General features: G+C 44.4%; 55 protein-coding genes and 4 pseudogenes (1 of these 59 only partly in view). 18 read left to right on the top strand and 41 right to left on the bottom strand.

Annotated elements, in window-relative coordinates:
- Positions 1-209 carry the 3' portion of an AbrB/MazE/SpoVT family DNA-binding domain-containing protein gene (locus AAHH42_RS00580; RefSeq protein ID WP_119797651.1) on the top strand. Its footprint begins 28 nt before the window's first position, so only the last 209 of its 237 coding nucleotides appear in the window; the start codon falls outside the window, past its left edge; it ends in the stop codon at positions 207-209.
- The gene (locus AAHH42_RS00575; RefSeq protein ID WP_342221487.1) at positions 196-603 is read left to right on the top strand and encodes a PIN domain-containing protein; all 408 of its coding nucleotides are present in this window, start codon (positions 196-198) and stop codon (positions 601-603) included. The genes AAHH42_RS00580 and AAHH42_RS00575 overlap by 14 nt, the downstream gene beginning before the upstream one ends.
- A 238-nt stretch (positions 604-841) precedes the next feature.
- Here AAHH42_RS00575 and AAHH42_RS00570 read toward each other — a convergent pair whose 3' ends face one another.
- The 9 genes and pseudogenes from AAHH42_RS00570 to AAHH42_RS00530 all read right to left on the bottom strand — a co-directional run bounded on the left by AAHH42_RS00570 (position 842) and on the right by AAHH42_RS00530 (position 10596).
- Positions 842-4729: a conjugative transfer relaxase/helicase TraI domain-containing protein gene (locus AAHH42_RS00570; RefSeq protein WP_342221486.1), complete on the bottom strand. Its 3888-nt coding sequence runs from the start codon at positions 4727-4729 to the stop codon at positions 842-844.
- 27 nt (positions 4730-4756) lie between these two features.
- Entirely contained in the window at positions 4757-6019 is a 1263-nt protein-coding gene (mobF, locus tag AAHH42_RS00565) for a MobF family relaxase (protein ID WP_342221485.1), read from the bottom strand.
- On the bottom strand, positions 6019-8121 hold the full coding sequence (gene traD / locus AAHH42_RS00560) for a type IV conjugative transfer system coupling protein TraD (protein WP_119963675.1): 2103 nt from the start codon (positions 8119-8121) through the stop codon (positions 6019-6021). The genes mobF and traD overlap by 1 nt, the downstream gene beginning before the upstream one ends.
- Positions 8122-8194: 73 nt before the next feature.
- The gene (locus tag AAHH42_RS00555; protein WP_119797653.1) at positions 8195-8455 is read right to left on the bottom strand and encodes a hypothetical protein; all 261 of its coding nucleotides are present in this window, start codon (positions 8453-8455) and stop codon (positions 8195-8197) included.
- Between the two features lie 297 nt (positions 8456-8752).
- Positions 8753-8878: pseudogene (locus AAHH42_RS14685) on the bottom strand (DUF4158 domain-containing protein); the annotation flags it as partial.
- A gap of 34 nt (positions 8879-8912) precedes the next feature.
- The gene (locus tag AAHH42_RS00545) at positions 8913-9149 is read right to left on the bottom strand and encodes a type II toxin-antitoxin system RelE/ParE family toxin (RefSeq protein WP_240313776.1); all 237 of its coding nucleotides are present in this window, start codon (positions 9147-9149) and stop codon (positions 8913-8915) included.
- A 50-nt stretch (positions 9150-9199) separates the two neighbouring features.
- On the bottom strand, positions 9200-9421 hold the full coding sequence (locus AAHH42_RS00540; protein WP_006707195.1) for a TA system antitoxin ParD family protein: 222 nt from the start codon (positions 9419-9421) through the stop codon (positions 9200-9202).
- A 462-nt stretch (positions 9422-9883) separates the two neighbouring features.
- A complete protein-coding gene (locus tag AAHH42_RS00535) occupies positions 9884-10087 on the bottom strand; it encodes a transposase (RefSeq protein ID WP_162860079.1) in 204 nt (67 codons plus the stop codon).
- 143 nt (positions 10088-10230) lie between these two features.
- A complete protein-coding gene (locus tag AAHH42_RS00530) occupies positions 10231-10596 on the bottom strand; it encodes a transposase (protein WP_119797656.1) in 366 nt (121 codons plus the stop codon).
- Positions 10597-10771: 175 nt separating this feature from the next.
- Here AAHH42_RS00530 and AAHH42_RS00525 point away from each other — a divergent pair, with 175 nt between their 5' ends.
- Positions 10772-12052 (top strand): transposase, encoded by a 1281-nt coding sequence (locus AAHH42_RS00525; protein WP_342221484.1) that lies wholly within the window; start codon positions 10772-10774, stop codon positions 12050-12052.
- Between the two features lie 84 nt (positions 12053-12136).
- On the opposite strand, the gene AAHH42_RS00520 is transcribed toward AAHH42_RS00525, so the two are convergent.
- From AAHH42_RS00520 to AAHH42_RS14675, 27 genes and pseudogenes are all read right to left on the bottom strand, one after another.
- On the bottom strand, positions 12137-13486 hold the full coding sequence (locus AAHH42_RS00520; RefSeq protein WP_342221483.1) for a Fic family protein: 1350 nt from the start codon (positions 13484-13486) through the stop codon (positions 12137-12139).
- Positions 13487-13702: 216 nt separating this feature from the next.
- Positions 13703-13921: a hypothetical protein gene (locus AAHH42_RS00515; RefSeq protein ID WP_119963673.1), complete on the bottom strand. Its 219-nt coding sequence runs from the start codon at positions 13919-13921 to the stop codon at positions 13703-13705.
- A complete protein-coding gene (gene traG, locus AAHH42_RS00510) occupies positions 13911-16763 on the bottom strand; it encodes a conjugal transfer mating-pair stabilization protein TraG (protein ID WP_342221482.1) in 2853 nt (950 codons plus the stop codon). The genes AAHH42_RS00515 and traG overlap by 11 nt, the downstream gene beginning before the upstream one ends.
- A 1-nt stretch (position 16764) precedes the next feature.
- On the bottom strand, positions 16765-18132 hold the full coding sequence (gene traH, locus AAHH42_RS00505) for a conjugal transfer pilus assembly protein TraH (protein ID WP_342221481.1): 1368 nt from the start codon (positions 18130-18132) through the stop codon (positions 16765-16767).
- The gene (gene trbB, locus AAHH42_RS00500; RefSeq protein ID WP_119963669.1) at positions 18132-18641 is read right to left on the bottom strand and encodes a type-F conjugative transfer system pilin assembly thiol-disulfide isomerase TrbB; all 510 of its coding nucleotides are present in this window, start codon (positions 18639-18641) and stop codon (positions 18132-18134) included. The genes traH and trbB overlap by 1 nt, the downstream gene beginning before the upstream one ends.
- Before the next feature lie 13 nt (positions 18642-18654).
- Positions 18655-19422: a type-F conjugative transfer system pilin assembly protein TraF gene (gene traF / locus AAHH42_RS00495; protein WP_119963667.1), complete on the bottom strand. Its 768-nt coding sequence runs from the start codon at positions 19420-19422 to the stop codon at positions 18655-18657.
- Positions 19422-21251: a type-F conjugative transfer system mating-pair stabilization protein TraN gene (gene traN / locus AAHH42_RS00490; protein WP_342221480.1), complete on the bottom strand. Its 1830-nt coding sequence runs from the start codon at positions 21249-21251 to the stop codon at positions 19422-19424. The genes traF and traN overlap by 1 nt, the downstream gene beginning before the upstream one ends.
- Complete coding sequence (gene trbC, locus AAHH42_RS00485) at positions 21248-21832, bottom strand: type-F conjugative transfer system pilin assembly protein TrbC (RefSeq protein WP_342221479.1); 585 nt, start codon at positions 21830-21832, stop codon at positions 21248-21250. The genes traN and trbC overlap by 4 nt, the downstream gene beginning before the upstream one ends.
- 32 nt (positions 21833-21864) lie before the next feature.
- Positions 21865-22815 (bottom strand): conjugal transfer pilus assembly protein TraU, encoded by a 951-nt coding sequence (gene traU, locus AAHH42_RS00480; protein ID WP_342222092.1) that lies wholly within the window; start codon positions 22813-22815, stop codon positions 21865-21867.
- Between the two features lie 41 nt (positions 22816-22856).
- Positions 22857-23486 (bottom strand): type-F conjugative transfer system protein TraW, encoded by a 630-nt coding sequence (gene traW, locus AAHH42_RS00475; protein WP_119797663.1) that lies wholly within the window; start codon positions 23484-23486, stop codon positions 22857-22859.
- Positions 23483-23908, bottom strand: coding sequence for a type-F conjugative transfer system protein TrbI (gene trbI, locus AAHH42_RS00470; RefSeq protein WP_342221478.1), 426 nt, complete (start codon positions 23906-23908; stop codon positions 23483-23485). Before trbI ends, traW begins: the two co-directional genes overlap by 4 nt.
- Positions 23890-26481 carry a type IV secretion system protein TraC gene (gene traC / locus AAHH42_RS00465; protein WP_342221477.1) on the bottom strand — a complete coding sequence of 864 codons (2592 nt, stop codon included), beginning with the start codon at positions 26479-26481 and terminating at the stop codon, positions 23890-23892. Before traC ends, trbI begins: the two co-directional genes overlap by 19 nt.
- A 12-nt stretch (positions 26482-26493) precedes the next feature.
- Complete coding sequence (gene traV, locus AAHH42_RS00460) at positions 26494-26991, bottom strand: type IV conjugative transfer system lipoprotein TraV (protein WP_342221476.1); 498 nt, start codon at positions 26989-26991, stop codon at positions 26494-26496.
- Between the two features lie 156 nt (positions 26992-27147).
- Entirely contained in the window at positions 27148-28404 is a 1257-nt protein-coding gene (gene traB / locus AAHH42_RS00455; RefSeq protein WP_119963665.1) for an F-type conjugal transfer pilus assembly protein TraB, read from the bottom strand.
- 2 nt (positions 28405-28406) lie between these two features.
- On the bottom strand, positions 28407-29129 hold the full coding sequence (gene traK, locus AAHH42_RS00450) for a type-F conjugative transfer system secretin TraK (RefSeq protein WP_342221475.1): 723 nt from the start codon (positions 29127-29129) through the stop codon (positions 28407-28409).
- Positions 29116-29682, bottom strand: a complete 567-nt coding sequence (gene traE, locus AAHH42_RS00445) for a type IV conjugative transfer system protein TraE (protein ID WP_119797668.1) — start codon at positions 29680-29682, stop codon at positions 29116-29118. The genes traK and traE overlap by 14 nt, the downstream gene beginning before the upstream one ends.
- Positions 29683-29700: 18 nt before the next feature.
- The gene (gene traL, locus AAHH42_RS00440; RefSeq protein WP_119797669.1) at positions 29701-30009 is read right to left on the bottom strand and encodes a type IV conjugative transfer system protein TraL; all 309 of its coding nucleotides are present in this window, start codon (positions 30007-30009) and stop codon (positions 29701-29703) included.
- Positions 30010-30035: 26 nt separating this feature from the next.
- Positions 30036-30362 carry a type IV conjugative transfer system pilin TraA gene (locus tag AAHH42_RS00435; protein ID WP_205411437.1) on the bottom strand — a complete coding sequence of 109 codons (327 nt, stop codon included), beginning with the start codon at positions 30360-30362 and terminating at the stop codon, positions 30036-30038.
- 162 nt (positions 30363-30524) lie between these two features.
- The gene (locus AAHH42_RS00430) at positions 30525-30653 is read right to left on the bottom strand and encodes a hypothetical protein (protein ID WP_276527815.1); all 129 of its coding nucleotides are present in this window, start codon (positions 30651-30653) and stop codon (positions 30525-30527) included.
- A gap of 575 nt (positions 30654-31228) precedes the next feature.
- Positions 31229-33298, bottom strand: coding sequence for a hypothetical protein (locus tag AAHH42_RS00425; protein WP_342221474.1), 2070 nt, complete (start codon positions 33296-33298; stop codon positions 31229-31231).
- A gap of 33 nt (positions 33299-33331) precedes the next feature.
- Positions 33332-34036 (bottom strand): phage tail protein, encoded by a 705-nt coding sequence (locus tag AAHH42_RS00420; RefSeq protein WP_342221473.1) that lies wholly within the window; start codon positions 34034-34036, stop codon positions 33332-33334.
- 439 nt (positions 34037-34475) lie between these two features.
- Positions 34476-35207: an IS4 family transposase gene (locus tag AAHH42_RS00415; protein ID WP_342221472.1), complete on the bottom strand. Its 732-nt coding sequence runs from the start codon at positions 35205-35207 to the stop codon at positions 34476-34478.
- A complete protein-coding gene (locus AAHH42_RS00410) occupies positions 35174-35617 on the bottom strand; it encodes a hypothetical protein (protein ID WP_342221471.1) in 444 nt (147 codons plus the stop codon). Before AAHH42_RS00410 ends, AAHH42_RS00415 begins: the two co-directional genes overlap by 34 nt.
- Entirely contained in the window at positions 35559-35987 is a 429-nt protein-coding gene (locus AAHH42_RS00405) for an IS4/Tn5 family transposase DNA-binding protein (protein WP_342221289.1), read from the bottom strand. The genes AAHH42_RS00410 and AAHH42_RS00405 overlap by 59 nt, the downstream gene beginning before the upstream one ends.
- Complete coding sequence (locus AAHH42_RS14680) at positions 35988-36152, bottom strand: transposase (protein WP_425286305.1); 165 nt, start codon at positions 36150-36152, stop codon at positions 35988-35990.
- Positions 36153-36480: 328 nt separating this feature from the next.
- Positions 36481-36864, bottom strand: a complete 384-nt coding sequence (locus AAHH42_RS00400; protein WP_342221470.1) for an IS630 transposase-related protein — start codon at positions 36862-36864, stop codon at positions 36481-36483.
- Between the two features lie 14 nt (positions 36865-36878).
- A pseudogene (locus tag AAHH42_RS14675) lies at positions 36879-37112 on the bottom strand (IS701 family transposase); the annotation flags it as partial.
- On the opposite strand from AAHH42_RS14675, the gene AAHH42_RS00395 reads away from it, so the two are divergent.
- From AAHH42_RS00395 to AAHH42_RS00380, 4 genes are all read left to right on the top strand, one after another.
- Positions 37057-37320, top strand: coding sequence for a hypothetical protein (locus AAHH42_RS00395; RefSeq protein WP_119797673.1), 264 nt, complete (start codon positions 37057-37059; stop codon positions 37318-37320). The pseudogene AAHH42_RS14675 and the gene AAHH42_RS00395 overlap by 56 nt on opposite strands.
- Positions 37321-38050: 730 nt before the next feature.
- Positions 38051-38437 (top strand): conjugal transfer relaxosome DNA-binding protein TraM, encoded by a 387-nt coding sequence (gene traM, locus AAHH42_RS00390; RefSeq protein ID WP_342221469.1) that lies wholly within the window; start codon positions 38051-38053, stop codon positions 38435-38437.
- A gap of 215 nt (positions 38438-38652) precedes the next feature.
- Positions 38653-38868 (top strand): transposase, encoded by a 216-nt coding sequence (locus tag AAHH42_RS00385; RefSeq protein ID WP_342221468.1) that lies wholly within the window; start codon positions 38653-38655, stop codon positions 38866-38868.
- Positions 38869-38916: 48 nt separating this feature from the next.
- Positions 38917-39399, top strand: a complete 483-nt coding sequence (locus AAHH42_RS00380; protein ID WP_083429617.1) for an IS5 family transposase — start codon at positions 38917-38919, stop codon at positions 39397-39399.
- 266 nt (positions 39400-39665) lie between these two features.
- Here AAHH42_RS00380 and AAHH42_RS00375 read toward each other — a convergent pair whose 3' ends face one another.
- On the bottom strand, positions 39666-40763 hold the full coding sequence (locus tag AAHH42_RS00375) for a tyrosine-type recombinase/integrase (protein ID WP_072550584.1): 1098 nt from the start codon (positions 40761-40763) through the stop codon (positions 39666-39668).
- 187 nt (positions 40764-40950) lie between these two features.
- Here AAHH42_RS00375 and dusA point away from each other — a divergent pair.
- Together dusA and pssA are read left to right on the top strand one after the other, a co-directional pair.
- Positions 40951-41896: pseudogene (gene dusA, locus AAHH42_RS00370) on the top strand (tRNA dihydrouridine(20/20a) synthase DusA).
- Between the two features lie 161 nt (positions 41897-42057).
- Positions 42058-43413: a CDP-diacylglycerol--serine O-phosphatidyltransferase gene (gene pssA, locus AAHH42_RS00365; RefSeq protein WP_342222091.1), complete on the top strand. Its 1356-nt coding sequence runs from the start codon at positions 42058-42060 to the stop codon at positions 43411-43413.
- Positions 43414-44116: 703 nt separating this feature from the next.
- On the opposite strand, the gene nadD is transcribed toward pssA, so the two are convergent.
- From nadD to leuS, 4 genes are read right to left on the bottom strand one after another with little or no spacing between them, the layout of a single operon-like run.
- The gene (nadD, locus tag AAHH42_RS00360; RefSeq protein WP_072550587.1) at positions 44117-44791 is read right to left on the bottom strand and encodes a nicotinate-nucleotide adenylyltransferase; all 675 of its coding nucleotides are present in this window, start codon (positions 44789-44791) and stop codon (positions 44117-44119) included.
- Positions 44781-45815 carry a DNA polymerase III subunit delta gene (holA, locus tag AAHH42_RS00355; protein ID WP_072550588.1) on the bottom strand — a complete coding sequence of 345 codons (1035 nt, stop codon included), beginning with the start codon at positions 45813-45815 and terminating at the stop codon, positions 44781-44783. Before holA ends, nadD begins: the two co-directional genes overlap by 11 nt.
- Positions 45812-46426 carry an LPS assembly lipoprotein LptE gene (gene lptE / locus AAHH42_RS00350; RefSeq protein ID WP_425286304.1) on the bottom strand — a complete coding sequence of 205 codons (615 nt, stop codon included), beginning with the start codon at positions 46424-46426 and terminating at the stop codon, positions 45812-45814. Before lptE ends, holA begins: the two co-directional genes overlap by 4 nt.
- A 10-nt stretch (positions 46427-46436) precedes the next feature.
- Positions 46437-49019, bottom strand: a complete 2583-nt coding sequence (gene leuS / locus AAHH42_RS00345) for a leucine--tRNA ligase (protein ID WP_072550590.1) — start codon at positions 49017-49019, stop codon at positions 46437-46439.
- A gap of 343 nt (positions 49020-49362) precedes the next feature.
- Between leuS and AAHH42_RS00340 the strand changes: the two genes are divergently transcribed.
- The 9 genes and pseudogenes from AAHH42_RS00340 (at position 49363) to AAHH42_RS14665 (ending at position 57583) form a co-directional block, all read left to right on the top strand.
- Entirely contained in the window at positions 49363-49974 is a 612-nt protein-coding gene (locus AAHH42_RS00340) for a hypothetical protein (RefSeq protein ID WP_072550591.1), read from the top strand.
- Between the two features lie 250 nt (positions 49975-50224).
- Positions 50225-51196, top strand: coding sequence for a hypothetical protein (locus tag AAHH42_RS00335; protein WP_342221467.1), 972 nt, complete (start codon positions 50225-50227; stop codon positions 51194-51196).
- A gap of 81 nt (positions 51197-51277) precedes the next feature.
- Positions 51278-51526, top strand: a complete 249-nt coding sequence (locus AAHH42_RS00330; protein WP_342220947.1) for a hypothetical protein — start codon at positions 51278-51280, stop codon at positions 51524-51526.
- 15 nt (positions 51527-51541) lie between these two features.
- Positions 51542-52723, top strand: coding sequence for an IS91 family transposase (locus tag AAHH42_RS00325; RefSeq protein WP_342221419.1), 1182 nt, complete (start codon positions 51542-51544; stop codon positions 52721-52723).
- A 341-nt stretch (positions 52724-53064) separates the two neighbouring features.
- Positions 53065-53922, top strand: coding sequence for an RNA polymerase sigma factor RpoH (gene rpoH, locus AAHH42_RS00320; protein WP_342221466.1), 858 nt, complete (start codon positions 53065-53067; stop codon positions 53920-53922).
- 875 nt (positions 53923-54797) lie between these two features.
- Positions 54798-55241, top strand: coding sequence for a helix-turn-helix domain-containing protein (locus AAHH42_RS00315; protein WP_342221465.1), 444 nt, complete (start codon positions 54798-54800; stop codon positions 55239-55241).
- A gap of 52 nt (positions 55242-55293) precedes the next feature.
- Positions 55294-55833, top strand: coding sequence for a type II secretion system protein N (locus AAHH42_RS00310; protein ID WP_342221464.1), 540 nt, complete (start codon positions 55294-55296; stop codon positions 55831-55833).
- Between the two features lie 57 nt (positions 55834-55890).
- A complete protein-coding gene (locus tag AAHH42_RS14670; protein ID WP_425286303.1) occupies positions 55891-56856 on the top strand; it encodes a secretin N-terminal domain-containing protein in 966 nt (321 codons plus the stop codon).
- A gap of 38 nt (positions 56857-56894) precedes the next feature.
- A pseudogene (locus AAHH42_RS14665) lies at positions 56895-57583 on the top strand (hypothetical protein).
- Positions 57584-57671: the final 88 nt, after the last annotated feature.

Genomic DNA, 57671 nt, shown 5'->3' with positions numbered 1-57671 from the left:
TGGCTGTACGCCTGCCGTCAGAATTAATTAAATTGCTTGAACTCCGTGAAGGTGATTCAATTGAAATTATCGTTGATGAACCCCGGGTTTTTTCGGTACGCAAGAAACAGAAAGTTGATACTAATTTGCTAGAGCGTCTGCGTACGTTCCGCGGTAAGCTGCCTGTCAATTTCCATTTTAATCGTGATGAAGCTAATGAGCGCAATTAAGAGTAAGATGTTTATTGACAGTAATATCCTGCTTTATCTACTATCGCAAGATACCGCTAAAGCTGATACCGTAGAAATGTTACTTAAGGGAAAGCCAACCATCAGTGTGCAGGTACTTAATGAAGTGACATCGGTTTGCGTTCGCAAGCTCAAGATGAGTTGGCAAGAAATCGGACAATTTCTGGAATTAGTACGTAATTTTTGCCGTGTGGTGCCAACTGAAGCAATACATGATGGTGCTCGCCAAATTGCAGAACGTCATTATCTGTCATTCTACGATGACTGTATTGTCGCCGCTGCCATGACAGAACGTTGCCGTACCCTTTATACTGAAGATATGCATCATGGTCTTCTGATTGAAGAAAATTTACGGCTTTGCAATCCATTCAGGTAATGTTTTAGTCATGCATTTTGAACGGACAAAAATAAAGATGGTTTCCTCCAACGCATTAAAAACCTTCTGCATTAATTCTTTAGAATGAAAGCATGATTTCATTCTAAAGACGAAATAAAATTTGGGGTGCTCCAATAGGCGACTGAAAACTACTTAGACTGTTGCTACATTCCCTGACAGTCAAACTCAGTGCCCTCAATCGATAGGTGTTTTTCTCTACATAGGTGTTAGTTTCTTTCTATTCCTCGAATGTTTTCTTTTTAACTATATCCCGTTCTAGCTTCTGCAACCGTTCAGAAGACAATGTTGTCTGGGCAACATCTTGCACGACCTTATTGAGCGCATCATTATCTTTACTTGAGGGATCCGATTTCATTGATTTCAATGCATTCTGCGCCGCTTCTTCCTGAATGATCTTCGCTGCTTTTTCGATAGCTATCGCCTGATTTTCTTGCTCAGGCTGTTGTTGTGCGATGTCCCTGGCTTTTTTCTCTTGTTCAGCGGCATATTTTTCCACGTCATCGTGGATAAAGGGTAGGGGATCATCAGGTGGTGTTTGTGCCTGACGTGTGGTTTCATCCTCAGGAACCAGAATATTACCGGTGATACGGTTAACGTTACTTGGTATCCCAACACCTGATAAACGGATTATCACCCCGCTTTCTGGGTAAACATGCGCGAGTCGTATAGCTTGATGGATATCCGCTGCGAGTCTCGTTTCTCCATTACGACTGATCTGTAAGCCCGCAAATCTAGCATCCTGACTGCCCAGCACTCGTGGTTGGTGGTTTAGTTCTATTTTACTTCCTTCTTGTTGCAGTCGGATTTCATCTAGGTAAACCCCGGCGCGTTTACCGTTGCTGTCCCATACCGGCAATGCCATATGAGGGGTGGGATATTGACGCCCGGGCACAATCAATTTTGCCATTGATTCTCCCGATCCCAGGCCACGTGTTTGTAATAATTTGCGTCCCAGTGCGGTATTTTGCATCGGTGTGGCGCTTGCCATCAATCGCGCCGCAATCTGAGCGGCTTTATCATCCGCAGAATGCAGTAAATCATGGGCGGTAGGGTATTTTTTCTGCTGTTCTAGTGCCCTCAACCATTTCTCTCGGTCGTCGGTATACACCTGCACATGTTCTTTTGCGCGAGAGAGTGTCACATAACCTCCCTCTCGGGTGGCCATATTTTTCCTGCCCCTTTCTGTTCCTTCCAGCGTAATAACATAGCGGGAGCTGGCACCTTGTGCGCCGTAAGAGGTGACGGCATAGGCTAAATCAATATGCCGATCTTCAATAGCTTGCTTTGGATCCAAGTGCTTGTTGTGTTCGCCGTCAGTGAGAGTGATGCTGCCGTTGTTTTCTATTTTGCTCACTTGCCACAGACTATTAGCCACATAGCCTCGGTCATTATCACTGCGGGTAAAACGTAACTTGTCACCGGTACTGACAAGAATTTCTCGCGGTTTATACAGTGCAATAGCCTGTGTGCTGTTCTCAAAATTTGATATTAGCTGCGCTTTTCCCTCGCTATCACGCAGAGTAACCACCCCAGCTTTATCATCTATCTTGGCCACGGTGTAATACTGGTTGTTCATTAGCACGATATTGTTAACATGCACAGAGAAACCCTTAGCACGGCGTAATTCATGATGTAATATGCGCACAGGCTCCAGAATGGATAATAAGTATTCGGTATGGCCAAGCTCGCCCGCCGCCTGGAGTTGCTGATGAATTTGCGCGTTAATGGCATGACGATCATCGTTGAGATGCGCCACGATGAGCGTATGGTTTCTGGTATCAACAGTACGTCCGGTATAATCCTGACTGATAGCACTGATCACGTCAATGGGCGCAGCGCGGCTTTTCTGCTGTGACACTGTGTTTGCCTGTTTTTTCTGATCTTGTTTAAACTCTATCACCGATGCAGTGGGTATCCATGCCTGTGGCTGGCGGGGTATGCGGTCAGGTGTCACTGTTTCTATGCGGTTTAAGGCTTCGCGGGTATTTCCTTCTATCATGCTATAGATAGCTGTTTTCAATGCTGGCGTCTGGCGTACGATGTCTTTCATTATTGCGATGTCAATGGCGCTGCGTTGTTGCATCAACTTAAAGGGCTGGCCGGGAGCAATCGCCTGTAGCTGGGCGCTATCCCCGCTGCTAATCGCCCGTCCGTGGCCACGGCTGATCTGCTGATACAACTCGGCCATATCCCGGTTCCCGATCATCGAAGACTCATCAATGATAAATACCGTATTGTGATAATCTGGCGCTTCACCGGCTAATGCTTGTTGACGTGCTTCACTGAGAAAGGAAGCCAGTGTTTGTGAGCAAATACCTGCTCCTTGCATTTCATGAACGGCGCGGTGTGTCGGGGCGAGACCCATCATTTGTGGTCGCTGATTTTCCGGTAAGCTATCTATAGCGGCCATCACTGCTTTAAATTGAGTGGTTTTCCCTGTACCCGCAAACCCCTGGATAGCCAGGAATTGATCGGCACTTTTCAGGATCATCGATGTTGCTGCTTTCTGGCCGTCAGTCAACCCCTCCAGGTATTGCTGTGGAATAGCCGCCATGAGCGGTGGAACAGCATTTTTGCCCTGAGCGATGGTGCGGAGGATGGATTTTTCCATCTCATAGGTCACGCGTGACACCAACAGCCCGGTACCCACACCGGCAATCGGTGACAGACTGATCAGGTCGCCCTGCTTTTTTTGCTGCTCAATTTCAGCTTTAATCTGGTTAACTGTTACTTCAGGCGACCATCCCAAGGACGCTGAAATGAGCGTAAGATCTGAGAAAGCAATCCCCTGAGTTTGAACGCGACTCAATCCTAATGCCACCGATTGCTGTACCGGCGATAATAAATTTTCTCTGTTCCGGCGGATGGCCTTATCCAGATTATCCATACCCGCTTGTGCTTTAACCTGTTCGCTGGCTAAACGATAATGTGGATGACTGGCTAAGCGTTTTTCTACGCGATCCAACGGCATGGCAGTGTACAGTGTTGCTTTGTCACCACTTCTCGCCAGTTGATTAAGTGTCGCGGCATTTAAATCACGGGCGCTGAAGGCAGCCAATATCTGATTTTTGTCACTGACGCTAGCTCCCACGCTTTCAACATAATCGGGTAACAATTTGAGGGCACGCGATCTGTCCAATGTGAAACTGTTGCCCTGTCTTTCTACAGTAACACCCGTTTTACTGATGGCGGTGACTTTCAGTGTTTCATGGGCTTTTATTTTCCCTTTCATTTCTCGCCCAACCGCCCTGAGCTGTTCTCCGACCGCAATAGTCATTTGTTTTTGTGCAAACAGGCTCCAACTGCTGTCCAGCTTGTTAATTTTTTCGGCACGCACATGGCCGGTTTCACTGGTTAGCTGCAGGGTATTGGTGCTATCTATCACCCTGTCTATCTGATAGCGGTGCATCGTTTTCTTTTCATTATCCCACTGCTCCATCACCATACCAGCGCGATAATTTTCACGTTGATGGCGGCTTTTTCTGTCCAACCAAACCGGATGTAGTACTGATATTGTGGTATCGACTTCACCCAATTGACCGGATCCTTTTAATTGGGTGCGTATTGCTGCGGTGAGTGTTGCCTGCTCCCTTTGCCCGTTAACCTGGGCAACCACCTCTGTTTTTGCCGACTTCATGGCTGCATACTCTGAGGCCATGACTTCATATCGGATACGTTTATCGCTTTCACTGACAACAACGGTGGCTAATGGCTGGCTGCCGTAAAGCTGATAATGGGGGACACCTGCCTCTTTTAGTACCGATAGCGCATTGCCTGTTCCAGGACGTTGCTCACTGTTTATAAACAGTAGCTGCACGCTCTGTTCTTGTCCCTTTTCCAGTAACAGCAGTGTTTCTTTCAGTGTCAGTTTTTCGGCCTGGTCGATGACCAGAGTACTTTGTGGTAGCAAGGCGAATTCACCTGTAAGCTGGCTACGCACCATCACCCGACCAGCAATATGTTTGTCCTGCGCTAGCCAGGCACCACTGCGTCGGTCTGCTGCCAGGATCCTTACCTCCCTTCCTTGATCGTTGGTCATCATCACCGCCTCCGTGATACGCTCGCGCCAAACGGCGGCACCTCCTTGTCCAGATAAGATCGCCACTGGGGATTTGTCCTGTGCCAACACTGACTAGGCGTCGGCATAGGGGCGTTCTCTCACTTGTGCCCGATCAAGAAATGACAGTACCCGATTTTCTCGCAGAGTCGTTTTAGCTAGTTGATGTATGCTCAGTTCATTAAGCAAATGAATATCTGAGGTGAAAATGCCTTTTTCTTTATCCAGCGGGATCACTCGCTGTTGTTCAATTGCCGCTTCAATACCCTGACGCACGCGCTCGAACACGCCAGGCTCTGCTGGTAGTTGCCCTACGGTCTTAGCCAGCAAATCGGAATAGGTGAATTGTATTTTGCTATCATTGAGCAAGGAAATAGCGTGATTAATGGCCTGAGAGATATCGTTGGTTATGGTCTTGTTTTCCTGCCTGCCGGTCGTCTGTTTCTCTTGTTGATGAGCTTTGGCTCGGCTAATAAAATCAGCGAGATTAAAGCCGGTTTCTTGCAGGCGTGCTTTCCATTCCGCCACCAGGATCAGGGGATCCGAGGCGACTTTAGCTTTGCGGGTATTAAGTGCAGCAATATCACGGGAACGCAGGGATGCATCATTCTCTACCGTCCCACGGAGGGTTTGGCTACGTTGCGAAAAAGGCGTTACAGGGACACCTTCCATTTCCCACAGACCATTTTTGCCCGTTTCATGGGTTTTATAGCCCATTTTTTCGACAGCTTGACGCAATGAATGGCGATAAATATTTCCCAGCGCCACTTGATTGACCATCACAGTTTCCGAAAAGCCGGTTTTCATTTTAGTGTCACTGGCGAGCGCACGCCATTTGCCTTCAGCATAGGTGGCATTCAATACCAACACATGCGTATGTAACTGCGGATCGAGATCACGGGAGGTATCGTGATGGTAGAGTGCTGCGATAATATTACCGGTCAAGACGGTAGCGGTTTTTTTGTCTTTAGTGATGCGGGCGCAGGACAGCGTCTCAACTTCCTGCATGGCAACAGAGACAGCAGCATGGTGTGCCTCAATAAAACGCGGATCACCGCCGATTAATGCCAATACAGAGACACTTTTGGGGGAGGAAAAGGTGAGATCATAACCTGCACGGTGGGTCTGTTTACCCTTTACCTTGCGAGAAATCTGGATACCGTTCGGTAATATCCCCTGTTTAAGTTGATCAAGCACTGCATCTTTGACCGGCCCAGACAAACCAAGCCTGTTGGCTCCCTCACCCATCCAGCGAGAGCCTAAACTGCTCAGTACGTAATAATTATCCTGATGGGCGTAATAGCGGGCGTTACCGGCTATCGGGCTAATACTCATCATCAAAAGTATTCCCCGGGCTCATCTATTGCGTGATCGGCGCAGCGTGAGTTGATATTGTCTTCTTCCTTGCGTACCATTTTTCTGGTTTGCAATGGTGGGGTGTATTGATCGTCTCTTACACCCTCTTTAATATCACTACCTGCACTGATGTTGGGTGCGACAGGTTTCATCGCTAGCGGATCTTCTCGGCCCCCTCCGGCAGTCGTATTGTCTGTTTCCGTGGGTTTTGCGGTAGATTTAACCGTAAATGTTTGTGATTTTGGCTGTAGTGCCGCGTTTTCATGAGCAAAAAGGGAATCCAACGCCTGACTCGCTTCCTCACGACGTTGCGCTAGTTCACTTTCAACGTGTGGATCGAGACTGGATTCAATATGGCGTAATACCCATGGCTCGGCCACGTTAGCTAATTTTTGGTACTTGAGCGACATTTTGACTACAGGGTAATGACCCGGTAGCGTGACAAAACATTCCAAATCTTCCAGCATCTGCACATCGGTATAGCTGACAATATTGATGCGCTGTTCATCTTTACTAAACGAGATACCATCTCGCACCTGCTCGGCTCCAAAACTGGTCTGCTCGGCGCACTTTTTCTTTACCGTTTCGCCGATATCTTCCTCAACAAATTTTGCCACTGATGCACTGGGTGAGCGGAAAAAATATTTGGTGTTCAGCAAATCAAACATCGCTTCGGCAAATTTGTTGCCATAAATTTCCTCCAGTTGCGGGTAAGACTGGAATCCTAAGGCAAAGCACCCCCCGAATTTACGTGCTTCAGCGATGATGTAAGGCAGGCTGGGGAGTTTGTGCAAAGAGGGTAATTCATCGATAAAAAACCAGACGCGGCGATGCCGGTTTTCCGCCATCGACAGCAAACTGTTGGCGGCGATGCCAAGCCACATCGAGATAACGGGTTTTAACGATTCATGATGATTTTGATTGGAGGTGACGAATAACCAGCCATGCTTGCCGCTCCCTTTACCCCCTTGCATCCATTGGCGGATAGTAAACTTTGGCTGGCCACTACGTTCGATACCCTGCAAATAACGCATCGCCTTAACATAATGGGTCAATACACTGCGGATAGAAAGGGCGGTCTTTTCAATCTTACCGTCAACTAAGGTGGCAGCCGGTGTACCGGCTAAAAATTCGCGCAATTTCTCGAGATTAATTGCCAGCAGCGTGCGGAGAAATTTATTATAGCTACGGCCTTTATCCTGGCGCATACGCTGCGCCGCTTCAGCGAAAATTGTTCTGGCAGAGCCTTGCCAGAAGGGATCTTCCGATGAATTCATTGGGATCAGCGTGTTAGAGAGGGTTTCCAGATCGGGCAGGGTTTGACATTCTTCCCACATATCCCAGTTGGCACAGCGTTTATCCAGCGGATTTAATAGGATATCTTTCGATTCATCGTAATATTTATCAATAAAGGTGCAACCCTTATCATAAATAATAACTCGATCACCCCGTTCACGCAGAAAAGACAAAAACTTCCGGATCAGGGTAGATTTACCGGAGCCCACTGTGCCATGCAGACCAAAATTTTGGGTTTCACTGTCTTTTTTGATCGGCAGAGGGCCAATCTTGATATCCGACGCCTGCCCGCGTTTTCTCATCAAACGGGCAACCGCTTTAGGATCGTCATTTAATACCCGTCCTCCGGTAATTTCATCCTCACTTTGCTTGCGACCGGTGTACCCTAAATAGCAGTAGAAAAATAACACCGCAAGAAAAACCACTATCATGGAAATGAAGGCAGAAATGATTAATTCCTGTTTTAGCAATTGACCACAATAAACGGTATAGGCGTCATTAATTATCTGGTCCGTCGTATAATGCAACTGCTTTCCATAATAATTCAGCGTATAACGAGTCGGGTTGACGCTATTTTTTAGTAGTGGATGGATACTCCATGCATACCAATACATCAAACCATTGATACTATTTTGTGTACTAACTCGAATAAACAACATCACTAGGGTCATGACCATAAATGACAGGGTCATATAATAAAAAATGAGGCTATTTATTTGCAGGAACATGCGCAGACGCATAAAAGCGACCTGCCCGCCCTGCGTTAAATGACGAAGATTCAGGTGCATTATTTTCTCAATGTAAAACAGGATGGACGCAGGCGTAACTAAAACAGTTATACCTCGCCCACGGAGAGTTAACTTACACTAACTTGATAATAATGGTTGTGATAGCAGCAATAGTTCCAACAAAACCAGATGCAATGGCTACGGGATACCAGAATATTTCACGATATAATTTAGTTGTTTCTGCCGCTGTCTTCTTGCTATCCAAACTGAGTTTAGAAAACTCAGCATTTATCCTTGAGGTTTCAGCACTGATTTTGGACGTTTCAGCCATAAGTTTTGCTATTTCTGCATGTATTTTTTCAGATTCCTGATTGTCCCATGTCTTGCTGGTCATTTACTGTCTCCTAAAGAGTCTTGTGTTAATTAATTTCCATTTGAAAATAAATAAATTGATTATATTAATTTTATTTGTTGATGTACCTCAATCATAATGATGATAAAAACAACATCCGCATGACTTTCTACTAAACGTTCTTTTATTAGGCAACAAACCCACAGGTACGCCATTCATAATAGATGTTCTCAGCGTGTTTCCTCTCGTTCGGCATACTGTGACCAACTGATGCGCAGTTATCGCCCGATCCATTACAATAGAAATGTAGGCACCATAGTATCAGGCAGTTACCTCTTGACCTGAAAAACATAACAAACACAACTGCATCGCGACATTAAGACAGTTTACATCGCCGCGTTGTTGGATCAACGACAGATCAGATTCATTGAAAGTGTAGTGCTGAATAAGTTCATCTTGGACTTCAAAATCCTAGGTCTGATAGATCTTTCAGAGGGTTTTACCGTTTCATGATGGTGTAAAAGTTCTCATGAGAACCAATGTTAAGCAAGACAACCTCTTGCGGTTTCCTTTTATCTGGCAAAAGTCGATATGCCAGTAAAGTTTCCTGTTTGTTGATTTTGAACTTGAAAACAAACACGCCGGCTAAATCGCCTTTTTTTTCTTTACCGATGGTAGGAGCAGCAGTAATCTCCATGACAACCTGATCGACCACTTTTTTATCGCGTGCAGGCATTTTTTTAACAACGCGATTAAACGTTGGTGTGCTAAGAATCTTCAACGACATCACACACCAATGTGGTATTCAGACAGTTGACCCGCATCTGCCTCAGCAGTAGCGAGTAGCGTGCTCTTGATAAATTGAACGGGTAGTTCTGGATTATCCTCAACCACCTTCCCGAGACGCGCCCAATATTCGATCTGTTTTGGAATGGACCGATGTTCAGCAACGGCGCGCGGCCTGGCCATATCTACTAGTTCATTGGATAATTTCAATGGGATTGCCATAGAGCCTCCTTGATGTTAATTGCATCAATATACAACAATATACTACCTTTTGTAACCCGTGAATAAAAATAGGTCATTTTTTCGCAACCCATTATCTGTTACTACTGGTCTTGTTCTGCATTTAAAGGCCAGGGGGAGATTTAGCTTATTAATTAACCTAATTTAGGTTGTAAAATGCTCAATTTTTGTATGTTAATTAAACTCTTGAGAAGACTTAGCTTATAAAATGCTTAAATACCAACCTTGTTGGTTATAAATAATACAAAGTGAAATCCCGCCCTGTTTAAAGACAATGAGCTAACATACCAACGCAAACGATAGTGGGTTGCACTCTTCTTTGTTTGTTCACTCGCTACCTCAATGAAGATACTTGTGCCTAATAGTAAAGCTTGTCAACTACCTCACCACGGTGCTCGTCGATAAAGTGAATCTGAATCACAGGGTTTGCGATAGGCGGCACTGTTAACAAAGTAATTTAAAGACCTTAAGACAAGCGATGGCGAAATAAAGAAAAAAGGTGATATCAAGCTTATCAAAGCATAAAGCGAGTCTTTTGTGTTCTTTTATTTTGCCGAAGAAACGTTCAATGGCATTACGTGTTTTATATTTTTCTTTATCTTTTGGCTGGATACCGGGATAAAGCGCGCGCTTGCAGCGAGGGATCACTATTCTGGCCTAATAAATTTGGACACTAAAGAAAGGAAAGACTTTCATATCAGTGCGTTGTCCTTCAGACAAACAGACACCCCTGAGATAATTGCCTGCAAGACCGACATGAATTTTGGTACTTATCCCTTTGCGCCCGCGCCCTATCGACTGAGGTCCTTTTTTTTTAAACTCCCTGAGCCGTGGCGGTGTACCAGCACTGTGGTGCTGTCTATCCAGACGTAATTAAGGCTGATTTTCTTTCTTTTCTGCAAGAGATAAAGCAAATGCCAGAATAGCCCATTTTCACTCCAGCGTTTAAAACGCGTGTAAATCGTATGCCAATGGCCATAAAAAGTAGGCACATCACGCCAAGGGATACCGGTTCTCAATACGTATAACACTGCCGAGAAAAAGTGATAATGGCTGATACCGGCGGGTCTGCCTGGCCGCTTATAATACTTAAGAATATGAGGCTCGATTTCTTTTATAAAATCGGATGCCTTGATCGGATAATGTCTGTTTTTCATCCTTAACAACCCCACAAAAAGTGGATCTTATCTCAATATTCACTTTGTTAACAGTGCCAGGTATCTACACATTTATTGTGATTAATGCTATTACTCTTTAGCATGCTCTCAACTTCTCTTTTGCCGGGCTCGATGCCCGGCTTGACCGCCATATCAGACGCGGGTTAAACGACATATGACACCTTCAGATCCTCTTGCCTGTGCGATTAAAGATGTCGCCAGCGCTCAGAAGACCACCTTTGCCACCACTCAGGCCGTCTGGCGATTTCTCAACAATGCCCGTATTACCTTCAGCCAGCTTAACGACCCGATTATTGCGTTCGCCCGTGAGGGCATTGCCTCAAGCCCACATTCATATGCTCTCGTGATTCATGACGGGTCGGGTTTACAGTTCCAGTCGCATCATAAAAAGCAGAACCGCCTGCAGATGAGCCACGGCAGGGACATAGGGTATGAGCTACAAAGTAGCCTGCTGGTTGATGCCGCCTCCGGCCTGCCGGTTGCTCCTCTGGCCCAGACGTTGACAGACAGTGCGGGTTGTCACTCAACGCTGAAAGACGACACATCTGCCCCGCAGACCCATATGGATGCCCTGACGACGGATATCACTCGGCTCGAAGCCCTGGATATCGGCAAGACGTTGGTTCACATTATTGACCGTGAAGGGGACTCCATCGCCTACATGTGGGAACTGAGTGTTCAGGGTCTACGCTGGCTTATCCGTGGTAAAGAAGGTCACCGGGTTCAATATAAGGGTGAAACTCAAAAACTCGGCGAAGTCGCTGATGGTCTGGAATTTACAGTGAGAGCGGAGGTTGACTATAAAGGGAGAAAAGCGGGTCTGGCGATTAGCGAGGCCCCTGTGATAATCACCCGGGTTGCCAGGCCAAAGCGTTCAGATAAGGAAACGGGCCGACGGATAAAAGCTCAGCCAGGGCACTCCCTGACTGTCAGATTGGTTGTGGCCCAGTTGAGTGATAATGAAGGCCGGGTGCTGGGACGCTGGACGTTGCTGACGAATGTGGAGGACAAGCTCTGCGGGGAAGAGGGGGCGCAGTGGTATTATTGGCGCTGGAGCATTGAGTCGTTTTTTAAGCTGATAAAAGGTGCAGGGCATAACGTGGAGGCCTGGCTTCAGCACAGTGCGGTGCTACGCAGATTGCTGATAGTGAGTATGGCGTGTGTGCTGGCGTGGCGATTGCAGCGCGCAGAAGGAGAAGAAAATGCGCGTGCCCGGCAGTGGATATGTCGGTTATCGGGGCGACAACAAAAGCGTAGCCGACGTGAAAGCACACCGTCGCTGTTGGCAGGGTTAGCGATATTATTAAACACGCTAAAGTTATTGTCAGAATACCCCAGAAGAACTGACCCGGCTGGCAGTAAGAGCCCTGTGCCAGTTCGAAGATGTGTAGATACCTATGTAAGGGGTTGGGACGCGTTCATTACATTTCTCTAACCTGATCGAAAATGCAATAGGCTTATTAAGCAACTCGTTTATTGCCAGTTTGAACTGAATAGGCGGGAAAACTCCAATCACGAATTACAATTCACTCTGTTGCGCTTGCCACAATGAAAATTCAGAGCGACTTAAACCGTAACGCACCAATACACCTTCGTGTAATCTGCGCAGCTCGGCTATCACCAGATATTCAACATTTTCACGATCCATTTCAGGCACCTGTTTTTCCAATGTACGACGAATGACCTTAAGAGGCTCTTGTCCTTGCTGGATAACCGTTTCTCTCACGGTTTGATTGATAATATTTCTATACATTAACCGTAAGGGTTCGGGTTCGGACAGATTCTGTTTGATGGCTAAATACTCCTGTGTGGAGCGTTCATAAGCCCAGATATACAGATCACGTAACAATTCAATGCGAGTCATTTCATAGACACCAATAACCGCACGACTGTATGCCTGTTCAGGTACATCAATGAAGGTCAGAGGGCACAAATTAGCGCGGATCATCGGCAAGTTAGTCACTAGACGTGAAGTACGTTTATTCACATCTGCGAAAGGTTGTAGGTAAGGCAGATGAACCATAACAAAAAATGATTGTTCAAACGGATCACTGATCTGATTTGCTTTATTTAGTATCCTGTCAAGTATCTCGCTGATTTGCGCCGGTACAGAAAGAGGGCGGTAAACACTCTTGCCAATATCAACAGCATGTTGACGTAACCGGCCTTCATCAGCAGGGTTAGGCAGCAAGTTTTCCGACAAAATACTGTGCAGATTGAGCAATGTATAACGGTTGAAGCGGATAGTCGCTGCATTATCGATTAACAACTCTATGGCTGCTTTGTGATTCAGGATCATCTGCGTTTCAATGGCCGCTTTACCTTGAGATACCATGCCTTGTTCGATCAATAGGCGGGTATCCAAGCGGGAATAGGTATTTCCTTCCAGATGACTCGATGCCCATGACAAATCGATCAATAAGCGGTTCAGGATCTCACGGCCATAAGTTCCGGCAGGGAGTTTAGCTTGTCCGGTATCCCCCATTTTTTTTAATTGACGACACAATGGCTCGGACAGGTAGCGTGTTTTATTGGGTTGGTAGCTTCCTAGAAAATCGCGCTGATAGCCTACTGGTGTGCGTATTGTGATGGGACGATCAACATAAGCAAGAATATCTACACTGTCCGCAGAAAGCGGAATGTGCTGAGGAAAGGTATCATCCGTGTTAGCTGCATCGGCTGACTTTATCGGAAAATAGCGCCGTGCACGTCCCTCACCAACGGCAATAATTTGTCCGGCTTCGGCCATTTTAGCAAGCCAGCGTTGGGCGGTGCGGCGTCTGATATTAGGATGGCTGGCCAGTACTTCAGCCAGCGTTAGCCCGGTAGATAACTGAATATTTTGCAAAAGATCAGAGAGGGATGACATAGTTACCTTTGGCGCGATTTAAGGGTACGAGTGGCGCGATTATGGCGCCATTTTTATAATCGCGCCACATAATTGGCGCGCATTATTTTGATGTCATTCCTCAGCTACCGGAAGGCTTTACGCCAAGCTGCATTAACTGTTCTTGTGGACAGAGTATATTTTGTTGTCTTTGTAGATAGCATGGATAGTCGATGCATTGGGCGACGTTTTCTTAACTCAGTTATCCACTGTCATCCTTTTGTATCGGTCGAAAAATAGCCCAATGAACACGCCCATCGGTATAAAAACAATGCCAATGCACCCAACATAATAAGCTTGGCAGATACCAGGATAAACGGTATGGATAGTCACACGACAAAATAAAGCGACGGGATCAGCATCAACATGACTCGCCAAGACAGCGTCTGAAACAAGCTGTTTATGATCATTGCCCACCCCCTTTATTTTTTTTCTGTATTTCCAGTGCCCGCTGAGTTAGCGCATCTTGACTTGCTACCCAAGGTAAACGTTGATTTTCAGTCGCGTTGTCATAATCTTTATCGAATTTTTGTTCTGCCTGCTGGTGAGCTGAACCACGGTCTTTTTGATCACTGTTTATACCCTCCTTAGCACTATTAATCTCCCTGTCAGCATGGGAAATATGCTGGTTTCCATCGCTCATCATCGAGTCGACTCTATTGGTGTTATCAGAGCGAATACTGGCAGCGTCAATCCGTGATTGAATGGCTGAGTTCCCCTGCTGCCAGGCATTTTCTCCAACCGATGTAACGGTGTTATTAACATCAGACATCCCTTCTCCCAACTGTGCGCGACTGTTGTTAAAGTGACCGTCGACGCGGGCACGTAACTTATCTTCCATAAATTGACCCGCAAGCTGCTCCCGCTCTGCTCTAACCATGGGGCTGGCTGTATCCGTTAGTATAGCCTCAGCGCGCTCAGGACTGTGTGACTGAACATAATTCACAAACTCCTGCGTATAATTGCTTTGAGTTTGAGCGCTGGTTGTCTGTGCTGCTGAGGCCATTTGGCTGTACTCGTGGTTGCGATTAAGGCTGGCGGTATAGTGTTGATACCGGCTATCAGCAACACTCAGGGTGGTACCTAACTGCTCAATCTGAGCGTTTGCCGTATTATCTGCATGACTCCCTGACTGTGAAGTACGGAAACTTTTTAGCATCTCCCTGCCCTGACGAAAATCATTGGCTTCTTGGCTGGACTGGTCAATCGAATGATCTTGTGAGCGTGTTGCTTTTTCATCAGTACTACGGGTAGATGCATTACTCGCGGTACCGCTTACGCCGCCACGAAATTCAACGCCAGCAGCAACCCCCGTCGCCAACCCCGCCACTTTTCCAAAAATATGCCTGTCTGAATTGATATCGACACGTCCCATAGCACTGCCTGAAAGCTCAGCCCTGCGGGACATATTATTTAACTCAGTAAAGGCTTGAGATTCGCTAATATTATTTTTCTCTGCATAGCGCTTGGCGGCTGACAGCATCTGATTAACCGCCTGGGTTTCTGATGTCCCTTGAGCACTGTCAATGCCCCGCGTTACCGTCGCGCTATTCCCCGTTTGCTGTGAAAATTGTTTAGCCTGGCTATAGGCGCTGTTACTGGTATGATTAAATCCAGCCAACGCGCTTTCAGCCTGGATCTGGCTTTCTCGCGCTAACCGTTGTGCCGTGCTGCTTTCTGTGCGACCAAAATTAATGTCCATTGGCAGCTTTGACAGGGCGGGAGTGGTGTTATATACCCTTTGTCCACTCCCTGTTTGCGTCACCAGCGCCCCACTGCCTACCTGGGAGGTCATCTGACCATGCGAAAAGGCACTATTGGTATCCCATTTGTTACCTTGAACATTGTCTGTTTGCAGGTTGTTCAGTGACCAGGTGCCATCCACGGCTTGAGATGATGATTGGGTTGCCGCACTTTGCATCGCCGAGCCCAAATAACTCCCCGCTTGCGAAACCGCACTTCCCAGTCCTTTGACAATACCGTAAGCCAGGAACGGGATAGACAGCGCCAACCAACCGGCGGTGGTGCCAATATCGGAATATTGTTGCTGAACCATCGAGAGGTTTGACAGCGTAATAGGCGTCCCTGTGGTACGAGTTTTTAGATAAAAATTCATTGCGTTATTCATAATGGCAAATAACAGCGGCCAACTTTGCAAATACGCCAGGGTAAACACGTATCCTTTGAGCACCTCCAACGATAATAGGCTGATTAATGCTAGCACCATGATAATCGGAAATAAACCTATCAGCACCCCCGTCAGCACCGTTTGCATAATGGGCAACTGCCGCATGGCAATGTTGGCCCCCGTTGCTTGTGACATACGCATTTTTGCATAAGAGGATTCGGTTGCGAGGTTCACCAAACTGGCCGTATCACCGCTACGAGCTGCATAACCGACAATCCCTTTACGCAACGCACTTAAGGTGACATTACGTTTCATCATCACACTAGTACTTTGGCTGTTACCATAGAAATAACGGTAACTGTCTCCCATTAATTCACCGAATAAAACGGTGGCGTTAGGGTACCCTCCCAGGATTTGGCGTACATAATAGTGCCGAGTTTTCCCACCGGTGCTGGTATCCCGCCCCAATGCATTTTGTAGTTGCACCGCTGCCCATTGGCAAGTCTGGAATTGACCATTATCATCAAATACGCCGCGTAATGGACTCGGTCTACTGAAAATCAAGCTGTAGGGATCTTCGCTGTTCATTAACTCATCCAGCTGGTATTTATGGTTCAGCAACATATCGCCGACTACACAATTTTGCACATAATCTGAGAACAATCCTGAAATCTGCGGGTGGGTTGACATAAAGTCAGTACTTTTCCCCATCAGATCGGCACCAAACAACATGCCGGTTTTACTGTAGGTCAGCGCATCCGGTTGATGGAATACCGTTTCGTATCCTTCGACCAAAGCATGACCCACGGTTGTGATCAATGAGGCAGGCAACACCAATCCGACAGGCACATTATCGACCTGATAGACCGTCATAGGACGCGAGCTATCGATAATCTGTACCGGTAATCTGATAGCAATCAGCACACCAGAGACCAGCGTATAAATGCCTACCCATTTGAGCAGCGTCATCATATCGTGCCCTTTAATGTAAGCCATTGCTGCCACTACAACCGATAAAATCGTCGCCATACTCAGCAGGGCTTGCCAGTTACTTGATGTGGTAAACGCGGCTATCGCATTGAGAGAATCACGAAACCAGGCACCACCGGTGAGGGTATAAATGACATTCATGTTAGTGGCCTCCGAACCGGTAGTTACTCTGGTAACGGTTAAGTAAACGGCTAGAAACCTGCTGACGCATATAACTCATCTGACGATCAACCACCATCAATGCATCCTGCTGGATCTGTACCCGAGATTGGAGCCGCGCCATATTCTGGCTGGCCTGGTGTAGGCTGGCTTGCAGTTGCTCTACCGCCGGCGCGGGGTAGTGATTGCTCCCCAACATAACCCGCGCCTGTTGTATCAACTCCTGCATGTACTGCATCAAAATGTCATAACCGATGTAGTCTGAAAGCTGATACAACAACGTATTGGCAACGCCCAGGGATTGCGGATCAACCAAGTATTTCAGTACGCGTACAGCAGTGGAAGCAATGAAGCCTTTTTCCTGTTGAGTCAGTGGGGTATCGGTGATGGCCTTGTTCTGAATGCTGCTTAACAGCTTTTTAACCTGCCCATTCATCGCCTGGTTTGGGCGGATTAAGACAGGGGTTAAGGTAGGATTTAAGCAGGCATCCGCGGTATCGCAAGTATAAATTTTTGCGCTACCGCCATTCATCATCGCTTTGATAATATCTTCGTTGGTGGTTAACGGCACCAGCGTTTTTATTTTCCCCTGACTGTCGAAAACCAGCGTACCGGTTAGACTCATGGCAAATTCTTTTAGCTCTTTGTTATTGTCGAACAAGCGGTTTTTACTTAACGACTGCCACATCAGATTTTTATTTTTCAACACTTGATCTTTCATCGAAGCACTCGCGCGATCAGTCACACGGTTATAACCACCGCCCAGTGTGCAACCTTGACGTGAGGCCGCCCAGTCAGCAAAAAGATTGCTCTCACCGGCGATGTCTTGGCAAACTTTTTGTTGTGATACCGCCGTGCGGGGCCATAGTCCACCCACAATCCCTTGCGCCGCCTGACAACTGGACATATTAGTACTATTCACATCTGAGGCGAGTTTCTGCAAAAAGTCCTTGGCTTGCTTCATTTCTGGCACGGTAGTTTGCAACGCCAGATCAAAAAAGTAACCGGCTGCATTACCCATGATTTGTTTGACAAAGCGTTGTAATTGTTCCCCATTGATATGGGAAAACGCGCCAAGATACGCATCGATGCCACCGCATCCGGCGTTGAGCGCAGGCACAGTAATAGAAACCATTTGCACCTGTTTAACGGCAGTGCGCAGGTAAAGAGAGCCGCCGCTGGCATAGCCCGCCGCCTGTCCTTGCCATACTTGCGGCATTGAGGTGTTGCTGGCAAAACCCAGTTGGTCAAAAAACGTATTTAGATCGCTATTAACATCAGCGTGCACGGTACAGTAGGTAGCCACAACCCATAAGGTTAGCCCTATCCCTACCTGCTTTAATGATTTCATTATTGCATGCCTTTATTTAACGCCATCTGAAAAACGGCATCCAAACGGGCAATCCATTTGGACTTATCTACCGCCCCTTGAATTAAAGGAAAGGTTTCCATCGTATTGACGTTCACTAAGAAGGTGGTGGGTGTCGCAATCGGCATGCCATGTTGAAAAAATTCAGCTATCACCGCGGGCGGGGCGGGCAAGGCATGGGGATAAGCCACATCACCTTGTCCATCCAGGTTGTACGGGAAAACAGATAAGCCTGATTCGGCTGACCACTTACGAAGCATCGGATCAAAATGCTGGCAATACATGCAAGCTGATTGCATAAATAACACCAGTTTCCAGTGATTCAGGTTAACCTGACGACCATTTGATAAACGGAACCAACGGGCTATCATAGGCTTCGTTTCCTCCCGGGTCGTCTGCATTTTTATAGCATCCAGCGCTGCAATGTCATCCCACGTCGACGCATGAACCACGCCGGTTAACAACAAAGCCAGCATCAGGAAACATTTCATTAGTATCCCTTCCTTAAAAGTTTGGCTTAAAACCCGTGGCAACCGCCAGAAATTGCCGCGCCAGCGCATCTTGAGTCATAAAGCCATATGCTAAGGGCTGATAATTTTGATCTTTAGGATCGACTAAAAACAGGGCGGGGAAATGGACGATCCCCATACGCTGACTGTGACCCTGGTCCTGACGGCTACGCGGCAATACCGGGTTAATCACGCCATCCACCGAAACGGGAATCAGTGCCAATCGGTTTTCCTGCACAAAGTTTTTTATCACCCTCGCCATCTGGCCATCAATGTCTTGCCTACCTCGATAAAAGAAAAACACACCATAGCGCAAGGCCAATGCCGAAATCGCTGTTTTTTCTTTTTCACGATCACCGACTAATTGGGCTTTCACTGTGCCGTTGTAGTGACTGTATTGCAGGTTGTAATCCAGATCGGGGTATTTCAGCATCGCTTGTTTCGCCATTTGACTGAACTCACCGGCTTTCGCTGTCCAAAAATTCTGCCAGGTCATGTAATGTCTAAAATTCTCCGGCGTCGGGTATAAAATCGCCGTGTCCAGAGCGGCTTGAGTGGCTTGCTGCAACCGCTTTTTTTGCTGAGAGGGCGTCAACATCGGGCGAATCGGCGCAGATTCAACATCATTGTCCTGTGTTTCGTTATACCAGTGCCACCCTTGCGGGGCATGCCTATCAGAATGTTGAATTTCAGCGATCTGTGCCAATAGAGGATAACTTAGCGTGCTCAGTACTAATGGCAGGATCAATATTTGACAGCGCATCATTTCCCTCCGGGGCTACGGCGGTTAATCTGATGCTGCATTTGTTGTTGAACCCGTTGCATGAGCTGGTTATCTTCGGGGATGTTTGAACCTTTTTGCAGATCCGCATAGAAATGACTGAAATCCAGATTATCGAAATGAATGCGTTGTAATTCATTGGCACTGATACCCCGGCAATCTGGCGATTTAGCCTCACCAAATCCGATACCTAACTGCCACTGGCGGCCTTGCTGCTGAACAATTTGCGCTAATTTAGAATCAAACAGGCAGTAACTGCGTTTTTTTTCCAGGCACACGCCAAGGACTTTTTGACTGCAATATTCACCGACATCCACGGTGAGTCTACGTGCTTTGGCCTGGCCTAATGCTTTTTCTTCACTGCTGCAACTGGCCAAGCCAAGATCATTGCCCCAGCCCGTATCCTGACAACAATTGTTAAAACCCACCGCAAACTTCTTGCACGATTGCGGTCTACCGGTAAACGCCCTGACATCTGTACTGTTTGAGGTGGCGGCATCTTTGCCTGCCGCGGCCACCGCCGCTAACTTTGCAACCGCTTGCTGAAACAGATTATTTTTAGCTGCCGCGGATTGAGCACAACGGCCATCCTGACAAAAAAACTGGCCGCCACACAGCATGCCTGTCCGCAAGGTTTTATGTTCACAGGAATAGGTCGCGTTTTCGTGCAGACAAAAGCCGTCAAGACGGTAATCACATTGACGCGTAGCAAGCGTGCAGGCTGGATTGTTAACATACTCAGCGCACGTCCCCTGTGTCGCAGTCTGAGTGATATAGCTATCGCGATAAGCCCAGCAGTCGCTGGAAAGAGTATAAGTCTTGCCTTCTTTGTGAAGAGTGCGATCACCCCTCTTCTCGATACACTCGGTTTTGCTTAACGCCCCCTCCAACTTGCTGAAGGGGCAGTGTTCTGACCAGGCAATACGGGGAGTAAAAACAAGATGATCCACTTTGATGGTGAGCATTATCGTCACCTTTACGGGGCGTACAAACCAACGCCAACCCCCACTGCGGTACCACGAGTGCACTGCCTCAAATGGCTTCCCCGCCTGCAACGCTGTCACTGTTGGCCAAAATGGTTGGTTAACGCTACCCCAAGTACGGTAAATAAATGATGTTCCCAGCAGATTTACTGTCAGTTCCGCGTTGCTGTACCAATTTTCATAGCGATACCCTGCCTCGATGATGTCTCCTGTCACATCAGGTGTGATAACAGTATGAGTATTTTCATCTTTATGGTAGAAAGGGAGGTTTTCAAGGTTATATGAGCGGGTAACCACCTTAACACGGTTTGTCCACTCCCCCGTGAGGGTGGCTTTCCGGCTACAGGTCTGCTCAACCCGTGTATCTCTGTTACAAACATGCTGGGTGAATTCGGTGTGAGAAACGCGTTGCATCTGACAACCGTCAAAACGCCCGTCTGTCACTTGCTCAGCGGTATTTTGTGCCTCTCTACCTACAGAGATAAAAGGCGCCTCCATTGAGAGCTTTTCTTTTGGATTATTAAGCAGAGAGGCGGTAATCGCTTTGCCAACCTCCGATCCCGTTAAAGCGGCATTACCTTGTTCAACGAGATCCGCACGTGGTGCCGTCACACCGCCGTAATGGTTTTTTTCCGGCGTCTCTGCGTTGTAATGGAGTAACACCTCATTGGGCTTAAAGGCTTGCATGGCGGCGGTGCCTTGATTTTGTATCTGTCTAGCATAGTCTGCCCCTCTGTTATATTGATCATTGGCCTGACTATTGACGGCAAATACCCAGCAAATCATCGTAATCCCCCTATGCCATCCTGTTCTGCTGCTTTTTTTCATCGATCAGCCGCCGTTTTTAACAAAGCCTGTGCGGTTTGGGCGCATTGACCCGATTCAGCCACCTTTTTTAGCGCTGCGGTTAGGCGAATATTGCCTGCTACACGATCAAAATGTCCCTGACAGGTAACAACCAGTGCTGGTACGGCGGTGATACCGTAGGTGCGAAATGAAACAGGATCGATCTGGACACCCCCACGCTTTCCTTCCTTTACCAGTGATAACACCGCATTGGCTGTTTGACGCAGGTCGTTATTCACCAACCCTCTGAGCGTAACCGGAATAGGGTATTGATCAGCGTCATGCACCATCTGTTTTAACCCCTCGATTGGGATGGAAAACGACACGAAATACAGCGCTTTTGCTACCGGCTTAATCTCACCAGACCCTTGCTGCTGTTGGCGTTGCTGCATAGCGTCAATAAATGGTTGGTCTTGCGCCTGCATCAGGATGGTAAGCTTTTGCAAAAAATCGAAATCCTCTATAGATCTCCCTGTTTCGCTCTGTTTCAGTTGCTCTTCTAGGAATTGCTGTGTACTCGCGCCATCCGTCGCCATCACCTGACTCGCCAGTAAGATACTCATGAGAAAAATCATCATCCCTTGCATAACCTGCCTCACAAAAATACACAGTTACGTTTACGCCACAGGAGATAGCCAAAATTTTTGCGATCATGTGGCAGGTTATGTCCGCTTTGCCACTTCATTACTGTGCGGCCAAACGGATGGCACTGCGCAACATCCGGGTACTTGTTTACCATTTGATAGCGCCAACGCGCTTTCGGCATGATGGGGGAGGGGTATTCAAAACAGACAGCGTGATCAGCACCAATACTGTTCATCATCAGTCCTTGGCGATGTAATTTGAATGCCATCCGCTCAGATAGCAGCACAGAGGATTGCAGGGGGCTAAATTCGTTAGAGGTGTAACCCGTGAACGGGTAGAGACTACCGTGACTGCCCGCACACCAGAAAAGGGCATCAATCGGTTTGCCAACTGCGCTCGCCATGGCATCAGCGGCACAGGCGCCTTGCGCGATCAGATTATTAAACAACATCGCTTCCGGATGAATAACCAGGGAGAGTGCGCTATCATTCCACATCGGATCCAGTTCACTCAGATAGCCAATATCCATATCACCCCCTTGCAAACACCCTGCCGAGGTGATGATGTTCAGCCAATAGGTCAGCGGATATTTATACCAATGCACATGGTAGAAAGCCCCTGCTGCCGGTTTATCGCTCTGACCCGCGGTTCCTGTCCCCACTTTACCAATATCTAAGCTAAAACCGCCCAGATTAACCATGCAATAAGGCGAGCGCGTGACGTCTGTCAACGCCATGGGCTCCCAATAACCGATGGCCAATCCAACCCGATACAGCCCGCCAACCGGACAAAGCTGGATAGGGCTGGAGGGATTCGCTGTGTCAGGCGCAATACCCGAGGTCACCGCAATACTGCCAATCGAAATCGGAAAAAGGCATTGCCAGCAAATATCAGTGATCGGGTTAACAAATCTTCCCTCACATTCTGCGGCGGTCGCATTGACTCTGCCGGTGAACACCATCAGTACCGTCAAAAACGTTAACGTCAACAAAATACTACGCATCATGGCGGCTTCTTGATGGCAAAGGTCTCTACGCGCAAACGTTTGCCCTCTTTTGACGCCGTCACACGTGCAGGTACCGCAGTAAGCGCAAATTTGCGGCTCATTAGCCCTTGTTGGTCAAAGTAAATACGGGTATCGAGTGCCAAAGTGCTTGCTCTAATATCTCCTTTCACCAGGATCACTTTATGCACTGGGGTGGCGGGTTTTTGCTGTTTCAGCCAAGCCATTTGGCGCGGATCGTCCGCATCGATAAAATAAAGGGTTTGCACAAAGGGCACGAATTCCAGCGGGTTATGCCGCTCACCTGTGTGGGCAAAAATGCGACCTTGATGGTCAGCCATATCCTGGCTGACAACAAAAGAGGGATCGACATAATGCGTGCTGTCTTCTTGCGCTACTGTCAGCCCCGTTACCGGTGCAGGTCGCAGGCTATTTTTAATCACGCGCTGTTTAAAGGCCGCCTGCTGTTTGGCCAATTCACCACTCTGCTCCATGTCGTGCAGACGGTTATAAATGGTCATCAGCATGTCAGGCTCCGTTATCGGATATAAATCTCCCCAGGTACCCAGATCAGCAGCTTTAACAAGGGTTGAATAAACCAGAATGATGGTCAGCCATAACCGCTTCATTTGTTACTGCCTGACCGCATACGGCGGGCAATATCTTGCTGAATCGTGGTGGTAATATCATGTGCGCCACTGACCACAGCAGGCGTCACTAAAATGATCGCTTGCTGCGTTTTTTGATATTCCGCCAGGCTCGCGTTCAGTGCATGAGTAAAACGGTCCACCAATGGGTCCGTTTGCGCCGGTGACAAGCGTGTTTTAGCACTTTGATCCATAAAGCTGTCGACTGTCTCTTTCATATCAAAGGTCACAATGACCGGCGATTGCCACTGGATCAGCAACAACGCAACCGCGGCATTCAGTGCCATCATGCCAGCGATCACGATAGATACCGGCTTGACACAACGACGACGACGTTTGCTCCATTTTTTATCTACTTTTTTAGGGATTATCACTTTAACCTGAGTTACGCTATTGTTGGCCATAATTCCAGCGCCTCCATTTCCTCAGGGAAGTTACGTTGTGCCAAGGCATAAACAGCGGCGTGGATATCCACCCCTTTGCGGCGTTGATCACGGATAAATTCAAAATCACGCCCATTCGAGCTGAACATGGCACGACTGAGGGGATCGACAAACAGCCGGTGAAATGAACGGCTATCATTAATGCGCAGCATAAAAGCGCTAAACCATTGCGCTTTTGCATCACCAAATCGACTGATGACTAAACGTTCCAGTTCACTAAACTGATCCGGTCGACTTTGGTTATAGGCTTTGAATTCGGCCGTATCTTGTTTAAGCACCAACTTAAAAGCAGAATTACCCCACGCTGCTTTAGCTGCCGTCGACGCATCATCGGCATCAAAATCCTTGATGTTCTGGCTGATAGTGATAAATGAACCCAGGTGGCGACGCACGGTACGGTAACCCGTTTCGATAAAAGCGCCGACTTTGGCATTTTTGAAGTTCAGCAGTTTCCAACCTTCATCAATGGTGCAACATTTTTTCTGATCGCGCGGGCTGTGATACATTTTGTCTTCAATATAAATGATCAGCGAGAACATCACCGCCGCCAGCAACGCCGGCTTATCCTGCAAGCCGCCCAATTCCAGCACTACCATCCTGGCATCATCGCTCAGAGAAGGCTGATCACTGTTAAAATAATCGCCGTAAATACCCTGTGCGCTGTACTTTTCCAACAATTCGATAATTTCGTCCATACGTCCGGTAATACGCTCGGCATTGACGTAATGGGGCGCATTGCGGGCGGTTTTCAGGTAATCCACCACATCATCAATACGGGCTGCCTTTTGCTTTTTTTTCCAGGCACGTATCACGGCTTTTAACAATAAATCTTCATGCACTTCATCTAGCGTACCATTCGGGCTGGCTAACACCGCCAACTGATCACGAATACGTTCACCCGATGCATTGATATTACTAATATTGGCAAAGGGATTAAATTTAAGCGATTGTCCATCCAGGTACACACCACCGACATTTTCACAAAATGATTTGTAACCGTCCCCCATATCAAATACCCATACGATGCCACCGGAATCCAGTACGCTACGTAAAATAGGCTGTACCAGACCGGTTTTGCCTGCCCCAGAGGTCCCTGTCACTGCCATGTTATAATTGGTGTTTCCGAGTCTTTCACCGTAGATATCGAGGAAGGCCAGTTGATTGCGATAAGACGGTGCCAGCAGGCCACGAGAGCACAAACGGTTATCCGCCACGATGGGCAAAAGATTGACCACCTGAGTACTTTCAGCACGACAGGTGGCGCCGCTGGCTTTAATGTCTTGCCATAGCCCTTCTCCTGCCACAAAAGGGAACATCGCCAGGTAATTACGCATCTGCATATAGCGCGGTGAATACAGACGTAATCCATTTTTTTTAAAGGTATTAATAACCTGTTGTTCACAAATCAAGGCAGCTTCATCCTCATCGGGGCAGAAGGTCGTGATATTGAAAAAATACCGCACCACGCAAGATTGATTACGGTTTAACCGTTCACGCAACTCTCCCCACTCTTTGGCTTGTCTGCCCACACTGGGAAATAATTTGGCATAGGGGGAATTTGCCTTTTTATCCAGATCGATAAATTTACGCGTGGCTTCATTTTGCGTGTTAACCTGATCTTCTGCTTCCAGGATAAAGGTCATGACAAAGGGACTGGCAATACTCAAGTCAGGGCTGAGCAAATTGCTGATATTGTCGCCGCCTTGCCACAGGAAAAATAAATCAGGGTTGCTCTCCAGCATGAAATTCATGACCCGTGCACAAGATTTTCTCCCTGTGGGTTTATTCAGGGTTAATGACAGATGATCCGGCTTGACGACGATATCGAGACTGCTGTCTACACACTGGCGATTAAGATCATCATAAGTGCTGACATTGATCGGATCCGTGTAAAGCGCATCGGGACGATGATTGACCATCTGGCTAATAATGTTGACAAAATCAGTCTGTGATACGGATTGCGTGCCAATCTTTGCTGAATCCAACGAGGCCCGGATCACTTTCAGCAAGTGGGTCAACGCCATGAGGGTGGCACTGTCTCGTTTTTTCGTTTTTTGGCAATAAGAGAGGTAAAGGCGGTAATCCCGCAGCGTCAGCGGTAAGTGGGTGGGGCTGCTAAAGTGCTGCTGGGCGGCACGGTGATAAAATGCTTGAGTAATACGGTTAAAATGTTCCGCTTGCGTGCCTTGCCAACGGAAATCAGCAATACCGGCGTCAATTTGCTCACCAATGACCTTGCTGGAGACGAAATGGAAGGCAATAGGTGTATGACGCGGTAACTTGCTTTTGACCAAGTCATCCAATACCTGAATGATGTGTTCATTGGCCCCCATCAGCGGCACCGCTTGCAGCATAAAACCGATAGAGGCGTTATTCATATACAAGCCACTCTCCGCGTCGTAGTCACGGTAAGGCAGCAGGCTGCTTAGCTGTGGGTAGTCCATTTCAGCTAAGGTTTTATTGGCCTGCGTTGCACCGTCCGGCGTGTTAAATGCCTGTACCAAACGCTTCACCGTATCGAGTAAAGGTTCCATCCTCTGATCCCTTTAATCCATGGCCTGTGGTAACTGCCAGTGAGCAGAGCCGACGACAAACGAAATCTTGCCCGGTTGGTGCAATGCTCCCTCTGCGTCGATCCACGGGGCAATCCAGAGGTGCGCTATCTTCTCTGTGGTACGTTGGGCACGCATTTTTTTCTTGAGATGACAGCGATGTGCTGGACACTGTGGTGCGGCTAAAAGGGGGGAGGCTGTCATTGGAGGTAATACCGTAGCGGTTAACATCTCCGTTTGTTGACGCGATGGTAATACAGCAGGTGCCGCATCAGAAGCCGATGGTGACAGGTTAACCAGGCCAGGCAGGCTGGCCACCGCTTGTTTTCCCTTGCTGGTTTTTTCCTGCTGACGTGCTTTTTGATTGGCTTGCTCCATCGTCATACAACGATCGCGCGTGGTGGCATCACACTCAAAATCACCACTGACCCCCGCACAGCCTGTCAGTAGCAAAATACTGCCCCCCACAGCGAGTAAAAAAAAATGCTTCATGCGTGCTCCTTATTGCCCTGCCGGCGGGATTAAATCGCCCACTTTTAATGTATTTAGTGAGTTAATCATGTTATAGCAGGGGCTATATAAATTGATTGTAGTAATTCACATTAATATATTGATATAAAACTGTTTTTATAAATAAACGCCATCATGTTATGTCGCCCCTGCTATAGGTGTGCCGAGTGCATCATGAGGCGGTGGCGGTATTTTATTGGTCTTTTTCAGTCGAACTTCTTCTTGGGTTTCCAGCTGAAACCCTTCCTGAAAGACCACGGTCACTTCATTGCCTGCACCAATAGGGATCACGGCGTGATACTGCTCGGCACGTTTGATGTAGTAATCACTCAGTGTTTTGGCGGCCTGACTCGCCCCCCCGCCCATCCCCGATTGCACGATATCACGCGCACTCAATGTGGCGATGTCCCCTGATTTAACCTGGGGTGAAGCCGCCTTTTCAATCCCCTTGCCAATCCCATCCACAAAGCCGGCGCCAAACGCCCAACCTAGGATCTTGCCATTACGCATCACCACATTACCCTTAATGCCGTTTTTGCCCATAAAGCTCACATGACCTGCAATTTTCTGGTCGATGACGTCATCACCAAGATGGCAACTCAGGCTGCGCGTACGCACTTCTGCTCGCTCACTAGAAACATCACCGTAGGCTTCGGCGTTAACAAAACAGCCGGTCAAATCTACTTCACGGTCATTTGGCAGTTGTACTTTTCCGATCAAACGAAATTGCATCGGTGCCGTATTTTGTGGACCAGTCACCGCAGCATTAGTATCGGCGCCCTCAATCACCAGCGATCGCGCAAAACTCCCTGACGGGATATAGGGGAGTTTGGGTTTCATCACCGACTCAGCATAAGAAAAACGGGTGGTTTCTACCGTGCCTGGATTGGGCATCGTGGGCATGGGCGCATACGTTATTTGCCCTTGCGGAGCAGAGCCCATGCCAGGATAGAACGCGCTAGGAGATGAGACGCCTTGTTGATTGAACGCAGTAGAGGGCAGAGGCTCATCAGGCGGCGCATTGTCCAATGCCGTTAACTGACGCTGTAAAAGATCATTTTCATGCGCCAGATCGCTGATGCGTTTTTGATCGCGTTCACGGTGGCTTGATAAGCTATCCATCTGCTGGCGCATCGCCGCCATCTCTTGGCGTATTGCCTGCGTGGCAGCTTGAGATTCGATGATGGCATTTTGTTGCACTTTGTCATCAAAGGTCGCATTGATGACCCCCGTCATATCAGGCGCAGGCGCTTTAATCAAAGACAGTTGAGCCTCATTTTTCATCGATACCCGAGAGGCATACCAGCCTACTCCCGCCACAGCTGACAAACCCAGTACCACGGTGATAAACAGGGTTATCTGTTTACGTTTCACCCCTGCATTAATATTTGTCATAATCACTCCCTGTCTGTCGTGATATAAAGGGAGAATGCAGCACCTGGCAACAAGCGATTGACCGGTTGAGTAAACATCACGGCACGAATGCCGGGTCGCCAAAAATCCTGCTCGGTTAAGTGAATCGAATAGGTGTTAGGATTGCGCACCTGATAACGGATGACACGCAATGCATCGCCCACCCAGGCTTGCTCTGCTGTCATGGTTAAACCCAGTGGTGCCAATGCGCGAGCTTGCGTCAAATCAGCCTGAGCATAACGCTCCGGCATATTTCCCCGCAATGCCGCTTTATTCAGTTCCACCAATAACGATCCATAGGGTTGCGCGGTTTCCCAGGCTTTCGCCGCAGGCCGACCCACGGGTTGCTCACCTAACAAGCGATAACGCCGCCCTGCCCCTTGACTCGGTGTCGCCTGGACAGAAAAAACCTGTTCGTGCTCTGTCTCGATATACAATGTAAAGGGCTTTTCACTGAGAGAAGAAAACAATACCGCCCCATCGACAGTATTACGCTTATCGGTCAACATACCGGCAGCACTGTTTATCGCTACAATACGATCACCCAAAACACCTATCAAGTTAGGATTGTTATTGCTAATCGCTAACTGAAACTGGCCATCAGCAGGTAAAGCCACTGCCTGCAATGCAGTAACCGCCTTTGCAGTCGTAAAAAAACACAGGCCGATGGCAATGATAACAACGAACAAAAGGTTATTTTTTCGCATCGGTTTTCTCCAAGAAGGCAACAATGCGCGTCATGCCATCGGCATAATCCAGTTTGAGGTGATAATTTTTTTGCTCACAAGTGGGCTTACCGTTACCGATCCAGGTTTTTAATACCCCGTGGATCTCAACAATGCTTTCCGTAGGAAAAACACGAATACGGGTCTGATAGAACGCTGAACTGACTTCATTTTGTCTAATTCTTCGGGATTCCTCAGCCAGCGTTATTTTGAAATCAGCTTGGGCGCCGGGTTTGGCAAATGAAAGCAAAAACTGATGCTGGGCATCGACGGTTTCGGGTGACACATTGAGGCGCAATGCAATGAATGACAGCGCCATCATCTGTAAATAAGCCGGACTGGCCAGCGCTTCTGAAAGAGCAAAAGGCGCATTAAACGCCATGGGGATGACTATTTTTTCCTGATGGCGCCTGAGAGCATGATTATCTACCGCCAGTAAAATGGTTGATAGTAAACTCAAAATCAGCATTAAAAAAATAACCAACAAGGTAACAGCGATGATTTTATTAGAGGAATGACGTGCTGTTAACTCCACAATATTTTCCTAAATCCGTTACTTTATCCATTGCCGAAAACTTGAATCGGGGATCACTTTAAAAACAGGGCGAAACAGAAAGCCAGGGAAATACCAGTAAAGCAAGTTGTACAGCCACATACTCCCTTTGCCGCGTTTTGCGGTGCGAATACCCAAACAAATTACCAATGCCATCCCCATCCCAAATAAAGCGTGATGAACCATAATGCCCCATAAAAAAACCGGTAACGACGGTAGGGCTTCATCATAGGGCAAACCAAATAGCCGACGTGGTTCACTGAGCGTTTTCGGGAAACGGTACTTTTGCAGATCCTCTTCGGTCGTCATGATCGCCCTCTTATTTAATCAGATAATCAAACAGTCAAACTAAATCCAATCGTGGTAAAGACAATCACAACAGCAATACCAAACAACATGAACACATTTTTGGTTTTGATAAAGGTAATAATGCCGACAATCACTTCTGCCAAGATTATCCACTTAGCGATGGCAGAGCTAGCACCAAACGTATCCGTAACCGTCACTTTTCCTCCTGCCATTAAATCAACCGCTTGAGAGACACCGATAATCCCCAACAGTGCTATGATAGAAGTAAGCATTAACCCTACCCAATGAGCGCTATTTTTGTAATTAAATTTTTTAGATACAGCAATGCCAGCAGCCTTAATAGACAGCATCATAATCTACTCCATTGATATTAGAATTTTATAAAAGTCATTGATATTAAACTTAAATTTCACTCCTCACTTTTTTCTTAAAAAAATAATATAAATTCATTTTCCATAGTATGGATATAATGAGTAATGTAAAAATCATATGTAGGTAACGTCGCCGTACCAAACCTAATTAGGGGCAGCAACAGTAAACTGACGCGCTAACACGTTAGGAATAGCCAGCTGTTCTTGTGTCGCCTTTTTATATTTGTGAGTCGGTGTTATAACACGGGGTGTCCAGGTCTTTCGTACAGGCATAGTCTGACATCTCATTTACCATTCTTATCTTTTTTCATACTCTCTTTTTACCATCATTGATTACAGTGCGAAACTCGTGTTTATTACCAAAACAGGACGCTTATTTTACTATCGCTTTGATCTTGAACAAAAGACTCACGATCAGCAGATAGATATTACTGAGATCGCCGACAGCAGCAATTATCAACTTAGCTGAGCCGAAACCGATCGCTTATTGTTCGCCAAGCAAGTGCTAACTAGCATTGCCGTGTTCTGTCTTACCCTTGTCCTATTAGCAGCATGGATGCCCGATAATAAACTGATTGAGTCGTTAGTAGATTTGATTAAGATCGGTGCACTCCCTCTGGTCACACTCATTATCTCTTTCTATTTTCCTCAAAACAGAAAAGGAGAATAATTGTAGATGTATCCCCAAAAAACAGACGAAGAGGCGGAAAAGCCAGTAAACGGGTTGAGACTACCTCCGTAGTACAGCACGGAGCACCTTTGGCGCTCTATTGAATGAGAAAAAAGCGAGTCAAAACCCACCGGATCAATCAAAAGTACCAAATTGGCACCAACCTAATTTTTCTCTACTAAGCTGCGGTGAAAACATCAAAAAATACATGGCCAATCGTATTACCCTCCCCTTTTACTCGCACTCCTCGTAAAGCAATGCCCTGTGAAACCATGACTTCTCCTGATGGATGTCTAGGGATGTAAACAAGCTTATTATCTGAAAGAAGTGAATGCACACTAAAATCGGTATCACCGGCATGAGTATCATCATAACAAGCTGTTGGAATATAGATAGTTGCAGTGTTTACGCCATGCTCCTTCGTGACTTGACCATCCCCTACCAGGACTCTTGACTGCGTAGTAAATAAGCTAGAGGACGCAGCATTCAAAACACTGCACACCGCTGCTCGGTAGCTCTGGAGTTTAGTTTCAAGTGCTTTGCATGCTAACTCCGACTTAACAATCGCATTCAACGCCACTGCACTAGCAACTAAGGCATTCATGGCGGTTTGAGAAGCGGCTACGGCTGTCATATCCGCATAGCTTTCTGGGCTAAGTCCACTCGCTAAGCCCGTAGCGAGTTTAGCAATAGCCATTGAGTTCGCCCCTATTGCTGCCATGGCTATAGAGGAATTTCGTAAGACTTCTTTGGCTGGTGAGGAGGTTGCTACCGCATTCATGGCCGTTTGTGAAGCGGCTACAGCCTCCATGGCCGTTTGTGAAGCGACTACAGCATTCATGGCAATTTGAGAAACGGCTACAGCCTCCATGGCCGTTTGTGAAGCGGCTACCGCATTCATGGCAATTTGAGAAACGGCTACAGCCTCCATGGCCGTTTGTGAAGCGGCTACAGCTGTCATATCGGCATAGCTTTCTGGGCTAAGTCCACTCGCTAAGCCTGTAGCGAGTTTAGCAATAGCCATTGAGTTCGCCCCTATTGCTGCCATAGCGGTAGAGGAATTTCGTAAGACTTCTCTAGCTGTTGAGGAAGCGGCTACAGCCTCCATGGCGGTTTGAGAAGCGGCTACAGTTGTCATATCGGCATAGCTTTCTGGGCTAAGTCCACTCGCTAAGCCTGTAGCGAGTTTAGCAATAGCCATTGAGTTCGCCCCTATTGCTGCCATGGCTATAGAGGAATTTCGTAAGACTTCTTTGGCTGGTGAGGAGGTTGCTACCGCATTCATGGCAATTTGAGAAGCGGCTACAGCTGTCATATCGGCATAGCTTTGTGGGTTAAGTCCACTCGCTAAGCCTGTAGCGAGTTTAGCAGTAGCCATTGAGTTCTCCCCTATTGCTGCCATGGCTATAGAGGAATTTCGTAAGACTTCTTTGGCTGGTGAGGAGGTTGCTACAGCCTCCATGGCGGTTTGAGAAGCGGCTACAGCTGTCATATCGGCATAGCTTTCTGGGCTAAGTCCACTCGCTAAGCCTGTAGCTAATTTGGCAGTAGCCATTGAGTTCGCCCCTATTGCTGCCATGGCTATAGAGGAATTTCGTAAGACTTCTTTGGCTGGTGAGGAGGTTGCTACAGCCTCCATGGCGGTTTGAGAAGCGGCTACAGCTGTCATATCGGCATAGCTTTCTGGGCTAAGTCCACTCGCTAAGCCCGTAGCGAGTTTAGCAATAGCCATTGAGTTCGCCCCTATTGCTGCCATAGCGGTAGAGGAATTTCGTAAGACTTCTTTGGCTGGTGAGGAGGTTGCTACCGCATTCATGGCAATTTGAGAAGCAGCTACGGCTGTCATATCCGCATAGCTTTGTGGGTTAAGTCCGCTCGCTAAGCCAGTAGCTAATTTGGCAGTAGCCATTGAGTTCGCCCCTATTGCTGCCATGGCTATAGAGGAATTTCGTAAGACTTCTTTGGCTGGTGAGGAGGTTGCTACAGTATTCATGGCAATTTGAGAAGCCGCTACGGCTGTCATTGCTGTTAAGGAACTTGCTACACCATCCATCACAGTTGATGAATTCACCGCCACAGCCATAGCCGTAACCAGAGCCGTTATACCCTCGCTCTTTACTACCGCCTCTATCGCGCGCGTACTGTTGGCCAATATGCCAAACGTAGAACTGTTGCTGACTATGATCTGTATTGCCACAGAGCTGGTAAAAAGACGGGTGAACTTTTTTTCATTACTATCATTCGCCAACCAGGTTTCCAATTGATCACTCGTTAAGTCTGATCACAAAAGGTAGGTCAACACATCTGGATCGCCGACAAAGAGATTAAAAAACTTAGTGAGTTTGCTTAATTCTGCCTTGGTCGAGAGCAAATTTTCTGAACCCTTAAGATAGCGGTTATCCGCATCACCCGTGGTGATCAATTCAGAGGAATTCGTGCCAACGTTTCTAGTCGCCGCTGTCCCTAACTCGAGATTCAAGCGAGCCTGAACTTTGTCGAGCACATCCTTCAAGTTTTCTGCAGCATGAAGGTAACTCGTATCCGACTCCCTGAAGTTAATCACGTTGCTCACAGTTTCGATGGCAGACGCCGGGATAGTATTGAGCGGTAGGCGTACCATTTGGACCAATGCGCCACCTTCCTGGCGCACGGGTCTATAAGGTGAGGAGGAGTACCCCACGGCCACTAAGGTATCCAGCTCAAAAACGCCGATTTCGCGGATGGCTTCCTCTTTTTTATTTTCAGGTAGGATCAGCTCGCCGATGACGCTGTTCTTTTCCCTGTCCACCGTCACGCACTCCAGCGGCGCTTGGTAAATGACATTTCTTACCTCCTGTGCCTGCTTAAGGTCTGTGATGGATAAGGGCGTAGAAGCATTGCCTAACGCCATGTGGGTGAGTTGCAGTTTGCTGCCGGACGCACAGGCGTCCTGCAAGCGTTTGTCGCCTTCGGCCGTCCAAGAAAGCATAACGTCGTGGGAGTTCATAGAGACCTTCTCTGGTGTATGGATATTGGGGTGATAGCGCGCCAGCAGGGCATAACGTCATGCTCTTTTTTTATTCATCCCGGCGTTTTATTTGTTTTCTGACTTGACGGCGCCAAGGAAGAGGGTCCCCGCGCGTCCCCTGCGCGGTTATCTACTCAACGCGTCTTTTCTCTTTTTACTCAAGCGGGGAGGTCTTCCTGGGTCAGGTACCCCCTTGCTCTGCTGCTGGAGGGGGGTGCGTATAAGGCACGTTATGCTAAAGAAGGCGCTGCGCCCTGCGATTTTCGCAGCGGCTTTTTCAACATAACGTCATATAGCAGCGGCGTTATAAAATGACTTAATTAAAGAAGGAAAACAGGTGATCGACATCACACCTCTCTTTTCTACGCCGTGCTTTGGCATGAGCCCATTTCTTCTCAATGGGATTCAAATCTCACTTTTACCCACAATTTTTGTTATTAAGAATAATGAACAATCTCACAGTTTCTTGCAGGATCTCATACCCTCGCCAAAGCGACATTATTCCCGGTAAACCCTCGGCACGTCGGTTAAGAAATCCTCCCAATTGACCCAGCCATGTTATTGCCTGAAGCACTGTGGGGGGATGCTCGGGAAGGCGGCTTGTTGTCTGTATTCTGCAATACAGCGTTTGCCATTCTACCTTTGACAACACATCGGTGCAGGTAGCCTCAGGACACAACGCTGCCATTTTGGTCATATACATCAGTTTGAAGGCGATAATGCTTTTGAGGGTGATCATTTTCGTTAGTTTGGTTGCCGTATTTAAACGACATTGTTCAACACAACATCCTGATTTCAGTGTGTTGAAGAACTCCTCTCTCTTCCATCTCAGTCTATACCCATTCACTTTCTCTTCTGCTTCAAAGGCGTCAGTGGCCGTCAAATGGGTCAATAATACCCATTCGACAGGCGCTACTCCTTCTGGAGGAGGCTGTTCTTTAACACTGATGGCAGATACGTGAACCTTTTCATGGATATGCCGTGAAGCGTCTTTATTGGTAGACCCATAAACGAGACTATTTCTAATGGGGAGCCAGCCTGAAATGGAGCGAATATCCACATAAGCCGTTCTTGCTACCCTTTGCTGATTTTTGGGCAGGGTGAGTGCTATGGTTTTTAAAATCGGCGTCTTTGACAAGGCGGTTTGCACCGTTGTTTTTTTCCCCTTTTCATCTCATCGATAAATTTTCTGTCTTTCCGGTTGCGGATAATAAAAAATGGTTTTAGTGAGCTTGTAACCCGAAAAAGTTCGAAAATATCCGCTTCTCTGTCTCCCAGCGTGATTAAGCAGGTATCTTTGGGTATCCGCGCCGCTGTCTCGTAGAGGGTCTCTATCCACTTAATACTTTCTTTTTCTTTCATTGTCGATTGATAAAGCCGCCGCTGTTTTTCCTGAGGGGTTTCCTCTCGGGAAACACGTGACCCGCATTTAAGCGAGGATAACCCAAGCGGCAAGCCCTCCTGAGTTACCATCAAACTTGCATGAAGCATCAACCCCATTTTATGTTTGTGATAGGCTTGAGATAGACTTCCCAACCCCTCTCTTTTTATGTGAGTCAACGTTCAACTCTGATGTGTCCTGAAGAGAAAAAACCAGTGAATGCCCCTCCAGACGTTTTTGTGTTTGCACACAATGTGTACGGAATATCGCGCTCTCGCTCACTCTCTCATTGCTAAAAAATCGATAAGCTCCTTTGGCCTGTGACCAGGAACCATGACAGCTTGGGTAAATTGAACCTGACGCTTTTGATGATAAGAAGCCCGCTGTTTCAAAAAAACGCTCTTTAAGGCGTTTATCTCCGAAATCAATTTGATGAAATTCTTCACGGATCCACTCATTCCCATTACCCGTTACTGTTTTCATGTGCCTGTTTCCTGATTTAACTATTGACTCTACCAATAATCCAATTTCACCTGAATCATTTTTCATTCAACGTTGTGGGTAAAAGTGAGGGTTCAGGTCAGGAGAATACGTCGGGAGATATTCCAGAATAAAACCAGATTTTTGTATAGTAGACTGGATATCCTGGCGTTTGTGAAAGCTCACATTATAGCAGGGGCCGTATAAGTTGATTATAAAAATCAGCAATAACATATTGATATTAAATAATATTTATTAACAAAAGAGATCACGTTACATGGCGCCTGCTATATCCATCACGATAACAGCACCTTGAGGGATTTTTGGCAGTAAGTCTTGGGTTACCCACGCATGAAAAATATCGCTATTGATATTGTATTCAAAGGCACAAACGGTGGTTAATTTTCCGTTAAGCTGAGCGCCAATGACATTGGTACGTGCTTTAGCGGGCCAATCATGTTGACCGTAACACCGCTTACCTTTAGCTCAATAGCCGTAGAGGCGGGGCATGTCATGAGCAAAACCGCTTTCATCAACGTAAATAATAGGGGTCTCGCTGGCTTCATAGGCCTGGATATTGCTCTGAAAATCTTCTCGGGATTGGGCGTTGGCGTTTGGATGATAAAAGGTTTTTTTTATCGCTAAACCCTGACCGTTTTAACGCATGGCAGATACCTCTAGCGCTCACTCCCATACGTTGGGCTCGCTCGTATTGAGACGCGTCAGGGTAGGTTTCCACATCAAGAATCAACGCCGCTCGAGCTATTTTACTGGCGGGTTTATCACGTGTCAGACAAGGTTCTATTCGTTTAGCCCAGCGCATCAGACTTGCGGTCCCAATACAAAAACGTGTGGCCGTTTGGGCATATGTAAGCTTTTCTTGCTCTTTAATAGCCAATACATGTTGGCGAAATTTTAATGGATAAGTCATCTCGAGATTATACATTAATTTATACAGCCTACGCTATAATCAATGCGACCGTGTTTGGCCACAAACTTGAAGACGGTTACCCCAGCCATAGCTCCGCAGGTACACTGAAAGCCCTTCTTCTGGAATATCGAGTGAGGCTAATGTTACGTTACAATTGACAATCCGGTTCTTTCTCAGAGTGGTGATCCAAATCCAGTTATGGAACAAATGGCCTTGAGATTACTCAAACTGGAATACCAGGCATCCATTACCACCGCTTCAGGCTCTACACTAAAAACGCCCTTGTCTTTTGAACAGAAACAAGAAAACAAGATTATTTCGAGTATTCGTATGACCGTTGAATACGCCATCACAGGAATCAAGCGACTCGGGTGTATGACTCAATCTTTACGTAATCGCCGACCTTTTATTGACGAGACTTTCATCCTTCCCAGCACTGGCATCTGGAATTTCCATCTCAGAATGGCTTGAAATTCAGTTCATTACCAAAACAGACCGCTTATTTTACTATTAAGCAACAAGTTTTTTATTGCATAGTGAAAAAATAGGCGGCCATTTTAATTGTCGTCTACCGGCCAAAATAATTGATTTTGTCATATGCTATTTACGCTTAATAAATTACTATAAAAACGCTATGTCATATTGATAAATTAGGCTAAAAGATCCAAAGGAGTAAGTTAAGAAAATACTTTGTACAACGCTGTAAATTGGGTAGGATAGAATACAGATCTCCCACATGAGTTTGTATGATTAGTAGGTTTCATCTGTCAATATTGAATTCAGTATTAACATTATTTTTAATAAACAGCTAAAATCATAATTTGTATTTTTATAAAAACAGCTAAGCTCCTTAACTTTTTCTTTAAAATTTAAACTCGTGTCATACATAAAATTCAATCTTAAACAGGATTAATAAGAACCTCCTCTTTAACGAAAAAATATCCACACCCCTCGCAAGAGGTTATCTTGCCTGATTATCTTTAATTTTCAATATATTAACATTTGGAATGTTTATGCATTTTCATTTTTTATTCATAAATAAACATTATTTAGAATCCACATGAGTTTTTATTTTATAACAATAAGTTGTGTATATCATAATCTCGAATACACACTATATTTAGATTCTGTTTTTTCTGGTATATTAGTTCGCAAGAATCTATAATAGACTCTATTTTTTAGATTTTAATCGAGATTAACCATGCCAAAACTTCAGGTTTTTATCAATAAGACTATTTTAGAAAAAATAAACACGATTGTTTTTAATAAACGTAACGATGGAGCAAAAAAACATGAAGTTAATACGTCTAATACAACTTCCATGCTCATAGAGTTAGGTTTAAAAGTCTATGAATTGCAGCAGAGAAAAATGGAAAGTAACTTTAATCAAACAGAGTTGAACAAAGTCATGTTAGAGAATATGGTAAAAACAAATTTTATTTGTCAGAAGTTATTAGGTATGAATTCATTTATGTCTGAAATACAAAAAAATGAAAAATTTAATTTCCAACTAATGGCTAAAACGATACGTAATGATACAACTGAAGTTGTTAATAAATTATTCCCAACAGATGGAGAAAATACTTAACATGAGTCTTATTGCTATTTTTTCTTTATAAAATATATAAATTTATTAATGAAAGTAATTTTCATTTTAACTATTAAAATTTGGCTAGTAATAATTTAATTTTATAAAAAATATAGACCAAATTAATAAAATATTGATAAATATAAATTTGAATAAGTAGGCTCTGTCCCTAAAGAATAAAATATGTAATAAAGCGCCATAAAAAGGTGATAGCTATGGCCCGAAAAGTGATAACAGACAGGATATGGGAAACGTTGAAATTTTTATTACCTGGTGCTAAAGGCAGGCATGGAAAAGACGACAGAAACTTTCTTGAAGCGATGTGTTGGATCGTGAGGACAGGCGCCCCGTGGCGTGATTTACCTCCTGAATTTGGACCTTGGAAAACGGTGTATAACCGTTACAATAACTGGGCAAAAAAGGACATTTAGACGCCATTTTAGCGTTTTTTAAAAAAAGATGGGGATCACGAATGGGACATGATTGCTGGAACCATTATTCGGGCTCATCGGCATGCAGCTGGCGCAAAAGGAGGTCAGGAAAAAGAAGGATTAGGGAGAAGTTGTGGTGGATTTTCCTCAAAAATTCATGGAAAAGTGGATGCTTTCGGAATGCCTTTGGAATTTGTTATTACGGCTGGACAAGCCTCTGATATTGGACAGGCACAGGTGTTGATGGGAAGTGATGCTTGCGATTATCTTTTGGCAGATAGAGGCTATGACAGTGATCTCTTCCGTCAATTTCTACAAGAAAAACAAATAACACCCGTGATCCCCGGGAAAAAAAATCGGATTAATGAAGTCATTTATGACCAACATATTTATAAAGAACGTAATGCCGTTGAGCGTTTTTTTGGTCGCATAAAGGAATTTAGGCGTATTGCCACCCGATACGATAAAACTGCCATTATGTTTAAAGCCGGGCTTGTACTTGCATCTATTCTGATGTGGCTAAAACTTTAAGGACAGACCCTAGTCTTAGTAACAAAAATCGATGTTATCGAGAAAGCGTTGAAGGTGCTAGGTAAGTATAAGTAGCGTGCTATCATCTTTGCATCGCCCTGGCCCATTTTATTCCGGCTTAGTTCACAGTTCACTCTAACCAATTGCATGAATACATGATGGATTTCCACACTAATGCGATGTTTATGCGCTATTACACTGAATTACCGGCTCTAGCCCAGATATCAAGGTTATATAACAAGCTACACAAAATTCAAGGTACAAGGTTATTTGCCAGTACGGTTTGTTCCCTGCAAAGCATAAAATTTCTCATGTAGTGATTTTGGATATAATTCGGTGTACACCTGCCATAAAACGTTTAATGAGCGGTGACCTGTTACCTGAGCTACTTCTTCGATACTGAATCCGGCCTCAAATAGACGGCTAGCCCCTTCGCGGCGCAAATCGTGGTAACGCAGATCTTTAATACCCAAGGCATTTCGGACACGTTGAAAACCGGCAGTGACAGAACGAGAATTATACGGGAAAATTAACTCACTGGTTTTCGGCTGGTGTTGCACGATAGTCCATGCGTCGCCAAGCAACGGTACCAGCATGTGATTACCCGATTTTTTACGAGGATCCTTCCTGTCCCTGACCAGCACCGCTTTTTGCTTCTCGTCAATATCTTCCCACCTGATTTTGCACACCTCACCGACCCTCATACAACTGAGTATTGAGAAATTCAAAATATCGACAAACGGAATTTTTGCGGCAATATGACCGCTTCTGGCTTCCAGTCCCACAAGCAATTTATCTAATTCATCACTTACCGGACGGCGGCTGCGGCGTTTAGATTTTCCTATCAACCCCATTTGCAGTAGGAGCGGCCTTGCCTCTGTTGCCGGGTTAGCTGTGTAGTCAATTCCATAAACAGGTTTAACAGAAGCTAACACAGAGGAGAGATAACTCACATCGTGGTTAACAGTGGACGGGCCAGCGCCAGCGCCGTTTCTGTGGCGGCAGTGCTCGATAACGTGGTTTGTGGAAAGGTCTGCAAGTAAGGCATCGGCTATGTCGCAATCCAGCAGCATATCCAGTACATAGCGTTTTGTACGGCCTGCTTTGCCACCAAGATTTGGATCATTAATATAACGTTTTAGCAGTTCGCCAACGGTCATTTTCCCGATGTCGCTGCTGTTGGGTACACCATTTTCTTCCAGTTCGGCTGCTCGTTTTACCCCCCATGTTTTGGCTTGGGCTAATTTTCCAAAGGTTCTTGTTTCGCGGTGCAGATGTTTGCCACCTGCTTTTACGCCTGCAGTACAGCGGTATCTTGCAGTACCGTCAGCACGGGGACGTTTTACTATGTTATAGTAAGCCATACTTCTGCTAATCCTGTATTCTTGGTACACCATTTAAATAGTGTACCCTATGGTGTACCAAGAATACAAAAATACGACAAAACGGCCCAAAATGCACCAAAATAGAGAAACTCAAAATCTAAGCCAACCCAATGAATTATCTGAAAATCCAGTAAAATCCTCCCCTCACCGTTTCTCTGTAGCACCGATGCTGGATTGGACTGATCGTCATTGCCGCTATTTTCATCGCTTGCTGACCAGACAAACGTTGTTATATACCGAAATGGTTACCACTGGTGCCATCATTCATGGCAAAGGCGATTACTTGGCGTATAGCGAACAAGAGCATCCCATTGCAATTAGGTGGCCATGACCCACTGGCGTTAGCGTATTGTGCCAAACTGGCGGAGCAACGAGGTTATGATGAAATTAATCTCAACATTGGTTGCCCTTCTGATCGAGTACAAAATGGTCGTTTTGGCGCTTGTTTGATGGCGGAGGCCGATCTAGTCGCCGATTGTATTAGTGCCATGCACGATGCAGTATCCATTCCTGTCACTGTGAAAACACGTATCGGGATTGATCAACAAGATAGTTATGCATTTTTATGTGAATTCGTGCAAAAAATTGCCGATAAAGGTGAGTGCCGCAGTTTAATCATTCATGCCCGTAAGGCTTGGCTTTCAGGGCTAAGCCCGAAAAAAAACCGCGAAGTACCACCGCTCGATTATGCCCGTGTTTATCAACTTAAACGTGATTTTCCAACGTTAACCATCGCCATTAATGGGGGTGTAAAAACATTGGCGGAAGCTGCCGATCATCTCCAACATGTTGATGGTGTGATGATGGGGCGTGAAGTTTATCAAAACCCTGCTATTTTAACTCAGGTAGATCCTGAACTTTTTCATTCTCAGCCCCCGATAGTCGATAACGTAAGCGCAATAGAAGCGTTATATCCCTATATTGAACAGGAATTGTCTCAAGGGACCCGTCTTAGCAATATTACCCGCCATATTCTCGGGATATTCCAAGGTATTCCCGGCGCGCGTCAGTGGCGACGTCATTTAAGCGAGAATGCTTATAAATCTGGTGCGAATATTATGGTTGTTGAACAGGCGCTCTCCTTAGTGAAGGATAGGTTTGAGTCTAATTAAATCCTGAAAACCTATTCGAAATCGTCATGAACGACAGTTCAAATGAGTAAAACTTGCGTATAATCTCCAAAGTAATGATATTATCACCCGCTCCTTAAAGTGCATGTTCTTAGCTGTAACAGTTTTGCCCTCAAATAATAATAGAGAAGAAACCCACTGTGATGTTGTCAAAATTCAAACGTGGTAAACACCAACAACAGCTCTGCTGTTTGCCTAAACTTCCCCAGGCCATTGATGACATCCAAACGTTGTACTGTCCTAAAATCTTCCGCTCCACACTGCTAGCACTCATTGCCCAGGCAACCCAACGTATTTATCTGATAGCGCTTTATTTTGAACAGGATGAAGCAGGTCAAAGTATACTCGCTGCCTTGTATCAAGCAAAAAAACAACGACCCGAATTAAAAATCTGTCTATTGGTAGATTGGCATCGAGCGCAACGGGGTCGTATCGGAGATGTGGCGGTAAATACTAATGCAGATTGGTATTGCCAGATGGCTGAAAAAAATGCAGGAACTGCGGTTCCTATTTACGGAGTCGCGGTTAATACACGTGAAGCTTTGGGGGTCTTACATCTGAAAGGCTCTATCATTGACGATAGCGTTATTTACAGCGGAGCCAGTATTAATGATGTTTATCTCTATCAACATGATAAATATCGTTATGATCGTTATCAATTAATTAAAAATCCGGCGTTAGCCGCTGTTATGCTGGCTTATATTGAACAACAGGTTTTAAACACCGGAGCAGTACAGCGTTTGGATCGCCGTGATCGCCCGAAAAATTCTGACATTAAAAGTGAAACCCGACAGTTTCGCCTTAAGTTACGTGATGTTGGTTATCAATTTGCTAATGATGCAAATAATGAAGAATTAGCAGTGACTCCCTTGGTGGGGCTAGGCAAAAAAAATCCACTAAATAATGCGATTCATGCTCTGATGTGTTACACTGAACAACACCTCATTATTTGTACTCCGTATTTTAACCTACCTACATTATTGATGCGCAATATCACCTATTTATTGCGGAAGGGCAAGCAGGTTGAAATTATCGTTGGTGATAAAACAGCAAATGATTTTTATATCCCAGAAAATCAGCCTTTTAAGATGATCGGTACCTTACCCTATCTGTATGAAATTAATCTACGGCGTTTTTTTAGGCGTCTGCAACGCTATGTGGATATCGGTCAACTTATTATTCGTCTATGGAAAGATGGTGATAATAGCTATCATCTAAAAGGGATCTGGGTAGATGATACATGGCAATTGATCACCGGTAATAATCTAAATCCGCGTGCCTGGCATCTGGATTTAGAAAATGCCATTCTTATTCATGATCCTCAACGTCAGATGCAGGAACAGCGCACTAAAGAGTTATTATCCATCCGTAGACACACTCGAGTATTGACACATTACCTTGAATTGGACAGTTTACAACAATATCCGATTAAGGTACGCAAGCTCATTCGTCGCATACGCAGGATCCACATTGACCGCCTTATTAACCGTATCCTCTAAATTCGGAGGTCAACGGATCGCTGAAATTTTGTCATCATGGAGTAAAATATCGGTCTTATTTTCACTTAATAATTATTAACTGTCATTATGTAAATTAGCAGCCGATCACACAGAGATATCTACTATTTTTATTTTATAATACAATAAATTAATAATTTTTCTATCCCCCCTTTTACATTTTAATATCGCTTTAATAATTTACACCAGTGAGTTTCATAATTATCCTTATACCAGTAACATGTCTACCTAAGCTTAAAAATGAAAAACTTATTTCGTTTTTTAAGCAAATTATCAAGATGTGTTGGCAAGATTGATCCCCATATATTTTTAGTAGAAAGGAATTTTTGATGAAGAAGTTTTTACAATTTATAGTAGCAGGTTTTTTTTATGTCTATCAGTTTCCATCCAGGCAATCACCCCCGCCAACTCAGAAATAGCCAATAACTTAGCGGCATCGTTTTCTATGGAAAATTGTCCTGAATGTAAACCGGGTGGAGCGGATCGGGATCTATGCGAAAAATGCTCTAAAGTGACAAGAGATAAAAACGTCTTTCCGCTATGCTGTAACAACACAGCCGAGGCTAAAAATTGGTGTAGTAAATTTTTAAATTATACGCCCCCAATTTTATAGTAAGTAGAATACCTCGATTGAACGTTACTGCAATAAAAGTAATCAACCTGCAAGGTTAACGCCTTACTTTTATTAACGATATAGGTCTTGTAACTCAATATATTGCTGAACTGCACGTGGCAACAAGTAATCACAGCGTTGCCTTTGATGGTAGCGGCGACGAATATCAGTTGCAGAAATATCCAACAAGGGTGTGTTAGCCAGATAAATATAACCTTTTGGTTGTTGGTTGAGTTTTTTTGCATCATTTATTTGATAGGTACCCAACCACCGCTGTAGTTCAGTGTTTATTAATCTATTGCTATAACCTGGTCGAGTGCAAACTAACAGATGGCAAACATCCAACAGTGATTGCCATCTGTGCCATTTATGTAACGATAGCAATGAATCCTGTCCAATAATAAATGCTAACGGCAGTTCCGCACCTTGCTGTTGACGTATTATTTCAAGAGTATCGATGGTGTAAGAGGGACGGCTAGATTGTAATTCACGTGCGTCTACACGAAACAATGGGTTATCAGCTACCGCCAATTCAACCATTTTCAAACGTTGCCACGGGTTGGCTTCCGGTTGCGGACGGTGAGGCGGAACATGATTAGGTAACAGGATAACCTGTTGTAACCCTAGCTGTTGTGCCAAGACTTCTATGGGTCGTAAATGACCATAATGAATGGGGTCAAAAGTTCCACCAAATAGAGCATACAAACTAGAAATAGCTTGCTGCTGATCCGTCGCTTTAGTGGACATCGAGAAAACTCTCAGGTAACGCTGCACCGCACAGCAGCATAGATAAAGTTTCCAGCCTCGACCATATCGATTGACCGTAGTCATGTTTCAGCTCGATTTCTATTTGTGCCAATAAGTGTACGGCTTGCTGGATCTGAGATAACGAAAGGCGTTGCAGTGCCTCCGTCATTATATTACGACGATTCTGCCAAACTTTATGCTGTTCGAACAGGTTGCATAATGGAACCTGCTCCATATTACGTTTTAGTGTCAATAATAACAGTAGGTCAGGTTGCAAAACTCGCAGCAGAATAACAGGAGGCTCCTCTTCCTGCTGCAATTTCTGCAATATATGCCAGGTTCGCCCACTCACTCCTGTCAAGAGAGCATCTAACCAATGATAAGGTGTGAAGTGAGCAACATCATTGACCATTTGTTCGACATGGAGCAACGTGAGTCTACCATTGGGATAAAGTAACGACAGCTTTTGTAACATTTGTGAAAGTGCGAGCAAATTACCTTCATAGCAGTGACAAAGTAACGGGATCGCCGCCGCATCTATATCCAACTTCATATTTTGAGCACGGTTGTTGATCCAACGGGGCAACTGGGTTTGATCTGGCGTTTGACAGCTTACAAAGACCGCATTCTGACTTAATGCTTTATACCAGGCACTATTTTGCTGAGCTTTAGTCAGCTTATTGGCACGCAGTAGCAGTAAAATATCAGGGTGCAGTAACGCTGTCAGTCTAATGAGCTGTTGGCTCATCAGTGTTGTCAGCCCGCTATCAGGAAAAATAAGCAACAAAATCTGGCGGCAGGCAAAAAGACTGCGTGCCTGACAAAGGGTGAAAATGTTCTCCCATTCGGTATGACCATCCAGGATAATACTGAAATATTCGGTAAAACCCTGACGCTGAGCAGTGTGGCGGATAGTATCTTGACTTTCCTGCAACAACAGAGGATCGTTACCGCAGAATAGATAACAACCGCGCAACCCTTGTTGCAGTTGCACGGAAAGTTGTTCTGGATAGAGGCGTATCATTTGGCAGAGATAGTAGCTGCAACAGCATTATTGGCGGGTATCGCGTTACTTTTCTCGTCCTCTTTGATTTTTTTCATATCTACCATCAGCAGTTGCCGTACTAGTTGTTGAGCGGCTTGTTCACGCATTTCTTGACGGATGATATCGCTCTCCGCATCTTTGGCTAACGCCGTTAACGGGTTGTCAAAGAAGGAACGGAACACAGTCACATGTAACGGATAAATACCCTGCCCTGGTATCAGCACCTGAGCTTGCACCCGCAGTACTAACTGATTTTCGGCAGTAGTCCCGTCTTGAAAAATTGACACTGTGCTTTGGCTATCAGAAGAACTCATGATCCGTAATGTCGGTATATCCTTACGCATAGCGTCGTCAACAATATTGATATTGCTCAAGCGTAATTGCTGACGTACAAAACGTGTTAATGAACCATAAGGATCACTGCTTTCCAGTAACATAGTTTGTAGTTCTGGCGGCACTTGGATCACACCACGTAAATGAAAACCACAACCAGCGCTAACTAGCACCACTAGCACCACTAGCCCCACTAGCCCCACTAGCCCCACTAGCCCCACTAGCCCCAACAATAATGTTAAAATACGATGGCGCACAACGCCTCCTTTAACCTACAACAAAATTCAGCAATTTGCCTGGAACATAGATCACATTACGTACTGTAACCCCCTCTAAATATTTAGCCACCAAATATTCTTGAGTAGCACCTTGACAAACTTGCCGTTCAGTTGCATCAGCGGCTACCGTGATTTTACCACGCACTTTGCCGTTTACTTGTATGATCACTAATCTGGAAGCTTCAACCATCGCTTCTTGCTCGGCAATCGGCCAAGGCGCGCTATCGATATCTCCTATGCCCTTTAATTTTTTCCATAAGCTAAAACAAATATGTGGTGTGAATGGATAAAGCATACGTACCACCGCCAGCAATGCTTCTTGCATCAACGCCCGATCTTGCTCAGTATCCTGTGATGCACGGCCTAGCTGATTCACTAGCTCCATGATTGCCGCAACAGCGGTATTGAACGCTTGACGACGACCAATATCATCAGTGACTTTGTCAATGGTTTTATGGAGATCACGACGCAAGGATTTTTGTGAGCTATTCAAGTCAGAGATAACCAGTGGTTGAGGCACACCCTTTTCAAGATGATAAAAAGCCAGTCGCCAAACACGTTTCAAGAAGCGGCTAGCGCCTTCAACACCGGATTCTTGCCATTCCAGGGTCATCTCAGCAGGCGCGGCGAACATCATAAATAGACGAACGGTATCCGCACCGTATTTTTCAACCATCATCTGTGGGTCGATACCATTATTCTTCGATTTCGACATCTTACTCATGCCGGCATACACAAGCTGATGGCCCTCACTATCGACAGCTTTAACGATACGACCTTTATCATCACGTTCAACAATGGCATCAGTCGGAGAAACCCAAACCCGTTGACCGTTATCACCGAGATAATAAAACGCATCAGCCAATACCATTCCCTGACACAATAAACGTTTTGCGGGTTCATCAGAATCGACAAAACCGGCATCACGCATCAATTTGTGGAAAAAACGAAAATACATCAAATGCATGATGGCATGTTCAATACCACCGATATATTGATCAACCGGCAACCAGTAGTTAGCAGCAGCAGGATCTAACATCCCTTGATCATATTGTGGGCAAGTATAGCGCGCGTAATACCAGGACGACTCCATAAAAGTATCAAAGGTATCCGTTTCACGAAGACCCAGAAAACCATTGACCCTGGTTTCAGCCCACCGTGGATCGGCTTTAATTGGACTACTAATCCCATCCATTACCACATCTTCTGGCAGAATAACCGGCAATTGATCGGCAGGTGCGGGGATCACACTACCGTCTTGCAGCGTAATCATAGGGATAGGCGCACCCCAATAGCGCTGACGGGAAACACCCCAATCACGTAAGCGGTAGTTAACTTTCTTCTGACCGACACCGATAGATACCAATCTGTCCGTGATAGCGTTACAGCCATCCTCATGGTTTAGACCATCAAATTCATTAGAATTAAATAGAACGCCTTTCTCAGTCATCGCCTGCTGGCTTATATCCGCTTGACAACCATCCGCTGCCAAGATCACAGCTTTGACAGGCAAACCATATTTGGTGGCGAACTCCCAGTCTCGCTGGTCATGGCCTGGCACAGCCATCACCGCGCCAGTACCGTAATCCATCAACACAAAATTTGCCACCCAAATAGCCACTTTTTCACCGTTCAAAGGATGAATAGCAAACAAGCCAGTCGCCATACCTTTCTTTTCCATCGTTGCCATTTCAGCTTCAGCAACTTTGGTATTACGACACTGATCGACAAATTCGGCCAAGGAAGGGTCTGTTGCTGCAACCTGTAAAGACAGAGGATGACCCACCGCCACTGCCACGTAGGTCACACCCATAAAAGTATCTGGTCTTGTGGTATAGACAGTTAATTTTTCTTCACTGCCAACAACATCAAAACTAATTTCTACCCCGGTAGAACGACCGATCCAGTTGCGTTGCATAGTTTTTACTTGCTCTGGCCAACTTTCTAGTTTATCCAGATCATCGAGCAGCTGATCAGCATAATCGGTAATCTTAATAAACCATTGTGGGATCTCTTTGCGTTCCACTTTGCTATCACAACGCCAGCAACAGCCATCGACTACTTGCTCATTAGCCAATACGGTTAAATCATGTGGACACCAATTAACGGCAGCGTTTTTTTTGTAGACCATTCCTTCTTGATACAATTGAGTGAAAAACCATTGTTCCCAACGATAATAATCTGGTTTACAAGTGGTGATTTCGCGATCCCAATCATAACCGAAACCCAATAATTTCAACTGACTCTTCATATGTTCAATATTTTCGTAAGTCCAGGGAGCGGGAGCAGTCTTATTTTTTACCGCTGCACCTTCCGCTGGCAAGCCAAACGCATCCCAACCCATAGGTTGCAACACATTTTTACCGAGCATACGTTGGTAACGGGAGATAACATCGCCGATAGTGTAATTACGCACATGTCCCATATGCAGACGGCCTGAAGGATAGGAAAACATTGAAAGGCAATAATATTTTTCTTTGCCACTGTCTTCAGTCACTTTAAAAGTCTGCTGCTGTTGCCAATAATGCTGTACGTACGATTCGATGTCTTTTGGACAATATTGCTCTTGCATGGCGGCGGCTAATCCTATAATAAAAACAGTTAGGTATCATAAATCCGCATAGCATAGCCGATAAACAGTAGGAGCAACAACAGCGGAAACAACGGCCAACAATCAATTCATAAATAATTTTAATAATTCTCCACTATATACCATTATACATTAATACTAGGCTTTCTACTTTATTCAATAGGAATAGTCAGGTAAGACTGACAGAATTTTATCGCGTTCTTCCATGTTAATTATTCTTTTTTTGTGTTATTTTTAATCGTCACAGCCATTATCGATGGCTGAGGTTTTTTTGATTTAACTTTGGGCTTGTGTTCTAATTTAATTAAACGATGGAGCATTACGCATGGACGTTAATTTAGACCAAAACAATAATACTCAGGTTTATTCAGTAGTTAAAAGTCATTTCAATGAAGTACATGATAATCGTGGTCGGTTAGTTAATAGCACGTGGATAGAAGATAAATATAATTTGGATAGTCGGTTACTTAGTCGTAGCAGAGTAAAATGCGAATACCAAAATAATAAATTAATTCGTCAATTTAAATATAATTACGATAATAAAAGTGTTTTAACCTCTTACAATGATTTTCGCTACAATCATCGTGGTCAACTTCTCAGCGAAGATAGCACCCATTACAACGCCGCTAATCAGTTCCATAGTCGTAATAAAAGCGAATACCGCTATCAACAGGGTAGGTTAATGCGCAAAACTGAGGTCGGTTATGACGTTGACCACCGACCCACGGGTTATAGCAGTGTGGTCGAATTTGGTAACGGCAGTAACTTTCCTAGCTATGACCAGCAAAGCTACCATCTATCAATCAATGCGATCAATGCTTTCAGAACTGAAGGTGGATTAAAAACACCAAATATAAAAATCGTTGCTAATGAGCGATATAATCCTGCGGATCTTTTTGCTGTACTCGTTTCAGTATTCCCTGTTGTGCTTTGGTAGCCACCTGCGTAAGATTTCGCAGAAACCGATGCACGGAATAAAAACCATGCAGCGTATTTTATTTGATCTTGTAGAACAAAATATTAGACTTCTTGCAAAACCGTAGCGAGTGCTGCGAAGTCAAAGCGCCTGGCGCGTAGCAACCGCAGTGTACATACGAGTACACGAGAATTGAGAGCACCAGGTAACGCAGAATGTGCAGCACGTAGTAGGTTTTGCAAGAAGTCTGTTAAACAATGGAGTGTAATAGATGAATATATTCTTAGCCCCAACCGATTATGTTAAAGCTGCGTCAATTGTTACAAGTAACGTTAGCGAGGAACATGACGAACATGACAGATTAATCGGTAACAGTTGGGTCGAACATGAATATAATGCAGATAATCAGTTGACCATTCGCAATAAAATAAAATGTGAATACCACAATGATAAATTAATCCGTCAGCTTAAATATCAGCATGATGCCGAGGAGCAGTTGGTTGGTCATGATGAAGCAACGTTTGAATACGATCCCAAGGGGCTACTTACTTACGGCCAGGAGCTGAAATACAATGCGGATAGTCAACTTATCAGTAAAAACGAATTTTATTACAATAAAAATACCCACGGTCAAATGAGTTTCCGAAAAAAATTTGAATATCCTGTTGGAATGTACAACGCAGGCAAAAAAGTTATTCACAGAAGTAATACTACGTTTAGCTATAGTATTGATAACCAGTTGATCAGTGAGGATACCAATCATTACGTTAATGGTCAGTTAACTGAAACCTCAACAGTTAAATACCATGCAGGAAAAATAATGAGTAAAAACCTTAGGAAGGTTAACCAACAAGGTCAATTACTCAGTAAAAGCACGAGTACATACAATAACCAGGGAAAATTAATTGAAAGATTAGAAGTTGAGTATAACGAAGATAATAAAGTTATTAGTAAATACAAGTCCAGGTACGCTGCGGATGGTTGTATCATTCTCAACATTTTTAAATATAACATAGATAATCAGGTTATAGACGCCGTAGAATTACACTACAATGCCAAGGGATGGTTAATTTATGACAAAAAATCTGAATACGCTGACGATCGGATCGTTGGAAGTAATGGTGACGACTTTGATGAAAATGGCGTACTGAAAAATTCTAGCCTGCCCAAGTACGCCAGTCGTCAATTAATTGGTCATAGTAAATCCTGTTATCAAGGCTGCCTCCTAAGGTCGGCGACGTGAAGTAGTCTGTTATCTCTTGATTTTTTTTAAGAAACGGTGTTATCTATTAGCCGGTCCCGTTACTCGTTCAGCTAAGGTGTTATGCCTAAAAATATCTGTCACTCACATCAAACAGCGCATACCAAAATGGTGAAGCAGACCTTGAAAGAGGTTGCTAAAGCCTTAGCCATGCCTTATCAGAAAACGCATCAGGCCTTTACTGGCGGAGATAATCTTTTCATTACAGAGACGTTTTGGGAAATATTCTGGGCTCGCTTTCCCGCAGAGTCTGCAATGAATGCGGTCTATTTTTGCCCGGAGTGTCGGTCGTTTGATCTAGAACACCCGTGATGCTTGAGCTGAAAGATGAACCGTAAACTGCGTCATCCTTTTCAGGTCGGTCATGCGTGGTGGAATTACTATTGTGCTCATGCGGATAAAATACGGCCGGTGGTGGTCGATAATCTGATTAAACTGTTTTCCTGCGGAACATCGGCGCTGGGGTTTGCCAGCTGGCGCTGTCAAAAGGCAGGCTGTACGCACACCAAACGGATTTGCTTTACCTGCCACAGCCGTTCATGCCCTTCCTGTGGTAAGAAAGCCACAGAGCGGTGGGTGGCCAAACAGCGCACGGTGCTTCCCATCACAAAATGGCAACACATTACGTTCACTTTTCCCCGTGAGTTCTGGCCGTTGTTTGAGCTAAATCGTGCGCTGTTAACGCATCTCAGTCGTCTCGCTGCCAAGGTTATTTTAGATTTTTGCCAGCCAAAAAACCTATTGCCTGGCCTATTCACGGCGTTGCATACGCATGGGCGAGCGCTGAATTGGCATCCTCATGTGCATCTTTCGGTGACCTGTGGCGGACTCGATGACAATGCCGAAAAATGGAAAAAAATCACGTTTAGCGGAAAAACGTTGATGAAACAGTGGCGTTATCAGATTATCACACTACTTCGTCAACAGTGGGATACCTTGCAATTACCACCGGAGTTATCACAAACCCTCACGAGGCTGGGTCAACGGGAGCAGTTTCTGGATTTCCATTACCAACGGCATTGGAATATCGACCTGGCAAAGCCGACAGACAATGCCCAGCAAACGCTCAATTATTTAGGCCGTTATTTAAAAAAGCCTCCGGTGTCGTTATCCCGGCTGGAACATTATAACGGCCAGGAAGTGACCTATCGCTACCTCAGTCATAAAACCCGAGAGCAAGAAAAACTTAACCTCAGTATGGACGAGTTTATTCAGCGTTTTATTAGCCACATTCCGGATAAACATTTTAGGATGGTCCGCTATTATGGTTTTTTAGCGCCCCGCCGTCGGACTACACTGCTGCCGATTATAGATGCTTTGTTGGGGCAGGAAAAAGAAAAAACCGTCAACATCACTTATGCGGCAATGTTAAAACGCCTAAGTCGTATTGACCCTCATGAGTGCATCCTGTGTGGCTCTCGTTTGGTGCTAAGCGGTATCACATCAGGCTTGCCGTGGCATCAGTTAATGCTTCACCATGAATCTCTGGCAAAAATGAAGGGGATTTAGCCTCTGCAGGGAAGGGGCGCCTCGCGTTCGAAAATGCTGGTTTTTTAAACGAAAATGACCCTATTATCACCCGGGACTCTCTACGTTAAGGAGAATAACCCTAAAGTTTGAAAATAATATCGTTTATTTTTTGATCCAATTCTGTTTTTGACAATAAAACCAAATTATTAAAATTCCTATCTATGAACTCGACCGACATTTAGATAATATTAAATAGATATCCAGGCTAAATTCTAATGGGTGGATCAACTCTTGAATTTGGATTCAAGCATGCTAGAATGGCCGTGGTAGTAGTAGTGATATACACAAATCTGCGCGTGCTGCTTGTTGAGAGGATCCAAATGAGCAAAGAAATGCAAACTTTAGCTTTGATGCCTCAAGGGAGTCTAGAGGCTTATATTAGGGCTGCTAACGTCTATCCGATGTTAACAGCAGAGGAAGAACGAGAGTTAGCTGGACGCCTGTATTATCAAGGTGATTCGGATGCGGCCAAACAACTTGTCCTATCTCACTTACGTTTTGTCGCCCATGTTGCTCGCAACTATTCGGGGTATGGTTTGCCGCAAGCGGATCTGATTCAAGAGGGCAATATTGGCTTGATGAACGCAGTCCGCCGTTTTAATCCTGAAGTGGGAGTACGCTTAGTATCTTTTGCAGTACATTGGATCAAAGCAGAAATTCATGAATATGTTCTGCGTAATTGGCGAATTGTTAAGGTTGCGACAACCAAAGCTCAACGTAAATTATTCTTCAATCTGCGAAAATCTAAGCAGCGCTTAGGTTGGTTTAATCAGGATGAAGTAGATATGGTTGCCAAAGAATTGGGTGTGACCAATAAAGACGTCCGAGAAATGGAATCACGTATGTCCGCTCAAGATATGACGTTCGATTTTTCACCAGATGATGAAACGAATGATGGCCAACTTATTGCTCCAGTTTTGTATTTACAGGATAAAAAATCCGATTTCGCTGACGGCATTGAAGAAGGCAATTGGGAAAGCCACGCAGCAGACAAATTGTCGTATGCGTTAGAAAAGTTGGACGAACGTAGCCAGCATATTATCCGTGCCCGTTGGTTGAATAATGGTAACAAATCTACGTTACAAGAACTCGCCGATCAATATGATATTTCTGCTGAACGTGTCCGGCAGTTAGAAAAAAATGCCATGAAAAAATTACGGGGAGCAATAGAAGCCTGATTGGTGGTTTTTAGTCTTTATTAAAATTTTTGCATGAAAACCAACTAAATTATCCAATACTGATAGTTTTAGTGTATTCGAATGCATCATCCTCCTTCGCGTCCATGCATCTTCTCCTATCCATTAACGAGCGTAGTAGATTTCGAACAGACTATTAAAAATTTTGAGGTTACATACCATCAATCATGTAGCTTCTTCCAACCGTCTTACATGAGATGATGGACGTGGTTTTTTTCTACAATGGTGCTAATTTTGACTCGACTCAGTTCTTACTCTAAATATGTAGGATATACATTATTTATCTTTTATCATTGACAAAGCAGAGTATTTATCAATAATAGAAAGTGTTATTTTCACTTATATTTACTTTATTGTGGCCTCATCAATATATCTTTGTGATGATCTTTAGAACTAAATATGTTAGAGACCATTACGTGATAAATGAAAGGGTAAGCTTTTTACTGCAAAAAGTCGTGATTTGGCTGAATTTTACATTTCTAGGTGGCTTGTTTTCATTTATATAAGTTACATCGATTGATAATGATAATTATATATGTTTATCGTTGTTATTATAAGTTTAAATTAACTAGATTGATGGTATATTCGTTGACATTGATGCTAAGGGTGCACTGGCTGGGTTTTGCGTTGTTTGTTCTTGTCTTTATCACTATTTATGATGTTTTTTTATGTTCATATATATCGTAGATTATATCTTTCGTAATAAAATATGATCTAATTATATAATTTCATTTGATTCGTCTCTTGAATATAAATAATAATTATTACTGAACTCATTATATATTAATGATCATGTTGTTTTTTTATTTTTAAAAATCTAACTTATTGATTTTTTTTTGAATATTAGGGAGTAGCTTATGTATGTCGATACCGTATCTGTGGTCACCGAGAGCAAATTCATTGATATCAACGGTAAAGGTGTCATCGATTATGGCTCAGAAGTTTCAGTAGACTGTTGTATGAATAAAATACATTTTCATAATAAAAGATTGACCATTAACATAAATGAAAAACAAAAAAGACTGGTAATGTGTCTTTTTAATGATGTAAATAGGAAGCAAGATATTATCAAGGTAGTATGGTATGAAAATCACAAGGGGATCTCAGATAACAACTATCATCAACTCATTCATAAATTCAGGACACTATTGAACGAATTTAAAATCCCAGTTGGTATTATAAAAACCATAAATAGGTATGGATTACGGCTAGACACTAGCCTATTACGTTCTCCTCTGAATAACATATGTAGCGACCGTTTTAACGGATATCATCAAAGCAGATCGCTAGCTTATAACTGAGCATTTTCCTTTTTAGCTATCTATATTAACTCAAATAACCATAGGATAGGCAATGCTTTTCTCATTAATAACAAGAGTACGCATTGCCTCTTTTTTTTCCATAAATAGGATATGGTTTGCCCTAGAAACTCTTCTGATCTGCTTATGTACATACTATACTATAACCTTATTCAAAGATGTTATTAACTATCATTATAAAAATGAAATACCTGAATTACATTTTGATATTACAACATCTCATATAAAAAGGTTAAATAACACTCTTTCTAGGGAAATAGCAATAAAAGAACTTGGTTGCTTCCAGCTAGCTACTCACCATACCCATCAGATAGTTTTATCAGAAATAGAAGAAATTACAGATGAAAAAATACTTTATAATGCAAAAAAATACAATGGAGAATCAAAGTTAGTTGGTATTGTAAAAAGCACTAATCCTTTAAATTCTATATCCATCATTGAGAGAGACAACGAACAGTCCAGCTATTTTATCCGAGACGAGATAAAAAAAGATAAAGCGATAATAGTGAGAATATTTAACGATAGGATAATAATAAAAAATGATATTGGATATTTTTTTATGGTATTAGATTAATATTTAATAAGAGAAGTTTATTGTATCCAGTACAGTAAATGGTCTATGGACTTTATAATGATAAAAAAAATTATAACAACCAAAGACAAATTAATAAAAAACTATTTTGGTCAGAATATATTAGTTTTATTAATTTTTTTGTTCCATTCTAATAATCTATTATCTGAAGAATTTTCAGTAAAATTTAAAGATACTGACATCAAAGAATTCATAAATACAGTCAGTAAAAATATAAATAAAACGATAATCATGGATCCTAAAGTTAAAGGTTTAATCTCTGTACGTAGCTATGAAAATTTAGATAAGAAAAAATACTATCAATTTTTTCTTCATGTACTTGATGTACATGGTTATACCGTATCAGAAATGCCTAACAATATATTGAAGATCATACCCGTTAATCTTTATCAAGCTTCTAATTCAGTACTAGAGGTGCATAAATTAGTTTATGCATCGGCTACCGAGGTAATACGGATTATTAATGAACTACTAGCACCAACAAGTAATAACAAACCAACGATACCAATGACGTTCAAAATCATTGCCGATGAAAGGACAAACTCTATCCTAATCAGTGGTGATATAAATTCACGCAAAAAAGTATCGCTAATGATCAAATATTTAGATAAAAAACGAGTGACTAGCGGTAAAACGAAAGTGATTTATTTAAAATATGCCAAAGCGGATCAATTACTCAATGTGTTAAATGGTATGAATTCAAATATCAAAAAAAGCATGAAAAATACCAAGATTATTTTACCTGAAGAGAAAATCATGCTAAAAGCAGATACACAGACAAATGCTTTGATCATTACTTCGCCTCCTGATGTCATGCATGATTTAGAACAGGTTATCGAAAAATTGGATATAAGACGTGCCCAAGTTTTAGTTGAGGCCATTATTGTCGAATCTCATGATAATACGGGTCTTAATTTAGGTATTAGATGGTCAAACACCTCGGGTGGTGGTGTAAATTTTATAAAAACAGCTTCACATAAACACTCCATGGTGTTAACGGATTAACTACTGGTTTTTATCGTGGTAACTGGAATAGTTTATTTATGGCATTGTCAACTAATTCAAAAAATGATATTTTAGCCACTCCAAGTATTGTCACTTTGGATAATATGGTAGCTGAATTTAATGTCGGTCAGGAAGTGCCGGTATTAACCTCAACCCAAACCACATCTACAGATAAAGTTTATAATTCTATTTCACGTCAATCCGTCGGCATTATGCTAAAAGTTAAACCACAAATTAATCAAGATGATTCTGTTTTACTAGAAATTCAGCAAGAAGTATCCAGTATTGCAGAAAACTCAGTGAATCACAATAATGAATTAGGCTCAATTTTTAATAAACGGATAGTCAATAACGCAGTATTAGTTAAGAGTGGTGAAACCGTCGTTGTCGGTGGTTTGCTGGATAAAAAAAATCAAATATAGTTAATAAAATTCCTGTTTTAGGTGATATACCCATTATTGGTTTTTTATTTAGAAGTAATAAAAATAAAATTGAAAAACGGAATCTTATTCTATTTATTAAACCAACTATTATTCGTGAACCAATAGATCATACTGATACAACCGATCATAAAATTAACAAATTTACTACTAAAATAGATAGCGTTACTTACCTTAATGAAATAAATAAAAACATCAATAGAAAAATAAAAGATAATATTATTTTTAATATTCTGCATGATATCCAGGATTTTTATACACTGAATGAAAACGGTAGAGTAGAGTAACGACATAACCATAGGGAGTAAAATTAATATTGAACCAAGTGCAATAATTTTTATTAAAATTTAAATAGAAATTTGCACAATTCAATAG

This window comes from Candidatus Fukatsuia endosymbiont of Tuberolachnus salignus (assembly GCF_964030845.1).
Lineage (GTDB): Bacteria > Pseudomonadota > Gammaproteobacteria > Enterobacterales > Enterobacteriaceae > Fukatsuia > Fukatsuia symbiotica.
Note: the sequence above shows the minus strand (reverse complement) of the source record. Positions and strands in the feature narration are given on the sequence as shown.

Coding starts and splice junctions, on each gene's coding strand:
- AAHH42_RS00430 (WP_276527815.1), bottom strand. CDS start 30,653: ATGCCTGTACGAAAGACCTGGACACCCCGTGTTATAACACCGACTCAC.
- traD (WP_119963675.1), bottom strand. CDS start 8,121: ATGCACCTGAATCTTCGTCATTTAACGCAGGGCGGGCAGGTCGCTTTT.
- traU (WP_342222092.1), bottom strand. CDS start 22,815: ATGGTGTTCACCGGCAGAGTCAATGCGACCGCCGCAGAATGTGAGGGA.
- AAHH42_RS00435 (WP_205411437.1), bottom strand. CDS start 30,362: ATGATGCTGTCTATTAAGGCTGCTGGCATTGCTGTATCTAAAAAATTT.
- traM (WP_342221469.1), top strand. CDS start 38,051: ATGCCAAAACTTCAGGTTTTTATCAATAAGACTATTTTAGAAAAAATA.
- AAHH42_RS00315 (WP_342221465.1), top strand. CDS start 54,798: ATGTATGTCGATACCGTATCTGTGGTCACCGAGAGCAAATTCATTGAT.
- traW (WP_119797663.1), bottom strand. CDS start 23,486: ATGAAGCGGTTATGGCTGACCATCATTCTGGTTTATTCAACCCTTGTT.
- traB (WP_119963665.1), bottom strand. CDS start 28,404: ATGACAAATATTAATGCAGGGGTGAAACGTAAACAGATAACCCTGTTT.
- trbB (WP_119963669.1), bottom strand. CDS start 18,641: ATGAAATGTTTCCTGATGCTGGCTTTGTTGTTAACCGGCGTGGTTCAT.
- AAHH42_RS00380 (WP_083429617.1), top strand. CDS start 38,917: ATGATTGCTGGAACCATTATTCGGGCTCATCGGCATGCAGCTGGCGCA.
- AAHH42_RS14680 (WP_425286305.1), bottom strand. CDS start 36,152: ATGTTATTGCTGATTTTTATAATCAACTTATACGGCCCCTGCTATAAT.
- AAHH42_RS00340 (WP_072550591.1), top strand. CDS start 49,363: ATGGACGTTAATTTAGACCAAAACAATAATACTCAGGTTTATTCAGTA.
- AAHH42_RS00545 (WP_240313776.1), bottom strand. CDS start 9,149: ATGCCTGCACGCGATAAAAAAGTGGTCGATCAGGTTGTCATGGAGATT.
- trbC (WP_342221479.1), bottom strand. CDS start 21,832: ATGAGTATCTTACTGGCGAGTCAGGTGATGGCGACGGATGGCGCGAGT.
- holA (WP_072550588.1), bottom strand. CDS start 45,815: ATGATACGCCTCTATCCAGAACAACTTTCCGTGCAACTGCAACAAGGG.
- traV (WP_342221476.1), bottom strand. CDS start 26,991: ATGAAGCATTTTTTTTTACTCGCTGTGGGGGGCAGTATTTTGCTACTG.
- traK (WP_342221475.1), bottom strand. CDS start 29,129: ATGCGAAAAAATAACCTTTTGTTCGTTGTTATCATTGCCATCGGCCTG.
- trbI (WP_342221478.1), bottom strand. CDS start 23,908: ATGGCCAACAATAGCGTAACTCAGGTTAAAGTGATAATCCCTAAAAAA.
- AAHH42_RS00330 (WP_342220947.1), top strand. CDS start 51,278: ATGCCTAAAAATATCTGTCACTCACATCAAACAGCGCATACCAAAATG.
- AAHH42_RS00395 (WP_119797673.1), top strand. CDS start 37,057: ATGGCCTTGAGATTACTCAAACTGGAATACCAGGCATCCATTACCACC.
- traC (WP_342221477.1), bottom strand. CDS start 26,481: ATGGAACCTTTACTCGATACGGTGAAGCGTTTGGTACAGGCATTTAAC.
- AAHH42_RS00420 (WP_342221473.1), bottom strand. CDS start 34,036: ATGAACTCCCACGACGTTATGCTTTCTTGGACGGCCGAAGGCGACAAA.
- AAHH42_RS00540 (WP_006707195.1), bottom strand. CDS start 9,421: ATGGCAATCCCATTGAAATTATCCAATGAACTAGTAGATATGGCCAGG.
- rpoH (WP_342221466.1), top strand. CDS start 53,065: ATGAGCAAAGAAATGCAAACTTTAGCTTTGATGCCTCAAGGGAGTCTA.
- traG (WP_342221482.1), bottom strand. CDS start 16,763: ATGAATGTCATTTATACCCTCACCGGTGGTGCCTGGTTTCGTGATTCT.
- AAHH42_RS00555 (WP_119797653.1), bottom strand. CDS start 8,455: ATGACCAGCAAGACATGGGACAATCAGGAATCTGAAAAAATACATGCA.
- AAHH42_RS00335 (WP_342221467.1), top strand. CDS start 50,225: ATGAATATATTCTTAGCCCCAACCGATTATGTTAAAGCTGCGTCAATT.
- AAHH42_RS00530 (WP_119797656.1), bottom strand. CDS start 10,596: ATGAAAAACAGACATTATCCGATCAAGGCATCCGATTTTATAAAAGAA.
- AAHH42_RS00310 (WP_342221464.1), top strand. CDS start 55,294: ATGCTTTTCTCATTAATAACAAGAGTACGCATTGCCTCTTTTTTTTCC.
- traF (WP_119963667.1), bottom strand. CDS start 19,422: ATGCGCTGTCAAATATTGATCCTGCCATTAGTACTGAGCACGCTAAGT.
- AAHH42_RS00575 (WP_342221487.1), top strand. CDS start 196: ATGAGCGCAATTAAGAGTAAGATGTTTATTGACAGTAATATCCTGCTT.
- AAHH42_RS00400 (WP_342221470.1), bottom strand. CDS start 36,864: ATGTATAATCTCGAGATGACTTATCCATTAAAATTTCGCCAACATGTA.
- AAHH42_RS00385 (WP_342221468.1), top strand. CDS start 38,653: ATGGCCCGAAAAGTGATAACAGACAGGATATGGGAAACGTTGAAATTT.
- mobF (WP_342221485.1), bottom strand. CDS start 6,019: ATGATGAGTATTAGCCCGATAGCCGGTAACGCCCGCTATTACGCCCAT.
- leuS (WP_072550590.1), bottom strand. CDS start 49,019: ATGCAAGAGCAATATTGTCCAAAAGACATCGAATCGTACGTACAGCAT.
- traL (WP_119797669.1), bottom strand. CDS start 30,009: ATGACGACCGAAGAGGATCTGCAAAAGTACCGTTTCCCGAAAACGCTC.
- traN (WP_342221480.1), bottom strand. CDS start 21,251: ATGAAAAAAAGCAGCAGAACAGGATGGCATAGGGGGATTACGATGATT.
- traH (WP_342221481.1), bottom strand. CDS start 18,132: ATGAAATCATTAAAGCAGGTAGGGATAGGGCTAACCTTATGGGTTGTG.
- AAHH42_RS00375 (WP_072550584.1), bottom strand. CDS start 40,763: ATGGCTTACTATAACATAGTAAAACGTCCCCGTGCTGACGGTACTGCA.
- nadD (WP_072550587.1), bottom strand. CDS start 44,791: ATGTCCACTAAAGCGACGGATCAGCAGCAAGCTATTTCTAGTTTGTAT.
- AAHH42_RS00520 (WP_342221483.1), bottom strand. CDS start 13,486: ATGTCATCCCTCTCTGATCTTTTGCAAAATATTCAGTTATCTACCGGG.
- AAHH42_RS00525 (WP_342221484.1), top strand. CDS start 10,772: ATGACACCTTCAGATCCTCTTGCCTGTGCGATTAAAGATGTCGCCAGC.
- AAHH42_RS00325 (WP_342221419.1), top strand. CDS start 51,542: ATGAACCGTAAACTGCGTCATCCTTTTCAGGTCGGTCATGCGTGGTGG.
- AAHH42_RS14670 (WP_425286303.1), top strand. CDS start 55,891: ATGATAAAAAAAATTATAACAACCAAAGACAAATTAATAAAAAACTAT.
- AAHH42_RS00405 (WP_342221289.1), bottom strand. CDS start 35,987: ATGAAAAATGATTCAGGTGAAATTGGATTATTGGTAGAGTCAATAGTT.
- pssA (WP_342222091.1), top strand. CDS start 42,058: ATGTTGTCAAAATTCAAACGTGGTAAACACCAACAACAGCTCTGCTGT.